General features: G+C 36.9%; 58 protein-coding genes and 2 other annotated features (1 of these 60 running past the window's edge). Of the genes, 47 read left to right on the plus strand and 11 right to left on the minus strand.

Features of this window, described 5'->3' with window-relative positions; genetic code table 11:
- Positions 1-154 precede the first annotated feature (154 nt).
- From DN410_RS15030 to DN410_RS15065, 9 genes are all read left to right on the plus strand, one after another.
- A complete protein-coding gene (locus DN410_RS15030) occupies positions 155-1,048 on the plus strand; it encodes a cation diffusion facilitator family transporter (RefSeq protein WP_149177107.1) in 894 nt (297 codons plus the stop codon).
- Between the two features lie 101 nt (positions 1,049-1,149).
- The gene (gene recJ, locus DN410_RS15035; RefSeq protein ID WP_149177108.1) at positions 1,150-3,489 is read left to right on the plus strand and encodes a single-stranded-DNA-specific exonuclease RecJ; all 2,340 of its coding nucleotides are present in this window, start codon (positions 1,150-1,152) and stop codon (positions 3,487-3,489) included.
- Between the two features lie 47 nt (positions 3,490-3,536).
- A complete protein-coding gene (locus tag DN410_RS15040; RefSeq protein ID WP_000346214.1) occupies positions 3,537-4,049 on the plus strand; it encodes an adenine phosphoribosyltransferase in 513 nt (170 codons plus the stop codon).
- Between the two features lie 210 nt (positions 4,050-4,259).
- The gene (gene relA / locus DN410_RS15045; protein ID WP_149177109.1) at positions 4,260-6,443 is read left to right on the plus strand and encodes a GTP diphosphokinase; all 2,184 of its coding nucleotides are present in this window, start codon (positions 4,260-4,262) and stop codon (positions 6,441-6,443) included.
- 17 nt (positions 6,444-6,460) lie between these two features.
- A complete protein-coding gene (locus DN410_RS15050; RefSeq protein ID WP_001266956.1) occupies positions 6,461-6,901 on the plus strand; it encodes a D-tyrosyl-tRNA(Tyr) deacylase in 441 nt (146 codons plus the stop codon).
- Positions 6,902-7,123: 222 nt separating this feature from the next.
- Entirely contained in the window at positions 7,124-7,300 is a 177-nt protein-coding gene (locus DN410_RS27995) for a hypothetical protein (protein ID WP_002015300.1), read from the plus strand.
- A gap of 54 nt (positions 7,301-7,354) precedes the next feature.
- Positions 7,355-7,585: a binding site (T-box leader), on the plus strand.
- 69 nt (positions 7,586-7,654) lie between these two features.
- The gene (gene hisS / locus DN410_RS15055) at positions 7,655-8,926 is read left to right on the plus strand and encodes a histidine--tRNA ligase (RefSeq protein ID WP_071712916.1); all 1,272 of its coding nucleotides are present in this window, start codon (positions 7,655-7,657) and stop codon (positions 8,924-8,926) included.
- Between the two features lie 12 nt (positions 8,927-8,938).
- Positions 8,939-10,714: an aspartate--tRNA ligase gene (gene aspS / locus DN410_RS15060; protein ID WP_149177110.1), complete on the plus strand. Its 1,776-nt coding sequence runs from the start codon at positions 8,939-8,941 to the stop codon at positions 10,712-10,714.
- A gap of 201 nt (positions 10,715-10,915) precedes the next feature.
- Complete coding sequence (locus DN410_RS15065) at positions 10,916-11,683, plus strand: tRNA threonylcarbamoyladenosine dehydratase (RefSeq protein ID WP_060632367.1); 768 nt, start codon at positions 10,916-10,918, stop codon at positions 11,681-11,683.
- A gap of 515 nt (positions 11,684-12,198) precedes the next feature.
- Here the strand turns inward: DN410_RS15065 and DN410_RS15075 are convergent.
- Together DN410_RS15075 and DN410_RS15080 are read right to left on the minus strand one after the other, a co-directional pair.
- A complete protein-coding gene (locus DN410_RS15075; RefSeq protein WP_149177111.1) occupies positions 12,199-12,840 on the minus strand; it encodes an RsfA family transcriptional regulator in 642 nt (213 codons plus the stop codon).
- 44 nt (positions 12,841-12,884) lie between these two features.
- A complete protein-coding gene (locus DN410_RS15080; protein ID WP_149177112.1) occupies positions 12,885-14,165 on the minus strand; it encodes a replication-associated recombination protein A in 1,281 nt (426 codons plus the stop codon).
- A gap of 292 nt (positions 14,166-14,457) precedes the next feature.
- Here DN410_RS15080 and cymR point away from each other — a divergent pair, with 292 nt between their 5' ends.
- The 7 genes from cymR to DN410_RS15115 all read left to right on the plus strand — a co-directional run bounded on the left by cymR (position 14,458) and on the right by DN410_RS15115 (position 20,852).
- Positions 14,458-14,874, plus strand: coding sequence for a cysteine metabolism transcriptional regulator CymR (cymR, locus tag DN410_RS15085; RefSeq protein WP_000704116.1), 417 nt, complete (start codon positions 14,458-14,460; stop codon positions 14,872-14,874).
- A gap of 35 nt (positions 14,875-14,909) precedes the next feature.
- Complete coding sequence (locus tag DN410_RS15090; RefSeq protein ID WP_149177113.1) at positions 14,910-16,055, plus strand: cysteine desulfurase family protein; 1,146 nt, start codon at positions 14,910-14,912, stop codon at positions 16,053-16,055.
- Positions 16,056-16,071: 16 nt separating this feature from the next.
- Positions 16,072-17,187 carry a tRNA 2-thiouridine(34) synthase MnmA gene (gene mnmA / locus DN410_RS15095; RefSeq protein ID WP_149177114.1) on the plus strand — a complete coding sequence of 372 codons (1,116 nt, stop codon included), beginning with the start codon at positions 16,072-16,074 and terminating at the stop codon, positions 17,185-17,187.
- A 109-nt stretch (positions 17,188-17,296) separates the two neighbouring features.
- Positions 17,297-17,956, plus strand: coding sequence for a tetratricopeptide repeat protein (locus DN410_RS15100; RefSeq protein ID WP_149177115.1), 660 nt, complete (start codon positions 17,297-17,299; stop codon positions 17,954-17,956).
- Between the two features lie 95 nt (positions 17,957-18,051).
- Entirely contained in the window at positions 18,052-20,388 is a 2,337-nt protein-coding gene (gene recD2, locus DN410_RS15105) for an SF1B family DNA helicase RecD2 (RefSeq protein ID WP_000528055.1), read from the plus strand.
- A 128-nt stretch (positions 20,389-20,516) separates the two neighbouring features.
- Positions 20,517-20,705 (plus strand): hypothetical protein, encoded by a 189-nt coding sequence (locus tag DN410_RS15110; protein WP_000469281.1) that lies wholly within the window; start codon positions 20,517-20,519, stop codon positions 20,703-20,705.
- 18 nt (positions 20,706-20,723) lie between these two features.
- Complete coding sequence (locus tag DN410_RS15115) at positions 20,724-20,852, plus strand: YrzQ family protein (protein WP_001053553.1); 129 nt, start codon at positions 20,724-20,726, stop codon at positions 20,850-20,852.
- A 35-nt stretch (positions 20,853-20,887) separates the two neighbouring features.
- Here DN410_RS15115 and DN410_RS15120 read toward each other — a convergent pair whose 3' ends face one another.
- The gene (locus tag DN410_RS15120; RefSeq protein WP_097818256.1) at positions 20,888-21,100 is read right to left on the minus strand and encodes a hypothetical protein; all 213 of its coding nucleotides are present in this window, start codon (positions 21,098-21,100) and stop codon (positions 20,888-20,890) included.
- 176 nt (positions 21,101-21,276) lie between these two features.
- Here DN410_RS15120 and DN410_RS15125 point away from each other — a divergent pair, with 176 nt between their 5' ends.
- On the plus strand, positions 21,277-22,344 hold the full coding sequence (locus DN410_RS15125; protein WP_149177116.1) for an AI-2E family transporter: 1,068 nt from the start codon (positions 21,277-21,279) through the stop codon (positions 22,342-22,344).
- A gap of 43 nt (positions 22,345-22,387) precedes the next feature.
- On the opposite strand, the gene DN410_RS15130 is transcribed toward DN410_RS15125, so the two are convergent.
- A complete protein-coding gene (locus tag DN410_RS15130; RefSeq protein WP_149177117.1) occupies positions 22,388-22,732 on the minus strand; it encodes a PH domain-containing protein in 345 nt (114 codons plus the stop codon).
- 237 nt (positions 22,733-22,969) lie between these two features.
- Positions 22,970-23,189, plus strand: a binding site (T-box leader).
- Positions 23,190-23,229: 40 nt separating this feature from the next.
- On the opposite strand from DN410_RS15130, the gene alaS reads away from it, so the two are divergent.
- The 13 genes from alaS (at position 23,230) to DN410_RS15195 (ending at position 36,125) form a co-directional block, all read left to right on the plus strand.
- On the plus strand, positions 23,230-25,872 hold the full coding sequence (gene alaS, locus DN410_RS15135) for an alanine--tRNA ligase (protein WP_149177118.1): 2,643 nt from the start codon (positions 23,230-23,232) through the stop codon (positions 25,870-25,872).
- Between the two features lie 76 nt (positions 25,873-25,948).
- Complete coding sequence (locus tag DN410_RS15140; RefSeq protein WP_000348590.1) at positions 25,949-26,215, plus strand: IreB family regulatory phosphoprotein; 267 nt, start codon at positions 25,949-25,951, stop codon at positions 26,213-26,215.
- Between the two features lie 3 nt (positions 26,216-26,218).
- Complete coding sequence (gene ruvX / locus DN410_RS15145) at positions 26,219-26,632, plus strand: Holliday junction resolvase RuvX (protein WP_149177119.1); 414 nt, start codon at positions 26,219-26,221, stop codon at positions 26,630-26,632.
- Positions 26,633-26,644: 12 nt separating this feature from the next.
- A complete protein-coding gene (locus tag DN410_RS15150; RefSeq protein WP_000392247.1) occupies positions 26,645-26,923 on the plus strand; it encodes a DUF1292 domain-containing protein in 279 nt (92 codons plus the stop codon).
- 219 nt (positions 26,924-27,142) lie between these two features.
- Complete coding sequence (gene mltG, locus DN410_RS15155) at positions 27,143-28,213, plus strand: endolytic transglycosylase MltG (RefSeq protein ID WP_149177120.1); 1,071 nt, start codon at positions 27,143-27,145, stop codon at positions 28,211-28,213.
- Positions 28,214-28,416: 203 nt separating this feature from the next.
- Positions 28,417-29,058, plus strand: coding sequence for an O-methyltransferase (locus DN410_RS15160; protein ID WP_000389100.1), 642 nt, complete (start codon positions 28,417-28,419; stop codon positions 29,056-29,058).
- A 7-nt stretch (positions 29,059-29,065) separates the two neighbouring features.
- Positions 29,066-29,995: a peptidase U32 family protein gene (locus DN410_RS15165; protein ID WP_149177121.1), complete on the plus strand. Its 930-nt coding sequence runs from the start codon at positions 29,066-29,068 to the stop codon at positions 29,993-29,995.
- A gap of 18 nt (positions 29,996-30,013) precedes the next feature.
- Positions 30,014-31,294, plus strand: a complete 1,281-nt coding sequence (locus DN410_RS15170) for a peptidase U32 family protein (RefSeq protein WP_000217969.1) — start codon at positions 30,014-30,016, stop codon at positions 31,292-31,294.
- 17 nt (positions 31,295-31,311) lie between these two features.
- Complete coding sequence (gene udk / locus DN410_RS15175) at positions 31,312-31,950, plus strand: uridine kinase (RefSeq protein ID WP_000537082.1); 639 nt, start codon at positions 31,312-31,314, stop codon at positions 31,948-31,950.
- Positions 31,951-32,227: 277 nt separating this feature from the next.
- Positions 32,228-32,683 carry a transcription elongation factor GreA gene (gene greA / locus DN410_RS15180; RefSeq protein ID WP_179958620.1) on the plus strand — a complete coding sequence of 152 codons (456 nt, stop codon included), beginning with the start codon at positions 32,228-32,230 and terminating at the stop codon, positions 32,681-32,683.
- A gap of 129 nt (positions 32,684-32,812) precedes the next feature.
- Positions 32,813-33,493: a hypothetical protein gene (locus DN410_RS15185; protein ID WP_149177122.1), complete on the plus strand. Its 681-nt coding sequence runs from the start codon at positions 32,813-32,815 to the stop codon at positions 33,491-33,493.
- Positions 33,494-33,579: 86 nt separating this feature from the next.
- Complete coding sequence (locus DN410_RS15190; RefSeq protein WP_149177123.1) at positions 33,580-35,334, plus strand: peptidoglycan D,D-transpeptidase FtsI family protein; 1,755 nt, start codon at positions 33,580-33,582, stop codon at positions 35,332-35,334.
- A 116-nt stretch (positions 35,335-35,450) separates the two neighbouring features.
- Positions 35,451-36,125 (plus strand): YrrS family protein, encoded by a 675-nt coding sequence (locus tag DN410_RS15195; RefSeq protein WP_149177124.1) that lies wholly within the window; start codon positions 35,451-35,453, stop codon positions 36,123-36,125.
- Here the strand turns inward: DN410_RS15195 and DN410_RS15200 are convergent.
- Positions 36,117-36,332, minus strand: coding sequence for a YrzA family protein (locus DN410_RS15200; RefSeq protein WP_000010984.1), 216 nt, complete (start codon positions 36,330-36,332; stop codon positions 36,117-36,119). The two genes, DN410_RS15195 and DN410_RS15200, sit on opposite strands and share 9 nt — an antisense overlap.
- Before the next feature lie 148 nt (positions 36,333-36,480).
- On the opposite strand from DN410_RS15200, the gene DN410_RS15205 reads away from it, so the two are divergent.
- The 13 genes from DN410_RS15205 to DN410_RS15270 all read left to right on the plus strand — a co-directional run bounded on the left by DN410_RS15205 (position 36,481) and on the right by DN410_RS15270 (position 48,333).
- The gene (locus DN410_RS15205) at positions 36,481-37,119 is read left to right on the plus strand and encodes a class I SAM-dependent DNA methyltransferase (RefSeq protein WP_149177125.1); all 639 of its coding nucleotides are present in this window, start codon (positions 36,481-36,483) and stop codon (positions 37,117-37,119) included.
- Between the two features lie 14 nt (positions 37,120-37,133).
- A complete protein-coding gene (mtnN, locus tag DN410_RS15210; protein ID WP_060632349.1) occupies positions 37,134-37,829 on the plus strand; it encodes a 5'-methylthioadenosine/S-adenosylhomocysteine nucleosidase in 696 nt (231 codons plus the stop codon).
- Between the two features lie 82 nt (positions 37,830-37,911).
- On the plus strand, positions 37,912-38,835 hold the full coding sequence (locus DN410_RS15215) for an O-acetylserine dependent cystathionine beta-synthase (protein WP_149177126.1): 924 nt from the start codon (positions 37,912-37,914) through the stop codon (positions 38,833-38,835).
- A 3-nt stretch (positions 38,836-38,838) separates the two neighbouring features.
- Positions 38,839-39,972, plus strand: coding sequence for a bifunctional cystathionine gamma-lyase/homocysteine desulfhydrase (locus DN410_RS15220; protein ID WP_149177127.1), 1,134 nt, complete (start codon positions 38,839-38,841; stop codon positions 39,970-39,972).
- A gap of 258 nt (positions 39,973-40,230) precedes the next feature.
- A complete protein-coding gene (adhE, locus tag DN410_RS15225) occupies positions 40,231-42,834 on the plus strand; it encodes a bifunctional acetaldehyde-CoA/alcohol dehydrogenase (protein ID WP_149177128.1) in 2,604 nt (867 codons plus the stop codon).
- Positions 42,835-42,960: 126 nt separating this feature from the next.
- On the plus strand, positions 42,961-43,188 hold the full coding sequence (locus DN410_RS15230; protein WP_149177129.1) for a YrhC family protein: 228 nt from the start codon (positions 42,961-42,963) through the stop codon (positions 43,186-43,188).
- Positions 43,189-43,345: 157 nt separating this feature from the next.
- Entirely contained in the window at positions 43,346-44,293 is a 948-nt protein-coding gene (locus DN410_RS15240) for an ABC transporter substrate-binding protein (protein ID WP_149177131.1), read from the plus strand.
- Between the two features lie 5 nt (positions 44,294-44,298).
- Complete coding sequence (locus DN410_RS15245) at positions 44,299-45,327, plus strand: FecCD family ABC transporter permease (RefSeq protein WP_149177132.1); 1,029 nt, start codon at positions 44,299-44,301, stop codon at positions 45,325-45,327.
- Positions 45,314-46,132, plus strand: a complete 819-nt coding sequence (locus tag DN410_RS15250) for an ABC transporter ATP-binding protein (protein WP_149177133.1) — start codon at positions 45,314-45,316, stop codon at positions 46,130-46,132. Before DN410_RS15245 ends, DN410_RS15250 begins: the two co-directional genes overlap by 14 nt.
- Positions 46,099-46,494, plus strand: a complete 396-nt coding sequence (locus DN410_RS15255) for an ankyrin repeat domain-containing protein (protein ID WP_149177134.1) — start codon at positions 46,099-46,101, stop codon at positions 46,492-46,494. The genes DN410_RS15250 and DN410_RS15255 overlap by 34 nt, the downstream gene beginning before the upstream one ends.
- Before the next feature lie 305 nt (positions 46,495-46,799).
- Positions 46,800-47,306 carry a GNAT family N-acetyltransferase gene (locus DN410_RS15260; protein WP_000469114.1) on the plus strand — a complete coding sequence of 169 codons (507 nt, stop codon included), beginning with the start codon at positions 46,800-46,802 and terminating at the stop codon, positions 47,304-47,306.
- Positions 47,307-47,375: 69 nt separating this feature from the next.
- Positions 47,376-47,834: a GNAT family N-acetyltransferase gene (locus DN410_RS15265; RefSeq protein ID WP_149177135.1), complete on the plus strand. Its 459-nt coding sequence runs from the start codon at positions 47,376-47,378 to the stop codon at positions 47,832-47,834.
- 121 nt (positions 47,835-47,955) lie between these two features.
- Positions 47,956-48,333, plus strand: a complete 378-nt coding sequence (locus DN410_RS15270; protein ID WP_149177136.1) for a hotdog family protein — start codon at positions 47,956-47,958, stop codon at positions 48,331-48,333.
- 40 nt (positions 48,334-48,373) lie between these two features.
- Here the strand turns inward: DN410_RS15270 and DN410_RS15275 are convergent, their stop codons facing one another.
- A complete protein-coding gene (locus DN410_RS15275) occupies positions 48,374-48,919 on the minus strand; it encodes a helix-turn-helix domain-containing protein (RefSeq protein ID WP_149177137.1) in 546 nt (181 codons plus the stop codon).
- Positions 48,920-49,075: 156 nt separating this feature from the next.
- Here DN410_RS15275 and DN410_RS15280 point away from each other — a divergent pair, with 156 nt between their 5' ends.
- On the plus strand, positions 49,076-49,480 hold the full coding sequence (locus tag DN410_RS15280; protein WP_016086200.1) for a DoxX family protein: 405 nt from the start codon (positions 49,076-49,078) through the stop codon (positions 49,478-49,480).
- A 20-nt stretch (positions 49,481-49,500) separates the two neighbouring features.
- On the plus strand, positions 49,501-50,358 hold the full coding sequence (locus DN410_RS15285) for a VOC family protein (RefSeq protein ID WP_149177138.1): 858 nt from the start codon (positions 49,501-49,503) through the stop codon (positions 50,356-50,358).
- 14 nt (positions 50,359-50,372) lie between these two features.
- Here the strand turns inward: DN410_RS15285 and DN410_RS15290 are convergent, their stop codons facing one another.
- The 3 genes from DN410_RS15290 to DN410_RS15300 form a co-directional block, all read right to left on the minus strand.
- Positions 50,373-50,687 carry a 4a-hydroxytetrahydrobiopterin dehydratase gene (locus tag DN410_RS15290; RefSeq protein WP_149177139.1) on the minus strand — a complete coding sequence of 105 codons (315 nt, stop codon included), beginning with the start codon at positions 50,685-50,687 and terminating at the stop codon, positions 50,373-50,375.
- Positions 50,668-52,422, minus strand: coding sequence for an aromatic amino acid hydroxylase (locus DN410_RS15295; protein WP_149177140.1), 1,755 nt, complete (start codon positions 52,420-52,422; stop codon positions 50,668-50,670). The genes DN410_RS15290 and DN410_RS15295 overlap by 20 nt, the downstream gene beginning before the upstream one ends.
- A 189-nt stretch (positions 52,423-52,611) precedes the next feature.
- Complete coding sequence (locus DN410_RS15300) at positions 52,612-55,365, minus strand: S8 family serine peptidase (RefSeq protein WP_149177141.1); 2,754 nt, start codon at positions 55,363-55,365, stop codon at positions 52,612-52,614.
- Between the two features lie 227 nt (positions 55,366-55,592).
- Between DN410_RS15300 and DN410_RS15305 the strand changes: the two genes are divergently transcribed.
- The gene (locus DN410_RS15305; RefSeq protein WP_149177142.1) at positions 55,593-56,831 is read left to right on the plus strand and encodes a TolB family protein; all 1,239 of its coding nucleotides are present in this window, start codon (positions 55,593-55,595) and stop codon (positions 56,829-56,831) included.
- Between the two features lie 41 nt (positions 56,832-56,872).
- On the opposite strand, the gene DN410_RS15310 is transcribed toward DN410_RS15305, so the two are convergent.
- Both DN410_RS15310 and DN410_RS15315 read right to left on the minus strand, forming a co-directional pair.
- Positions 56,873-56,995, minus strand: coding sequence for a DUF4023 domain-containing protein (locus DN410_RS15310; protein WP_000071861.1), 123 nt, complete (start codon positions 56,993-56,995; stop codon positions 56,873-56,875).
- Positions 56,996-57,065: 70 nt separating this feature from the next.
- Positions 57,066-57,404, minus strand: a complete 339-nt coding sequence (locus DN410_RS15315) for a phosphoglycerate mutase (RefSeq protein ID WP_149177143.1) — start codon at positions 57,402-57,404, stop codon at positions 57,066-57,068.
- Between the two features lie 171 nt (positions 57,405-57,575).
- Between DN410_RS15315 and DN410_RS15320 the strand changes: the two genes are divergently transcribed.
- Positions 57,576-57,671 carry the 5' portion of a histidine phosphatase family protein gene (locus tag DN410_RS15320; RefSeq protein ID WP_149177144.1) on the plus strand. Its footprint extends 507 nt past the window's final position, so 96 of the gene's 603 nt are visible here — the first part of the coding sequence; the start codon lies at positions 57,576-57,578; the stop codon falls past the right edge of the window.

A 57,671-nucleotide genomic window follows, 5' to 3' on the forward strand; every position in this document is an offset into this window, starting at 1 on the left:
ACAAAGGGTACAGATTATAATGAGGCATCTCTTTTTTCGTTTGTGGATACAATAAGATAATGACTTTGAAATGAAAAAATGGAAGAAAGTGGTGGTATTATCGCTGTTTTTGTTAAACTAAAAAGATAGGTTAAGAAAAGAAGGGATTTTAATTATGGAAAAAGATGAACGTTTTAAACAGGCCGAGTTTGGTGCTATTGTCGGGATCGTTGGTAATATTATATTAGCAATTATAAAGGCGGTAATTGGTTATATCGGGAACAGTAAAGCGCTATTAGCAGATGCTGTGCATTCTGCATCAGATGTAATTGGTTCGCTTGCTGTACTTTTTGGATTGCGAGCAGCAAAGCAGCCGCCCGATGAAGATCATCCGTATGGTCATGGTAAAGCGGAATCGATTTCAGCGATTATTGTTGCGGTATTATTATTTATTGTGGGAATTGAAATCGCGATTTCGTCTATAAAAGCTTTTTCACAAGAACTAGAGCCACCGAAAGGAATTACGATTTTTGCTGTTATTCTTTCAATTGTAGTAAAAGAAGGGATGTTTCAATATAAATTCCGATTAGGGAAGAGAGTAAATAGTGATGCAATTATTGCAAATGCATATGAGCACCGGTCGGATGTATTTTCTTCAATTGCAGCTTTAATCGGTATTTGTGCAGCTATTATCGGTGGGAAGCTCGGGTTAGATTGGCTTGTATATGCTGATCCAATTGCGGGATTATTCGTTTCGATTCTTGTTGTGAAAATGGCGTGGAGTATTGGAGCGGAGGCAATTCATGCAACGCTGGACCACGTTCTTCACGAAGAGGATGTTATTCCGCTTAGAGAAGCAGTTCTTCAAGTGAATGGCGTAAAAAAAATCGGTTCTTTATATGCGAGAGAACATGGTCATTATGTTATTGTTGATATTAAGGTTTCTGTAGATCCATACATTACTGTAGAAGAAGGTCATAGTATTGGAAAGCATGTGAAAGAAACGCTTATGGAACAAGATAACGTACAAAATGTGTTTGTACATATAAATCCGTATTCTCCAAATTAAACATTGTTAACATTTTAGTATGCAGATATTGCATCGTAGTTTGCATTATATTGTCACCCCTTAATCTGTCTTGTATAATGAACAGGTTAAGGGGTGATTTCGTGTTACAACCGAAGACGCGTTGGAAAGAAAAAGAATATAATGAAGAGCGAGTGAGTGAATTAGCAAGTAAATTGCAATTATCACCTCTTGTTATCTCTTTATTCCTCGGTAGAGGACTAGATACAGAAGATAAGATTTTAGATTTTTTAAATACAGAAAATCAAGAATTTCATGATCCATTTTTATTAGAAGGAATGGACCGAACGGTAGAACGTGTAAATAAGGCAATTCAAAATGGAGAGCAAATATTAATATTTGGTGATTATGATGCGGACGGAGTAAGTAGTACGACGGTATTATATCTTGCTCTGCAAGAATTAGGTGCAGATGTAGAATTTTACATTCCGAACCGTTTTACAGAAGGCTATGGACCGAATGAAGAAGCATTTCGTTGGGCACATAGTGCGGGGTTCTCATTAATTATTACTGTTGATACTGGTATCGCAGCGGTACATGAAGCAAAGGTAGCGAAGGAGCTCGGAATAGATCTTATTATTACAGATCACCATGAGCCACCGCCAGAGTTACCAGAGGCACTTGCGATTATTCATCCAAAACTAGATGGTGGTGTGTATCCATTTCACTATTTAGCGGGTGTAGGTGTTGCGTTTAAAGTGGCACATGCACTACTAGGCCGTGTGCCAGAACATTTATTAGAAATTGCAGTAATTGGTACAGTAGCCGATTTAGTGTCACTTCATGGTGAAAATAGGTTGCTAGTGAAGCGCGGTTTAAAGCATATGCGCATGACGAAAAATATCGGTTTAAAGGCATTGTTTAAAGTTGCTAACGTTTCGCAAAGTGAAATTACAGAGGAAAGCATTGGCTTCTCAATTGCGCCACGTATTAACGCGGTTGGACGTTTAGAAGATGCAGCGCCAGCTGTACACCTTTTATTATCAGATGATCCAGAGGAAGCGAAAGAACTGGCTGAAGAAATTGATGAGCTGAATAAACTACGAAAAGACATTGTAAAACAAATTACAGAAGAAGCTATCGCTGAAGTTGAAAATCATTTCCCGCCAGAAGACAATAAAGTGTTAGTGCTTGCAAAAGAGGGTTGGAATCCAGGAGTAATTGGGATTGTTGCTTCTAAATTAGTTGAGCGCTTTTATCGCCCAACAATTGTATTAAGTATTGATCCTGTAAAAGAAACAGCGAAGGGTTCAGCACGTAGTATTGCGGGATTTGATTTATTTGCAAACTTGTCAGATTGTAGAGAGTTATTACCGCACTTTGGAGGGCATCCAATGGCGGCGGGAATGACGCTTCATATGAATGATGTGGAGGAATTGCGCCGTCGTTTAAATGAACAAGCAGATGCAATTTTAACAGAAGCAGACTTCATTCCAATTACAGCCGTTGATGCTTTTTGTAAAGTGGAGGATGTAACGCTTGCGGCAATTGAGGATATGCAAAAGTTAGCACCGTTTGGTGTTGGAAATCCGAAACCGCGTATTGCAGTGAAAGATGCTGAGCTAGAAAGTATTCGTGCAATTGGATCAGACGGTTCGCATTTGAAAATGGCTCTTCGTGATGGACAAGCAACACTAGACACGATTGGATTTGGATTTGGTGCGTATGCGAAAGAAATTTCTCCAGTTGCAAAGGTATCTGTAATAGGAGAGGCATCCATCAATGAATGGAATAATTTTAAGAAGCCACAATTAATGGTACAAGATATTGCTGTAGAGGCGTGGCAATTATTTGATTGGCGTAGTATGCGTAATGTAGAAGCGAATTTAGCAGAACTTCCGAAAGAAAAAATAACAATGGTGTATTTTTCAGAAGATGTATTGAATAAATTTTCTCTAGAAGACTATAAGGAGCAGCTCATGCATGCATCCGAAGTAACGCATTTAGATGATCAATATATTGTGTTACTCGACTTACCAAAAGGAACAGATGAATTACGTGAGTTATTTAAAGCGGGATTCCCATCGCGAATTTATGCGTTATTTTATCAAGAGAATAATCATTTATTTAGTACAATCCCAACGAGGGAACACTTTAAATGGTACTATTCTTTCTTGAACCAAAAAACACCATTTTCTTTAAGACAATATGGCGAACAGCTATGTCGTCATAAAGGTTGGTCAAAAGATACAGTAAATTTCATGACACAGGTGTTTTTTGAGTTAGAATTTGTTACAATAAAAGATGGCGTCATTTTTATGGCAGACAAAAAACAAAAGCGTGATTTAATTGAATCGAACACATATCGTGAGAAAATGAACCACTTACAGTTAGAAAAAGAATTGGTTTATAGCACATATCAGCAATTATATACATGGTTTGAAACGATTCGTAATCATAAAGAAGTAGAACAGTTAGGGTAAAGGTTTTGTATTTACAAACCTTTTAGATCTGAGGAGGATTCAGAAATATGGATTTCAAGCAACATATCGCAATTGTACCGGATTATCCGAAAGAAGGTATTGTGTTTAAAGACATTACACCTTTAATGAACGACGGTAAAGCATACAAAGCAGCAACAGATGCAATCGTTGAATATGCAAAAGAAAGAGATATTGACCTTGTAGTAGGGCCAGAAGCACGTGGCTTTATTATCGGTTGCCCAGTTTCTTATGCGTTAGAAGTAGGTTTTGCACCAGTTCGTAAATTAGGGAAATTACCACGTGAAGTAATTACAGTTGACTACGGTAAAGAATATGGTAAAGATGTTTTAACAATCCATAAAGATGCAATTAAGCCAGGCCAACGCGTATTAATTACAGATGACCTATTAGCTACAGGTGGAACAATCGAAGCGACAATTAAGCTAGTTGAAGAGCTAGGCGGAGTTGTAGCAGGAATTGCATTCTTAGTAGAGCTTACTTACTTAGATGGTCGTAAAATGTTAGATGGTTACGATGTATTAGTATTAGAAAAATACTAATCACTATATAGGTAAAACTACGGTGATAAGAAGTACCCGTGAATCTCTTGGAGAGGAGCGGGTACTTTTGTATAATTGCACAAAAAAATAAGGTGAAATGTCAGTAAAATCTTTTCCTTTTCACAATTCACAATCATTAGGTTATAATGATAGAATATAATTTATTCTACTTAATAAAGATAAAGTCAATTTTCAATAAAAGGTGATTCGATGGCAAATGAGCAGGTACTAACAGCTGAACAGGTACTCGAGAAAGCAAGTCAATATTTAGCGAATGAAGATATTGAGCTAGTGGCACGTGCCTATGAATATGCACGTGATGCGCATAGTGAACAATATAGAAAATCGGGTGAACCGTACATTATTCATCCAATTCAAGTTGCTGGTATTTTAGTGGATTTACACATGGATCCAGCAACCGTGTCGGCAGGTTTCTTACATGATGTAGTGGAAGATACAGAGGTTACATTAGAAGATATTGAACGGGAATTTAATAAAGAAATTGCTATGCTTGTCGATGGTGTGACGAAGCTCGGAAAGATTAAATATAAATCTCATGAGCAGCAACAAGCAGAAAACCATCGCAAAATGTTTATTGCAATGGCTCAAGATATTCGAGTTATTTTAATTAAACTAGCTGACCGTCTTCATAACATGCGTACATTGAAACATTTGCCCCAAGAGAAGCAGCGTCGCATTGCAAATGAGACATTAGAAATCTTTGCACCTTTAGCGCATAGACTCGGAATTAATACTATTAAATGGGAGCTAGAGGATACGTCACTTCGCTATTTAAATCCACAGCAATATTACCGTATTGTAAATTTAATGAAGCGTAAACGTGCAGAGCGTGAAGAATATTTAGATGAAGTAATGACTGGCATTCGCGAGAAATTAAAAGAAGTTGCAATTCAACCTGAGATTTCTGGCAGACCAAAGCATATTTACAGTATTTATCGTAAAATGGCTCTGCAAAATAAACAGTTCAATGAAATTTACGATTTATTAGCTGTACGTGTCGTTGTAAATAGTATTAAAGATTGTTATGCGGTGCTTGGAATTATCCATACGTGTTGGAAGCCAATGCCAGGTCGTTTTAAAGATTATATTGCAATGCCGAAAGCAAATCTATATCAATCTCTTCATACGACAGTAATTGGACCAAAAGGAGATCCACTTGAAGTGCAAATTCGTACGAAAGAAATGCACGAAATTGCAGAGTTCGGGATCGCGGCACACTGGGCGTATAAAGAAGGAAAAGCAGCAGAAACAACAGGTACATTAGAGAAGAAACTTACATGGTTCCGTCAAATATTAGAATGGCAAAATGAAGCTTCTAATGCAGAAGAGTTTATGGAGTCATTAAAAATTGATTTATTCTCTGATATGGTATTTGTCTTTACACCGAAAGGCGATGTAATGGAATTACCACTCGGATCTGTTCCGATTGATTTTGCGTATCGTGTCCATTCGGAAATTGGCAATAAAACAATTGGTGCAAAAGTAAACGGGAAAATGGTGACACTTGATTATAAATTAAAAACGGGTGACATCATTGAAATTTTAACATCGAAACATTCGTATGGACCAAGTCAAGACTGGGTAAAACTCGCTCAAACATCTCATGCGAAAAATAAAATACGTCAATTCTTTAAGAAGCAACGTAGAGATGAAAATATTGAAAAAGGCCGTGAGCTTGTTGAAAAAGAAGTACGTGGTCTAGAGTACGAGATGAAAGAAGTATTAGCGCTTGATAATTTAAAACGTGTTGCTGAGAAGTTTAACTTCGCAAATGAAGAAGATATGTTTGCAGCAGTAGGTTATAACGGAATTACAGCCGCGCAAATTGTTACGCGACTAACGGACAAGTTCCGCAAACAACGCGAAGAAGAAGAAATCGTTGAAGTTAAAGAAGTTCGTAAACCGATGAAAATTCGAAAATGGGATTCTGGTGTAAAGGTAAGCGGTGCTGATAATTTATTAATTCGTTTATCAAAATGCTGTAACCCAGTTCCCGGTGATGATATCGTTGGGTATATTACGAAAGGACGAGGCGTATCGATTCACCGTCGTGATTGTGTAAATGTTCATACAGAAGAAGCGGTAGAACGTTTATTAGAAGTGGAGTGGGAAGGTAGCCCTGAAAAAGAAATTGAATATAACGTTGATATTGAAATTTCAGGTTACGATCGCCGTGGTTTATTAAATGAAGTACTGCAAGCCGTTACAGAGACGAAAACATATATTTCAGCTGTTTCTGGTAGAAGTGATCGTAATAAGATGGCGACAATTAATATGTCAATCTCTATTCGTAACTTACAACACTTGAAAAAAGTAGTGGAGCGCATTAAGCGTGTTCCAGAAATTTATGCAGTACGACGCATGATGCATTAATAGGGAGTGTAGAAAAAATGAGAGTTGTTTTACAACGATCAAAAGAAGCGTCTGTCACAGTAGACGGTGAGATCGTAGGACAAATTCCGTTCGGTTTAACATTACTAGTTGGCATTACGCATGAAGATACAGAGAAAGATGCAACTTACATTGCAGAAAAAATTGCGAACTTACGTATTTTTGAAGACGAGAGCGGAAAGATGAACCATTCAGTACTTGATGTAGAAGGACAAGTTCTATCTATTTCGCAATTCACATTATACGGAGATTGCCGTAAAGGAAGACGTCCAAACTTTATGGATGCTGCGAAACCTGACTATGCAGAGCGTTTATACGATTTCTTTAATGAAGAGGTTCGTAAACAAGGTTTGCATGTCGAAACAGGGAAGTTCGGAGCGATGATGGACGTTTCTTTAATCAATGATGGTCCGGTGACCTTAATTGTGGAAAGTAAATAGTGTTGCTTAAAAAGAGAGGATGATATAATCCTCTCTTTTTTATACTTTGTTGTATGTTTTGTTCATTTATCCCGTTATATGTGGGAATCGGGCTACCCGTAAAAGCCTGATTAAATTTTCACTTGTTTTGAAATCAATAGCTGTTTTAGTTATGTATAACTCTCTAATCAATATGGAACAATAAAAAGTAAAACATCCATATTGAATGTGAGGGATATACGTATGCGTATGAATGAAAAAGGGCATTCTGTTACAAATGGTGCAAATCAACTGTTTAACGTAAATTTACATGATTTTATTTCGAAAGAACAAAACAATACTTCAATGGAGCTTGCTTCTGAGTTTGGTATTTCGCTACAAGATGTAAAGCGCCTAAAGAAGCAAATTGAACGTTCTTAGAGCACTTGACAATCCTACTCAACAAACGTATAGTAATTTTATATTTACATATGAATATAACCGTTGATGGAGAAGAGTAAATGAGACACACATGGAAAGAGAAGAAATGTCTTAGGCTGAAAACATTTCTACATGATGACTGATTGAATGACACTCTAGAGGTTTCAACTTGAACGGCATATATGCTTAGTAGGGATGAACGCACATTTAAGCGTTATTAAAAAAGTGGAAGCATACGTGCTTCAATTAGGGTGGCACCACGGGTATAATACTCTCGTCCCTACTGTTTATACAGTAGAGGCGGGAGTTTTTTTATTTTTATTAAGATTAAAACAATTTGAGGAGGAACTGAATATGTCTATTCAAATCCCACGCGGAACGCAAGATATTCTTCCAGGCACTGTTGAGTTATGGCAGTATATCGAAGGGCAAGCACGCGAAATTTGCCGTCGTTACAACTATAAAGAAATTCGTACACCAATTTTTGAACACACTGAGCTATTTTTACGCGGTGTTGGTGATACGACAGATATCGTACAAAAAGAAATGTACTCATTCCAAGATCGTGGAGAGCGTAGTTTAACGTTACGTCCAGAAGGTACTGCACCTGTTGTACGTTCTTACGTTGAAAATAAAATGTTCGGTGATGCAACACAACCAACGAAATTATACTATATCGGTCAAATGTTCCGTTACGAAAGACCGCAAGCAGGTCGCTATCGTCAATTCGTACAATTTGGTATTGAAGCAATCGGTAGTAACGATCCTGCAATTGATGCAGAAGTAATTGCACTTGCTGTAGAGTTTTACCGCGGCATGGGCTTAAAAAATATTAAAGTTGTATTAAACAGTTTAGGTGATGCAGCGAGCCGTCAAGCGCATCGCGATGCATTAATCGCTCATTTCGAGCCACGCATTGGCGAGTTCTGCTCTGATTGCCAATCTCGATTAGAAAAGAACCCACTTCGTATTTTAGACTGTAAGAAGGATCGTAACCATGAATTAATGGGTACAGCACCATCTATTACAGAATACTTAAACGAAGATTCAGCAGTATACTACGACAAAGTTCAAGAACTATTAACGATGATGGATGTTCCATTTGAAAAAGATCCAAACTTAGTGCGTGGTTTAGACTACTATCAACACACTGTATTTGAAATTATGAGTGAGGCAGAAGGTTTCGGTGCTATCACTACATTAAGCGGTGGTGGCCGTTATAACGGACTTGTACAAGAAATCGGTGGACCAGAAATGCCAGGTATCGGTTTTGCGATGAGTATTGAACGTCTAATTATGGCGCTAAAAGCTGAAAACATTGAGTTGCCAATTGAACATAGTATCGATTGTTACGTTGTAGCTCTTGGTGAAAAAGCGAAAGACCATGCTGCAAAAGTTGCATTCGATCTTCGTAAAGCTGGCTTATCAGTTGAAAAAGATTATTTAGATCGCAAAATGAAAGCACAATTTAAATCAGCAGATCGTTTAAATGCGAAGTTTGTAGCTGTATTAGGGGAAGATGAGCTAGATAAAGGCGTCATTAACTTAAAAGATATGGCAACAGGCGGACAAGAAGAAGTCGCACTAGATGTATTTGCTTCATATGTAGCAGAGAAATTAATATAGGGGGAACTTACAGTGGCTGAAAGAACACATGCATGTGGAAAAGTAACAGTAGAAGCAGTTGGACAAACAGTTCAATTAAAAGGTTGGGTACAAAAACGCCGTGACTTAGGTGGATTAATCTTTATTGACTTACGTGACCGTACAGGTATCGTACAAGTTGTATTTAACCCAGAAACATCAAAAGAAGCGCTAGAAGTAGCAGAAACAATTCGTAGCGAATACGTATTACACGTAGAAGGTACAGTTGTTGAACGTGGTGAAGGTGCAATTAATGACAATATGGCAACTGGTCGTATTGAAGTACAAGCAACGAAAGTAAATGTATTAAACGCAGCGAAAACAACGCCAATCATTATTGCTGATGATACAGATGCATCAGAAGATGTGCGTTTAAAATATCGTTATTTAGACTTACGTCGTCCGGTAATGTTCAATACATTCAAAATGCGTCACGACGTAACAAAAACAATTCGTAACTTCCTAGATACAGAAGAGTTCTTAGAAGTTGAAACACCAATTTTAACGAAGAGCACGCCAGAAGGGGCTCGTGACTATTTAGTACCAAGTCGTGTACATGATGGTGAGTTTTATGCATTACCACAGTCTCCACAGCTATTTAAACAGCTTCTTATGGTCGGCGGATTTGAGCGTTACTATCAAGTAGCACGTTGTTTCCGTGACGAAGATTTACGTGCGGACCGTCAACCAGAATTCACGCAAATCGATATCGAAGCTTCATTCTTAACACAAGATGAAATTTTAGATATGATGGAGCGCATGATGACGAAAGTTATGAAGGATGCGAAAGGTGTAGAAGTGAGTGCACCATTCCCTCGTATGAAATATGCTGATGCAATGTCTCGCTACGGTTCTGATAAGCCAGATACACGCTTTGAAATGGAACTAACAGACCTTTCTGAATTCGCAGCAGGTTGTGGCTTTAAAGTATTTACAAGTGCTGTAGAAAGCGGCGGACAAGTAAAAGCAATTAATGCAAAAGGTGCTGCGAGCAAATACTCTCGTAAAGACATCGATGCATTAACTGAATTCGTAAAAGTATACGGTGCAAAAGGTCTAGCTTGGCTTAAAGTGGAAGAAGACGGCCTAAAAGGACCGATTGCGAAATTCTTCGGTGAAGAAGATGCAAACGTGTTAATGACTACATTAGAAGCTACTGCTGGCGACTTATTACTATTCGTAGCAGATAAGAAGAGCGTTGTTGCAGATAGCTTAGGTGCACTTCGTTTACGTCTAGGTAAAGAACTTGAGCTAATTGATGAAAGTAAATTTAACTTCCTATGGGTAACAGATTGGCCACTTCTTGAGTACGATGAAGATGCAGATCGTTACTTCGCAGCTCACCATCCATTCACAATGCCATTCCGTGAAGATGTTGAACTATTAGAAACAGCACCAGAAAAAGCACGCGCACAAGCATATGACCTTGTATTAAACGGTTATGAGCTTGGTGGCGGATCACTTCGTATTTACGAGCGTGACGTACAAGAAAAAATGTTCAAGGCACTTGGATTCTCACAAGAAGAAGCACAAGAGCAATTCGGATTCTTATTAGAAGCATTCGAATACGGTACACCACCACACGGCGGAATCGCATTAGGTTTAGACCGTCTTGTTATGTTACTTGCAGGTCGTACAAACCTTCGTGATACAATTGCATTCCCGAAAACAGCAAGTGCAAGCTGTCTATTAACAGAAGCTCCAAGCCCAGTTGCAGAAGCTCAGCTTGAAGAGTTAAGCTTGAAATTACGCTTAAAAGAAGAGAAGTAAGAATAGGGTCTAGATGGTTATACTAATACCATCTAGGCTTTTTTAATGGATGATTAAGAGAAGAGGTAAAGACAGGTTTACATTGTATGTTCCTTCTTGAAATATGTATTTTTAGGAATTCTATAACTTTTTCTATACAAATAGTCGGAAAAACGCTAGAATACATGGTAGACCATTTTTGTAATAGGAGTGTAGAGCTGAATGTTACATCAATTTTCACGTAATGAATTAGCCTTCGGTAAAGAAGGACTTGAAATATTAAAAAATAGTACAGTCGGTATTTTAGGAATTGGCGGCGTAGGGTCATTTTCGGCTGAAGCGTTAGCACGTTCTGGCGTAGGACGTCTCGTATTAGTTGATAAAGACGTTGTAGATATTACAAACGTAAACCGTCAAATTCATGCTTTAGTATCTACTGTAGGACGTTCAAAAGTAGAATTAATGAAAGAGCGTATTGCAGATATTAATCCAGAGTGTGAAGTAATTGGACTAGAAATGTTTTATACGGATGAAACATATGAAGAGTTCTTTAAGCACGGCTTAGATTTCGTAGTGGATGCATCTGATACGATTACGTTCAAAATTCATTTAATTAAACAATGTTTACGTCGTAAAATTAAAATTATCTCAAGCATGGGTGCAGCAAATAAAATGGACCCAACTCGTTTCCGTATTGCGGATATCTCTAAAACACATACAGATCCAATTGCGAAAGTCATTCGTACGAAGCTTCGTAAAGAGGGTATTAAAAAAGGTGTAAAAGTTGTCTTCTCTGACGAAAACCCAATCGTAATTCGTGAAGAAGTACGTAAAGAAATTGTACCAGATGAAAATGCAAAAATTCGTAAAGCGAAATTACCGCCTTCATCAAATGCATTCGTACCATCTGTGGCCGGCTTAATTATGGCAAGTCACGTTGTGCGTGAGCGTATTAAAAACGTAGAAGTGAAGCGTGTAGGGCAAGAATAAAAAGGAAAGCATATATCCGTCTAGGGTATATGCTTTTTCTATTATGTTTTAAAGTATTGCTGAGATTTGCAATGCTAATAATTCAAATGTAAGTAATCCTAATAAAAAATAATCGTATTTGTCCGAATTATAGGCGGAAGTCTTTTTTAAACTATGAATGGTAAAAAGTCCTAACGTTAGAACGAGAATACCGAGCGTTATTTTGAAGATTATTAATGAAATAGCGATCAGCTCCTTTTAATCGTATATGTTTATAGTAACGTTTTAGTAAAATATATCCAATTAATTTTGTGAGCTCTTTGTATAGTAGTTCTACTTATTTTGTAAATATTTGTCGGTAAATCGATATTCCTTGTCGAATCGTCGATATAATTAAAAAATCGTTGATATATTGTAAGTTACGATAGATATATTTGGAAAATCGTCGATATAATTTCATTTACCAATACGCTGTCCACCGAAGAAACAAAAAAGGATGTCACTTAGCCGGAAAATTAGGCTAGGTGACATCCTTTTTAATTCTCTGCAGAATATATAATATCTAAATTGCCATTTTGATCTGTTTTGAAAATTGGAGCAATCTGTTCTTCTTGTTCTTCAACTGAAACGAGTTTTCGAGCGCGGTCCATAATTCTAACAAGCATGGCGTAATCTTCTTCGATTGCTTGTTGTTTTTTTGTGAGTACAGCTAATTTTGTTTCGAGTTCATGGTTCGTTTTTTTCAAGGAAGTGAGCTGATCTTGTAATACGTCATTTTCAGTTTGTAATTTCGCAAGTGAAGGGTTATTGTGCTCCAAATTTTTCAGAAATGCGATGACATTTTGCATTGTAAGTTCTTGTTTGCTTGGCGTAATATCTTCTGAAAACTCAGCATCGATTACGAGTTGATGAGTTTTTGTAAATTGCTCTTTTTCTATTTTAGCTTCAGAACGTTTTAACTCTTTGCGCTGTTTTTTTGCAAGTTGTACTGCATCTTCGTAATTTTGTCTTACCTCAGCGTTCCATCTAAAACCACAAGCTGCGGAAGTACGGTTTAAAGCATCGCCAACTTCATCAAACGCTTTAATTTGTGTACTTCCGCTGCGAATATGTCGCAAAACAGTTTCTGCTAAAAGGAGATCGTCTTCTTTTGTCCATGCATCTTGACGTGTTTTCATAAGCGAAGCCTCCGTAATGGTGACGTTTTCGTTTATGTTACCCTTTATTTTTTTGTTTTATTCGAACTTTGTAATCTTTCATACACGGTAGAAAGTGCTTGTTCAAATTTCCCTGTCGTTTTCGGTTTATAATATTGCTTGTTTTTAATTTTGTCAGGTAAGTATTGTTGTTGTACCCAGCCGTTTGGCTGATCGTGTGGGTATAAGTATCCAATGCCTCTTCCAAGTGATTCGGCGCCTTTGTAATGACTATCTTTTAAGTGACTAGGAATATCACCTGTTTGTCCGTTACGTAGATCGTGTAATGCGGCATCAAGTGCTTTATAAGCTGAGTTTGATTTTGGTGATAGGCAAAGCTCGATAACGGCATTTGCAAGTGGTATGCGTGCCTCTGGGAACCCAACTCGTTCAGCTGATTCAATTGCTGCTAGTGTACGTGGTCCAGCCTGCGGGCTAGCGAGTCCAACATCTTCATATGCCATAATGAGTAGACGTCTACCAATACTTTGTAAGTCACCAGCTTCAATAAGACGTGCTAAATAATGGAGTGCTGCATTCACGTCACTTCCGCGTACTGATTTTTGGAATGCTGATAATACGTCATAATGAGCATCTCCACCTTTATCGTGAACGAAGCTCTTTTTTTGCAAGCATTCTTCTGCGATTTCTAGTGTAATTTCCGCAGCTTTGTCATCAGTTGTAAAGCTAGATAAAACAGCTAGTTCAAGTGCATTATAAGCGGAACGCATATCTCCGCCTGATGCATTTGCAAAGTGATGTAATGCTTCAGGCGTAACAGTTACATCATATTCTCCAAGACCTTTTTCTTTATCTTCAAGTGCTCGTTTTAAGCCAATTAAAAGATCGTCTTCTGTTAGGGCGTGTAACTCGAAAATTTGACATCTGCTCCGAATAGCAGAGTTTATCGCATGAAATGGATTACTCGTCGTTGCACCAATTAAAGTAAGAAGCCCACTTTCTAAATGAGGTAATAGAAAGTCCTGTTTTGCTTTATCTAGACGGTGTACTTCATCTAAAATTAAAACGAGGTGTCGATGCATCTTTGCCTCTTGTACGACAACTTCCATATCTTTTTTATTGTGAGTAACAGCGTTTAATAGGCGGAAAGGGGTTCCGGTACTTCCTGCAATTGCGCTCGCGATGGATGTTTTTCCAGTGCCTGGAGGGCCATATAAAATCATAGATTGAAAATGATTCGCTTGGACCATTCGCCATAAAATTTTTCCTTCACCAACTAAATGTTGTTGTCCGATAATTTCTTGAATATTTGTAGGGCGCATGCGATGTGCGAGTGGTTGTTTCATTTTTACCGTCTCCCTTAATGTATAATCTCTTTCTATCGTATCATTTTTTTTAGTGGAATTTGAAATAGGATGCTGTTTTGTGGGAAAAATGAATATAAATATTTTCATTTTTCTTTCAATTGTAATAATTTCCGAGTTTTTCAATGTGATTTTATGTTATCATTTTGATACACAAGTTGAAATTTCTTATAATACTATATTATGCTATAATTTCATAGGATTTTAAATTGTGTTCTTTTATAAATAAGATATAACCAATAGAAGTGAAAATTTGAAAAGAGGTGCAAAATAGATGAAGATTTCAACGAAAGGCCGCTACGGCTTAACAATTATGATCGATCTTGCAAAAAAGTTTGGTGAAGGTCCAATTTCATTAAAATCAATCGCGCAGGCACATGACTTATCGGAACATTACTTAGAGCAATTAATTTCACCGCTTCGTAACGCTCGTCTTGTAAAGAGTACGCGTGGTGCATATGGCGGGTATGTGTTATCTGATCAGCCAGCTAACATTACAGCTGGAGATGTAATCCGTGTATTAGAGGGTCCAATTAGTGTTGTCGAAATGATCGAAGAAGAAGAACCAGCACAACGCCAATTATGGATGCGTGTTCGTGATGCGGTGCAAGAAGTGTTAGATAGTACAACGTTAGAAGATTTAGTACGTTATGAGGAAGAAAATCACGGGGGCTATATGTTTTACATTTAATTCCTTGTGAAACGATTTGGAAAGAAGGAGATTTAATGGAACGCATTTACTTAGATCATGCTGCGACATCTCCGACTCACCCAGAAGTGGTCGAAAAGATGATTCCATATATGACAGAAACATTTGGAAACCCGTCTAGCATACACTTTTATGGGCGTCAAACGCGCCATGCGGTAGATGAGGCAAGACGCGCGTGTGCACGTAGTATTCACGCGAATCCGAATGAAATTATATTTACGAGCGGCGGTACAGAAGCTGATAATTTAGCGCTTATCGGTGTAGCGCGTGCAAACCGTCATAAAGGTAACCATATTATAACGACACAAATCGAACATCATGCGATTTTGCATACGTGTGAATTGTTAGAGCGTGAAGGGTTTGAAGTGACATATTTACCTGTTGATGAAACAGGACGCGTTCAAGTTTCTGACATACAAAAGGCATTAACAGAAGAGACAATTCTTGTATCTGTTATGTTTGGGAATAATGAAGTTGGGACGATGCAACCAATTGCGGAAATAGGTAAGCTGCTAAAAGAGCATCAAGCTTATTTCCATACAGATGCGGTACAAGCTTACGGTTTAGTAGAAATTAATGTGAAAGAGTTTGGCATTGATTTATTATCCATTTCAGCTCATAAAATTAACGGACCAAAAGGTGTCGGGTTCCTATACGCTGGTACAAATGTGAAATTTGAACCGTTATTAATAGGTGGAGAGCAAGAAAGAAAACGCCGTGCTGGTACGGAAAATGTACCTAGTATTGCTGGGCTTCAGCATGCAATTTTTATAGCTGAAAAAACTCGTGAGCAAAAAAATGCCCAATATGAAGAGTTTAAAGATATAATGGTATCTGTCTTCAAAAATGAAGGCATTACTTTCGAGGTAAACGGAAACTTGGAATATCGATTACCACATGTGTTGAATATAAGTTTTACAGGGATGAATATTGAACCGTTTCTTGTGAACTTAGACTTAGTTGGCATTGCAGTATCAAGCGGTTCAGCTTGTACAGCCGGTTCAATTGATCCATCACATGTATTAGTGGCGATGTTCGGAAAAGACTCCGATCAAATACGTTCATCCGTACGCTTTAGTTTCGGACTTGGAAATACGAAAGAGCAAATTGAGAAAGCGGCGTACGAAACAGTGAAAATCGTGAAGCGATTAACACAAAATTAGCATGGGAGGTGACATGATGAACAAACTACCTCACGAAACACGCGTTGTCATCGGGATGTCCGGTGGCGTCGATTCATCTGTAGCAGCTCTTTTATTAAAAGAGCAAGGTTATGATGTAATCGGAATTTTTATGAAAAACTGGGATGATACGGATGAGAATGGTGTCTGCACAGCAACCGAAGATTACAATGATGTAATTGAAGTGTGTAACCAAATTGGTATTCCGTATTATGCAGTAAACTTTGAAAAACAATACTGGGATAAAGTATTTACGTACTTCTTAGATGAATACCGAGCTGGTCGTACACCAAACCCAGATGTAATGTGTAATAAAGAAATTAAATTTAAAGCATTTTTAGAGCATGCAATTGCGCTTGGTGCTGATTATGTAGCGACAGGCCATTATGCACGTGTTGCTTATATGGACGGCGAATATAAAATGCTTCGCGGCGTCGATGACAATAAAGACCAAACGTATTTCTTAAATCAATTAAGCCAAGAGCAATTATCAAAAACAATGTTCCCATTAGGCGAATTAAAGAAACCACAAATTCGTGAAATGGCGACTGCAGCTGGTTTAGCAACAGCAGCGAAGAAAGATAGTACTGGTATTTGCTTTATTGGTGAGCGTAACTTTAAAGAGTTCTTAAGTAACTATTTACCAGCACAACCAGGTGTGATGCAAACATTATCTGGCGAAGTGAAAGGGAAGCATGACGGTTTAATGTACTATACAATTGGACAACGTCATGGTCTTGGTATCGGCGGTAACGGTGATCCGTGGTTTGCTGTTGGGAAAAACTTGAAAGAAAACATTTTATATGTTGACCAAGGATTCCATAACGAACTTTTATATGGAGATGAAGTTGTTGCTACGAATGTAGGATGGGTAAGTAACAAAGCAAAAGAAACAGAATTTAAATGCACGGCGAAATTCCGTTATCGTCAAGAAGACAATAAAGTAACGGTTCAAATCGTTGATGAAAATACAGTTCGTATTCTTTGTGATGAGCCAATTCGTGCAATTACACCAGGACAAGCAGTCGTTTTCTATGATGGAGATGAGTGCTTAGGCGGTGCTACAATTGATGAAGTATACCGTAGTGGTAAGAAATTGGATTATTTAGGATAAATGAGAAGCCTCTGCCGATTAGCGGTTAGAGGTTTCTTTTACATAAAGCGAATTTTTGTTCGCTTGGAAAATACATTCTTTGTTATAATTTGTTGTAGAGGTGAAGGACATGTCAAACAAACTTGAAACAGGTATTCAATATATGCAAGAAGGAAACTGGGAAGAAGCAGCTAAAAATTTCACAGAAGCAATCGAAGAAAATCCGAAAGATGCGCTTGGCTACATTAACTTTGCGAATTTATTAGATGTATTAGGCGATAGTGAAAGAGCAATTTTATTTTATAAACGTGCATTAGAGTTAGATGATAAATCCGCAGCTGCTTATTATGGCTTAGGAAACGTATATTACGGTCAAGAGCAATTTGCAGAGGCTAAAACTGTATTTGAACAAGCAATGCAAGCGGGATTACAATCAGCTGATGTAACATTTATGCTAGGTATCACACATGTGCAACTTGGAAATGATCGTCTTGCACTACCTTTCTTACAAAGAGCAACTGAATTAGATGAAAATGATGTAGAAGCTGTATTCCAATGTGGACTTTGCTTCGCACGATTAGAGCACATTCAAGAGGCGAAACCTTATTTTGAAAAGGTATTAGAAATGGATGAAGAGCATGCAGATGCGTATTATAATTTAGGTGTTGCTTACGTATTTGAAGAAAATAATGAGAAGGCCCTTGCTTTATTTAAGAAAGCAACAGAAATTCAACCAGATCACTTTTTAGCTGGTAATGGTATTCGTTTATTAGAGCAAGAAGCTGAATAAGATGAATATATAGTTTAATGGGTAGTTATCCCTCATCTAAAAAGGTGGGGGATGTACTGCTCATTAAAGTGAAAATATCGGGAAGGAGAGGAAAGATGGGAAATCAACATGCAATGGATTTGTTCGAGGAAGAGAAAAAATTTATAAAAGCGCAAGTTCTTCATACCATTTTCCACAACGAAGAAAACCTCTATTCCGTTGTCAGTATGAAAATCATTGAAACAAATGAAACGTACGATGAAAAAAAAGTAATGATAAACGGTCATTTTCCCCGCATGCATGAAGATGAAGTGTTTACATTGACAGGTCATTTTAAAGATCATCCAAAGTATGGGAAACAATATTTGGTTGAAACATTTAAAAAAGAATTGCCGCAAACAAAAGCCGGTATGGTGCAATATTTAGCGAGTGATTTATTTAAAGGTATAGGAAAGCGTACAGCTGAAAAAATTGTGGACCATCTTGGGGAACATGCTATTTCTAAAATTATGGATGATCCTGATGCGTTAAATGGTGTTGTCAACAAGCAAAAAGCGCAGGAAATATATGAGACAATCGTTGAGCATCAAGGATTAGAGAAAGTAATGAGCTTTTTAAATGGTTACGGTTTTGGAACGAAGCTTTCTATTAAAATTTATCAGCAATATAAAGAGATGACATTAGAAGTGATTCGGAATAATCCATATCAACTTATCGAAGAGGTTGACGGGATTGGATTTGGAAGAGCGGATGATATAGGACGTGCGTTAGGGATATCGGGTAATCATGATGACCGTGTGCGTGCGGGATGTTTTTATACGTTAGAGAATGTATCCTTGCAACTCGGCCACGTTTATATGGGAAAAGATCAACTTGTAAGAGAAACGATGTCACTTTTAAATAATCAAGAAGGAAGAGTGACGGAGGAAGATATTATAGCCTGCGTTGAAATGATGCAAAGTGAAGGGAAAGTCATCATAGAAGAAGAACGAGTGTATTTAGCATCGTTGTTCTACTCTGAAAAAGGTGTTGTAAAGTCTATTCGCAGGCTCATGAATCAAGAAGAGACACCTTCATTCCCTGAAGCGGAAGTGTTAAAGACATTAGGTGAAATTGAAGAACAGCTGAATGTACAGTATGCACCATTTCAGCAAGAAGCAATTCAAACGGCGCTTCATAAGCCGATGATGCTATTAACAGGTGGACCAGGAACAGGAAAAACAACTGTTATTAAAGGTATTGTTGAAATGTATGCGTCACTTCATGGGTTATCTTTAAATCCGAATGAATATAGTGATGATAATCCATTTCCGATATTATTAACGGCTCCAACAGGAAGAGCAGCGAAGCGAATGAGCGAATCAACAGGACTTCCTGCTTGCACAATTCATCGTTTGCTGGGCTGGACGCCAGAAGGGTCTTTTCAGCGCAATGAAACGGATCCAGTTCAAGGGAAGTTACTCATTATTGACGAGTTTTCGATGGTTGATATTTGGCTTGCAAATCAGCTATTTAAGTCACTGCCGACAAACATTCAAGTTATCGTTGTAGGTGATGAAGATCAGTTACCATCTGTAGGGCCTGGACAAGTGTTAAAAGATTTATTAAATGCAGGTGCAGTTCCGACAGTAAAGCTTACAGAAATTTATCGTCAAGCAGAAGGTTCATCTGTTATTCAACTTGCCCATGCAATAAAAGACGGCACGCTTCCGCCAGATTTAGCGCAAAATAAAAAAGATCGTTCATTTATTAGCTGTACAGGGGCTCAAATTGTTGAGGTTGTCAAAAAGGTTTGTGAAAACGCTAAGACAAAAGGTTTTAGCGCAAGGGATGTACAAGTATTAGCACCGATGTACCGCGGGCCTGCTGGTATTAATGTACTGAATGAAGCACTGCAACAAGTATTTAATCCGAAAAGGGAAAAGAGTAAAGAAATTGCTTACGGTGATGTTGTATACCGAAGAGGCGATAAAGTACTGCAACTCGTTAATCAGCCGGAGAGCCAAGTGTTTAATGGTGATATTGGAGAAATTGTTTCGGTATTTTATGCGAAAGAAAATGTTGAACAACAAGATATGATTATCGTTTCATTTGATGGAATTGAAGTTACGTATACGAAACCAGATTTAAATCAAATTACACATGCATATTGCTGTTCCATTCATAAATCACAAGGTAGTGAATTTCCGATTGTGATTATGCCGATTGTAAAAAGTTACAACCGTATGTTACGTCGTAATTTAATTTACACTGGCATTACAAGAAGTAAGAAATTCCTTATTATTTGCGGGGAGGAAGCTGCTTTCCAGTCTGGTGTAAATCGCCTTGATGATGCAATGCGTCAAACGACTTTAGCTAGTCGATTGCAGGAATCACAAGGAGAAGTACAGATGGTAACGGTTAATGGCGAAGAAATGGACGTGGAAAACATTTCACCGTATGATTTCATGTAACAAGGTGAAATTATATAGTGAAACTTTCAAACGTATAACGTTGAAAGGCTCCAAGCAATGTATAAATGAATGCGGTTTGGACATAATGGCGAATAGAATCTGGGAGACTGTAAGGAGATGAAAGCCATATGTTCATTTGTCCAAATTGCAAAGGGAAAGACATTGGGAAAATAGGTGTCAACCAATTTTATTGCTGGAATTGTTATATCGAACTATCGGTTTCAAAGGGGAAAATCCATACGCATCAAGTAGAAGAAGATGGTTCATTAAGCTCTCTTGATGATTTATTTGATGAGAATGAAAGAACGATCGGATAACGAAAAGGGGGATTTACTTTGAATCTACGCAATTCATTAATCGCATTAGGTGTTGGAGCGGCAGCGTATCAATATGCTCGCAAACAAGATGTATTTTCAAAACGTAATATGAAAAAAGCACGTAAGATGATTAAATCTTATTTATAAGCGTAAAAAACTCCCTTCATGATAAGGGAGTTTTTTTATGCACTTGTATGCAAATATAAAAGTCCAATTTCAGAGAAGAGATAAGATAGACCGTAACAGCCAACGCCAAGCATGCCGTAATGAAATAATTGCTTCGCTCTTTCTTTTCGTGAGGAACGAATAAAGAAACCTTTCCAAATACCAAACCCGATACAAACCCATTCAAGAATCATAAAAAGCGCAGATAATATGAGCATAAATAAAACCATTATTAATCCTCCTGATTATATTGTTTCATGCTGTATTCTCAGGGGTGGTTGTCCTTATTATGTTATGTATATGTACGTCTTTACAAAACAGTATGGTCTGTAAGAAAAGATTTTAAAACTTTTGCACATAACCTACCCTATTTATTTTCAAAATAAAGGTGGAGGAGGTTTTTCGTGTGAAGAATCTTAAAATCATTTGGATATATCGTTTAGGGTTATTGTTACTTGTATTTCTTTGTTTGCTTGTCTTTTTAAAAATTAAGCCACTATGGGCACCGATTATTTTTGTATTTAAAGTGGCAATTACACCGTTTCTTATTGCATGTTTTATTGCGTATTTATTGCATCCTTTAATTGAAAAAATTCATAAGGAAGGGATGCCACGCACACTCGCTATTTTGCTCATTTACATCCTTTTCTTTGGCGGAATTGGTTATGGAATTTATAAAGGAACACCGGTTGTTATTAAGCAGTTACAAGAAATTAATGAACAATTTCCGCAGTTTACAAAAATGTATGATTCTTGGATAGATGGCGTTACAGAACAAACAGCAAATTTCCCATCATTTATTCATGAAAAGGTGAAACAAATTTTTGGTGGTGTAGAAACGAAAATTCAAGCGCTTTTAAATAAGGTGATGAGTACAGCTCGTGGTGTACTTGATTCGTTGCTCATCATTTTCTTAATACCGTTCATTGTATTTTACATATTAAAAGATTACGGTGAGTTTTATCATATATTTTGGAAACTAGTCCCAAGTAAATGGCGTAGTACGGGTCAAATGCTTGCGAAAGAAATTGATAAGTCACTCGGAAGTTATATTCGAGGACAGTTATTTGTTTGCTTAGTATTAGGGGGAGTATCTGTTCTTTCTTTTTGGTTTATTGGTATGAAGTATCCATTATTACTCGGCATTATTATTGGGGTAACGGATATAATACCATACTTTGGCCCTATTTTAGGGGCAATCCCGACATTAATGATTGCGGCAACTGTATCAACGAGTTTACTCATTAAGGCGGGGATTACGATTGCTATTTTGCAATTTTTGGAAAGTAACATTTTATCGCCTTATATCGTCGGTAAGTCGCTTCGCATGCATCCTGTTATTATTATGCTTGCATTACTAGTTGGAGGAGAGGTAGCCGGGATTGTTGGCTTGCTAGTATCGGTTCCTATTTTAGCTGTTATTCGTACAGTGATTGTGCATGTGAGACCTCTTTGGAAAAGAAAAGACGTTTAATGTGAAAGCCCTCTATTTATGGAATAGAGGGCTAATAATATATTTATTTAGAGAGCTGTTCGTATATTTTTTGAACGAGTGAGCTCACATCATTTGTTTGAATATGTTTTATTTTTTTCCATTCATTATCATACATAAATACAATTTGATTACTGAAAAGACGCTTCTGCTCTTTTAGATTAGAAATGTTTGCGAAAGAGTACTCTTCAAATATTGGGTTCTGACTTACATCTGGTCCATAAAAAAAGAGTCTTTTGTTCGTTAAAATTAATAGGCCTGGCCTTGCGACGGAACGATATATAAATATATTTAATGAACATGCCGCGTAAAACAGTATTGTTTCGTCAGTCTTTAATATGTTTTTTGCTTTGTTCGATAAGGTTGTCATCGTAATCGCTCCTTTGTTATTAATACTTTAATTGTAACAAAAATAAAAAATTCAGAAAAGTTCATATGAATATTTTTATGAAGATAGTACGATTTATTAATGAATTGCATAATATATGAAAAGGCTGTTAAGAATGAATAGTGGAATAACTATGGTTAGTAAGCAATTGATATAATATAAATGATTATCTACATTGACAAACTTAAGAGAATTCTATTATATTTAGTCATATAATACATTAAATCAATGATGGAACAAGTACGTTACAGTCCATTTATAGAGAGAAGCTTCCATATGGCTGAAAGAAGCTTTAAATGAAGGGTAACAGAAAGCTAATCCTGAGAGCAGCTAATCACTGCCGTCTTGCCACGTTACGGCACCATGAGGTGATGAATTGATTCGTATCGTAATCAATTCATAATTAGGGTGGTATCGCGAGTTAACTCTCGTCCCTTTTATAGGGGCGGGAGTTTTTTATATTTAAGGAGGAAAATACAATGAAACAACTAACAGGCGCACAAATCCGTCAAATGTTTTTAGACTTTTTCCAAGAAAAAGGACATGCAGTAGAACCTAGTGCATCACTAGTTCCACATGAAGATCCATCTCTTTTATGGATTAACAGTGGTGTAGCAACATTAAAAAAATATTTTGATGGACGTGTAATCCCGCAAAATCCACGTATTACAAATGCTCAAAAATCAATTCGTACAAACGATATTGAAAACGTAGGGAAAACAGCTCGTCACCATACATTCTTTGAAATGTTAGGGAACTTCTCAATCGGTGATTACTTTAAAGAAGAAGCAATTACTTGGGCTTGGGAATTCTTAACGAGCGACAAATGGATCGGATTCGATAAGGAATTATTATCCGTTACAATCCATCCAGAAGATGAAGAAGCATTCACAATTTGGAATGAGAAAATGGGTGTTCCGAAAGAGCGCATTATCCGTTTAGAAGAAAACTTCTGGGATATCGGTGAAGGACCAAGTGGACCGAATACAGAGATTTTCTATGACCGCGGAGAAGCTTACGGTAATGACTTTAGTGACCCAGAATTATATCCAGGCGGAGAAAACGAGCGTTACTTAGAAGTATGGAACCTTGTATTCTCTCAATTTAACCATAATCCAGACGGTTCATATACACCGCTTCCTAAGAAAAACATCGATACAGGGATGGGTCTAGAGCGTATGACATCTATCGTTCAAGATGTGCCTACAAACTTTGATACAGACCTATTTATGCCGATGATTGGTGCAACAGAGTCAATTTCTGGTGAGAAATATCGTGATGGCGACTTAGAAAAAGATATGGCATTTAAAGTAATTGCTGACCATATCCGTACTGTAACATTCGCTGTTGGTGATGGTGCTCTTCCATCTAACGAAGGTCGTGGTTATGTATTACGTCGTTTATTACGCCGCGCTGTTCGTTATTCGAAGAAATTAAACATCAACCGTCCATTTATGTTTGAATTAGTACCGGTTGTTGGAGAAGTAATGAAAGACTTCTATCCAGAAGTACTTGAGAAGAAAGATTTCATCGCAAAAGTTGTGAAAAATGAAGAAGAGCGTTTCCACGAAACACTTCATGATGGTGAAGCAATTTTAGCTGAAGTTATCGCAAAAGCAAAAGAAGAAAAAACAACTGTTATTTCTGGAGTAGATGCGTTCCGTCTATATGACACATACGGTTTTCCAATTGAATTAACAGAAGAATATGCAGAAGAAGCTGGTATGACAGTTGATCAAGCAGGTTTTGAAAGTGAAATGGAAAAACAACGTGAGCGCGCACGTGCTGCTCGTCAAGACGTTGATTCTATGCAAGTTCAAGGCGGTGTCCTTGGAGAGGTGAAAGTAGCGAGCGAGTTCGTTGGTTACGGTACAGTTGCAACAGAAGGTAACGTTGTTGCACTTGTGAAAAACGGTGAATACACAGATAGCTTACAAGCAGGTGAAGAAGGACAATTAATGCTTGATGTAACACCATTCTACGCTGAGAGCGGTGGACAAATTGCAGACCGTGGTTACCTTCTTGCTGATGGCGTGAAAGTGCTTGTAAAAGACGTACAAAAAGCACCAAACGGCCAAAACTTGCACAAAGTTGTTGTTGAAGAAGGTACATTAACGAAAGATGCGGCTGTAAAAGCTATTATCGATACGAAAAACCGTAGTAGCGTTGTGAAGAACCATACAGCAACTCACTTACTACACCAAGCATTAAAAGATGTACTTGGAACGCACGTTAACCAAGCGGGTTCTCTTGTAACTTCTGAACGTTTACGCTTTGACTTCTCTCACTTCGGTCAAGTACAAGCTGACGAATTAGAAAAAATTGAGCGTATTGTAAACGAGAAAATTTGGGAAAGTATTGATGTTGAGATTTCTCAAAAAGCAATCGAAGAAGCGAAAGAAATGGGCGCAATGGCATTATTCGGTGAAAAATACGGTGATGTTGTACGCGTTGTACAAGTTGGCGATTACAGCTTAGAGCTTTGCGGTGGTTGTCACGTTGATAACACAGCTTCTATCGGTATTTTCAAAATTGTTGCTGAGTCTGGTATCGGTGCAGGAACTCGTCGTATTGAGGCGGTAACTGGTAAGTCTGCATACGAATTAATGAACGATCAAGTAGGCTTATTAAAAGAAGCAGCTGGAAAAATGAAAACAAATCCGAAAGACATTTTAACAAGAGTAGATGGTTTATTTGCTGAAGTAAAACAACTTCAAAAAGAAAACGAATCTCTTGCAGCAAAATTAAGCAATATTGAAGCTGGAAACTTAACTGATTCAGTAATGACAGTTGATGGCGTGAACGTATTAGCGGCAAAAGTAAATGTTGCGGATATGAACAACTTACGTACGATGATGGATGACCTGAAAAATAAATTAGAGTCAGCAGTTGTCGTATTAGCGTCTGTAAATGATGACAAAGTAAACATCTTAGCTGGCGTAACGAAAGATTTAATTAGCCAAGGATACCATGCTGGTAAACTTGTGAAAGAAGTAGCTTCTCGTTGTGGCGGTGGCGGTGGTGGCCGTCCTGATATGGCACAAGCGGGCGGTAAAAACCCAGCGCAAGTTGAGGAAGCTTTAGCATTTGTACAAGAGTACGTTAAATCTGTTTCAAAATAAAGAGATAGTAGTGTACAATGGTAGGGAGAGGAGAAGTTCTTCTCCCTATACTTACTATATAAGTGAGGTGCTTGAAATGGACGGTTTTGATAAAACAATGAAGTTTAGCATTCAAGATGAAAAACAGAGTGTCCATGTAAACGATGTACTTTTAACTGTGTATGATGCACTTCAAGAAAAAGGTTATAATCCGATTAACCAAATCGTCGGTTATTTATTAAGTGGAGACCCAGCATACATACCTCGCCATAAAGATGCTCGAAGCATTATTCGTAAGCTTGAACGTGATGAGTTAATCGAAGAGCTTGTGAAGTCTTACTTGAAACATCATCGTGAGGAGTAGTTTATGCGGATATTAGGTTTAGATGTAGGTACAAAAACAGTCGGAGTTGCAATTAGCGACGAAATGGGCTGGACAGCACAAGGACTGGAAACAATCAAGATTAACGAAGAACGAGGTCATTTTGGTTTTGATCGTATTTCTGAGTTAGTAAAACAGTACGATGTGGACAAAATAGTAGTAGGTTTACCTAAAAATATGAATGGTACAATTGGCCCGCGTGGTGAAGCTTGCCAGCAATTTGCAGAAAACCTACGAGAGCTGTTACAATTAGAAGTTGTAATGTGGGACGAGCGTTTGTCAACAATGGCAGCGGAACGTCTACTCATTTCAGCTGATGTAAGTCGTAAGAAACGAAAACAAGTAATCGATAAGATGGCTGCAGTCGTAATCTTACAAGGATTTTTAGATAGTAAATAAGAGGTGACCAAAATGGAAGAAAATCAAATTACAATTGTAGACGAAAAAGGTAACGAACATTTATGTGAAATTATTTTCACTTTTGATGCTGAAAAATTTGGCAAAAAATCATACGTAGTCTTCTCTCCAATCGGTGAAGTAGACGAAGATGGAGATCAAATTTATGATGCAATGGCTTATGAGCAAAATGAAGAAGAGGGCGGAACTTTACTTCCAATCGAATCTGAAGAAGAGTGGGAAATGGTACAAGAAATGTTCAACACTCTAGCTGACGAGCAAGAAGCAGAATAATAAGTACTGAAAAGGTGGACGACATATAGTCCATCTTTTTTTATATGTAAAATGAAAGATTTTTTGTCGAAACTGTGTAATCCTTTGTAGTATAATGAGACGGATTGTAAAAAAATAAGGTGTCTATCAAAAAAACGATAGGTAAATTTGTTGTTGTTTTCCATCGTGTTGTATAGAAATATGTACATATGGCCTACAATTGAATAAGGAGGAAGAGTTTTGATAGAGAATCAAGTGAAAAAGAAGCGTAGACGCATTTTTTTATTTTCGATTATTGCACTGCTTTTAGTTTGTGGTTCAGTCTATGCGTATATTTCATCGGCATTAGGACCAGTTGATAGCGGGAATAAAAAAGAGATTGAAGTAGAAATTCCAAAGGGATCATCTACTAGTAAAATTGGTGAGATTTTAGAAGAAAAAGGTGCTGTAAAAAACGGTACAGTTTTTAGTTTTTATACAAAGGCTAAATCTAAAAATTTACAAGCGGGTACATATTTATTAAATCCTTCAATGAGTGCGAAAGATGTTATCGAGCAAATGTCATCTGGTAATGTACATCGTCCAGCTCTTTATAAAGTGACGATAAAAGAAGGTGCACAAGTAACTGAAATTGCAGAAACGGTTGCAAACGAATTAAAGTGGAATAAAGATGATGTCGTACGTCAATTAAACGATAAAGCATTTATTCAAAAAATGCAGCAAAAGTATCCGAAGTTATTAACGGATAAAATCTTTGATAGCAATATTAAATACCCATTAGAAGGGTATTTATACCCTGCGACATATTCTTTCTATAAGAAAGATACGACGCTAGAGGAAGTTGTAATTCCGATGCTTGAGAAAACGAATGCAATCATTGTTCAAAACGAGGAGAAAATGAAAGCGAAGAACTGGGATGTTCATCAGCTTTTAACATTATCTTCCCTTATTGAGGAAGAGGCAACTGGTTTTACAGATCGCCAAAAGATATCTAGTGTGTTCTATAATCGTTTAGCAAAAGGGATGCCGCTTCAAACAGATCCAACGGTATTATACGCACTTGGAAAGCATAAACAACGTGTATTATACGAAGATTTAAAAGTAAACTCACCGTACAATACGTATGTTGTGAAAGGATTGCCAGTGGGACCAATTGCAAACTCTGGTAAACATTCAGTAGAAGCAGCATTAGAACCTGCGCAAACAGATTATTATTATTTCTTAGCTGCACCAACTGGTGAAGTGTACTATGCGAAAACGTTAGAAGAGCATAATGCATTAAAGCAAAAATATATTACGAAAAAACAGTGAAATGGGGAGGGATAGCGAAAAAGGTCGCACATCCCTCTTTTTTGTGGTAAAATATATCGGGTTAAAAACTGGCAGAAGAATCGTTTTTAATATCAAAACGGGACGTACAAGCTAAGGGTGAAGCTGGCTTGTATTTTTATTGCATTCTATGTGTGAAAAGACGTCATAGAGGCACTTCTCCATGTAAATAAGGAGGACCATTTATGGAGGATGCAGTTAACGAGTACCTATTATCATTTATTGATCCGAAAGATAAATTAATTCTGGAAATGGAAGAATATGCAACAGAAAATCATGTGCCGATTATGGATCGACTTGGAATGGAATTTATGCTGCAATTTTTACGTTTAATTGGACCGAAAAGCATTTTAGAGCTTGGTACGGCAATTGGCTATTCTAGTATTCGTATGATGCAAGCTATTCCAAATTCACGTATTGTGACAGTTGAGCGCAATCGTGAACGATATGAAAAAGCACTTGAATATATAGAGCGTTCCCCAGTAAAAGAACGTATTTCAGTTATATACGGTGATGCGTTAGAAACGGGCGAACAAGTAAAAGAACACGGAACATTTGACGTTATTTTTATTGATGCAGCAAAAGGACAATATCGTCGCTTTTTTGACTTATATGAACCGTTATTAAATCCTGGTGGCGTAATTATTTCAGATAATGTTATGTATCATGGACTTGTAACGACTAAAGAGAAGATTGAAAACAGACGTACACGTGGTTTAATCCGTCGTATTAAGACGTACAATGAATGGCTTATGAACCATGAAGGATATGATACAACGATTTTCCCAATTGGTGATGGAGTAGCTGTTAGTAAAAAGAGAGGGTGACCAAGGTATGAAGAAACCTGAATTGTTAGTAACGCCAAAAACATTGGCGGATATCGAATCTCTTGCGAAAGCAGGGGCAGATGCGGTAATGATCGGTGAGCAAAAGTTTGGTTTACGTTTAGCAGGGGAATTTGCACGTGAAGATGTAAAACAAGCTGTTCATATTGCGCATGAAAATGGTGTGAAAGTATACGTAGCAATGAATGCTATGTTCCACAACGATAAAGTAGAAGAGTTAACAGATTATGTTGCATTTTTAAACGAAGTAAATGTAGATGCAATTGTTTTCGGAGATCCAGCGGTATTAATGGCTGTTCGCGAAGTAGCGCCAAATATGCAGTTGCACTGGAATACAGAAACGACAGCAACAAACTGGTTTACTTGTAACTACTGGGGACAAAGAGGAGCAAAACGTGCTGTATTAGCTCGCGAGCTTAGCTTAGATGAAATTGTTGAATTAAAAGAAAATGCTGAAGTGGAGCTTGAAGTACAAATTCACGGTATGACTTGCATGTTCCAATCGAAGCGTTCACTAGTAGGAAACTACTTTGAGTATCAAGGACGTAATCTTGACATTGAAAAGAAAAAATATGAAGAGAATATGTTCTTATATGATCCAGAGCGTAACAATAAATATCCAATTTATGAAGATGAAAATGGTACGCATATTATGAGCCCAAATGATATTTGTTTCATCGATGAATTAGAGGAATTAATCGATGGTGAAGTAGATAGCTTTAAAATCGACGGTGTACTAAAAAGTTCTGAATACATTATCGAAGTAACGAAAAAGTATCGTAAAGCAATTGATTTATGTGTAGAAGATCGTGATGCGTATTATGACGTGAAAGATGACTTATATAAAGAGATAGAAGAAATGCAACCAGTAAATCGTCCGTTAGATACAGGATTCTTCTTTAAAGAAACGGTTTACTAAACGAGGAGGGTGTAGGAAATGACTGTACAAGAAATTTCACGAGTGATCGATGGCAAACGCGTTATTGTGAAGAAACCTGAACTGTTAATCCCTGCGGGTAACTTAGAAAAATTAAAAGTAGCTATCCATTACGGGGCAGATGCTGTATATTTAGGTGGACAAGAATTTGGTCTTCGTTCGAATGCAGGTAACTTTACGCTGGAAGAAATGGCAGAAGGCGTTGAATTTGCAAAGAAATATGGAGCAAAAATATATGTAACAACAAATATCTTTGCACATAATGAGAATATGGACGGGCTAGAGGAATATTTAAAAGGGATTGAAAAAGCTGGCGTAACGGGAATTATCGTTGCCGATCCGCTTATTATTGAGACGTGTAAACGTGTAGCACCTTCTGTTGAGGTGCATTTAAGTACACAACAATCACTATCCAACTGGAAAGCAGCACAGTATTGGAAAGAAGAAGGTTTACATCGTCTTGTATTAGCTCGTGAAGCAAGCTATGAAGAAATGAAAGAAATTAAAGAAAAAGTGGATATTGAAATTGAAGCATTCGTCCATGGTGCAATGTGTATCGCTTATTCAGGAAGATGTACATTAAGTAACCATATGACAGCACGTGACTCTAACCGTGGTGGTTGTTGTCAGTCTTGTCGCTGGGACTACGATTTAGTTCAAACAGTATCACAACATAAAGATGCAAAAGAGCTGCCTCTATTCCAAGAAGAAGATGCTCATTTTGCAATGAGTCCAAAAGATTTAAATTTAATTTTATCAATACCGAAAATGATTGAAATTGGAATTGATAGCTTAAAGGTTGAAGGACGTATGAAATCAATCCATTATGTAGCGACTGTAGCAACTGTATATCGCAAAGTAATTGATGCGTATTGTGCGGATCCAGATAACTTTGAGTTTAAACAAGAATGGTTAGATGAGCTTGATAAATGTGCAAACCGTGATACAGCTCCTGCATTCTTTGAAGGGGTTCCAGGACATCAAGAGCAAATGTTTGGAAATCATAGTAAGAAAACAACGTATGATTTTGCTGGTTTAGTGTTAGATTATAATGAAGAAACGGGCATCGTAACGATTGAACAACGTAATCATTTCAAACCAGGACATGAAGTGGAGTTCTTTGGACCAGAAATAGAAAACTTTACGCAGACGGTGGAGAAAATTTGGGATGAGGATGGAAACGAATTAGATGCAGCGAGACATCCGTTGCAAATCGTGAAATTCAAAGTGGATCAACCAGTGTATGTGAATAATATGATGCGCAAAAGCATACTTCAATAAGAAAGAGTGATAGTCGAATGGGGACGAATAAGCCTGTTGTAATTGGAATTGCTGGTGGTTCAGGATCAGGTAAAACGAGTGTAACGAAAGCGATTTTTGACCATTTTAAAGGTCATTCTATTTTAATCTTAGAGCAAGATTATTATTACAAAGATCAAAGCCATTTACCAATGGAAGAGCGTTTAAAAACAAATTATGATCATCCGCTTGCATTTGATAATGATCTGTTAATTGAACATTTGCAGCAGTTGCTTGCATATGAGCAAATTGATAAGCCTGTATATGACTATACATTGCATACGCGTTCAGAAGAAGTTATTCCAGTTGAGCCGAAAGATGTAATCATTTTAGAAGGAATTCTTATTTTAGAAGACCCACGTCTTTGTGAGTTAATGGACATTAAGCTGTTTGTTGATACAGATGCGGATCTTCGTATCCTGCGCCGCATGCAGCGAGACATTAAAGAGCGTGGTCGTACGATGGATTCAGTTATTGATCAATACGTAAGTGTTGTACGTCCAATGCACAATCAATTTATTGAGCCTTCTAAGAAATTTGCAGATATTATTATTCCTGAAGGTGGACAAAACCACGTTGCAATTGATATTATGGTGACAAAAATTGCAACAATTCTTGAACAAAAAGTAAATTTGTAATAGCATAGTAAAAGATATACGATAGGAAGGGATTTTTTCCCTTCCTATCGAATACAATGAAACATGCAACCTCATCTATATATAGGTGAGGGCATATTTATATCAACTTTCCATACATATCTTCTTTATATAAAGAAGAATTGGAAATACGGGGTTGTATGTGACAACTCCGCTAGTGCAGGCGTGCTAGAAACCTCCGCTCTACATATAAGCGGGGGAGTTTTCATATGGAACTCCTCTTTTTTCGGGGGATTGGTATATAAAAGGAGTGGAAAATATGGCAACAGAAAAAACATACCCTATGACGCAAGAGGGTAAGCAAAAGCTAGAGAACGAACTTGAGGATTTAAAAACGGTAAAACGTAAAGAGGTTGTAGAGCGCATTAAGATTGCACGTAGCTTCGGAGATCTTTCTGAGAACTCTGAGTACGATGCGGCGAAAGATGAGCAAGCGTTCGTAGAAGGACGTATTACACAATTAGAAAACATGATTCGTAATGCAGTTATCATCACAGATAACGGCGAAGAATCTACTGTTGTTACATTAGGTAAAACAGTAACATTTAAAGAGTTACCAGGTGGAGATGAAGAATCTTACACAATCGTAGGTAGCGCAGAAGCAGACCCATTTGAAGGAAGAATTTCTAACGATTCTCCAATCGCAAAAAGCTTATTAGGTAAGCAAATTGGTGAAAAAGTAGCAATTCAAACACCAGGTGGAGAAATGCAGTAGAGATTTTATCTGTAAAATGGAAAAATGTATGAACATTTGAACGATTCGACAGGAAATGTCAAAAAGTTACTTTAAGCTTTGATATCATAATTAAGAACTATAGGTTTTAATAGGGAAAAGGGGCTAATTATGAAACATAAAATCTTTACAGGACTGGTTTGTAGTATATCCATATTAGGGCTCGTTGCATGTGGAACGAATGAGGAAACTACATCATCAAAGGGCGAAAAAATAAAGCAAGAAGAAAAAAAGGATACTAGAGCAACTGAGGGTTCAAAAAACGTAGAAAATCCACAAGATAAAAAGGAATTTGATGATTTTGATGTAGCATATCAATTAGCTATTGTGATGAAAATGTTTCAAAATGTAACAATTAAGTATGATTATGCGATTGGAAATCCAGATTATTTATTGCGAGACTCAATGGACCAAAAAACAATAGATGACATGAAGAATATGTTGCAAGAACAGGCGAAGAATAATGATAAAATTTTAAAGGATGAAGTAAATCAAGCATATACATATTTGAAACAATCGAAAGTAAGTAATAAAGATGATATTCAAAAAATAATAGATGCAGAAAATAATTACTTACAAATTGTAGATAAAATGATTGCTTGTATTGATTCTGTAACAGTCGAGAATGCTAAAGAAAAAAGAAGTGAAATGAATAATTTAAGTGAGGAATATTTAAAAGTAGCGGCTAACGTAACACCTACTGTAATTGAAGCTGCCAAAAACACTGGGGTGAATGAAACAGAATTTAAATCGCTTCTTATGAAATTTCTAGAGCAGCCAAAGAAGCAATAACAGCTTATGTAATATGTATTTTTGTTTTGTAGCTTGTATAAATAAAATGGTACCTCGTCTAAACTACAATAGACGAGGTGTTTTTTATGGAAATAAAACGGAGAATTACAATTGTATTAATTTGTTTTATATGTGTTATGTTTTTATTACTTTGTCGTTTAATTCAAATACAAATTATAGATACAGAATCATTTACAGATCGCAAGATTAATTTAATTGAAAAAAGTGTTACACAACGGACGCAATCTATTACGATAGATGATGGAAGAGGGCGTTTTATATATCAGAACGGTAAGGAAATAGATGAGGAAAAGTATCCGGTGTTAATTATTTTTCCGTTTTTACAAATAAAAAACGGCATGTTAGAGAAAATTGCGCATATCATTGGTTTGTCGAGACAAGAGATCGAAAATCAAATGAAAGATAAGAAAAATGCCTTTGTATTGCAAAGAGGAAATGGTCCATTTCGATTGACACAAGAGCACATGGAGAAGGTGAATCAATTAAATGTATTAGGTGTTGTAGCAGCCGAAGTGCGATTAAAACAAACTGGAGCGATGAATCATTTAATTGGTGATGTGGGAGAGAATGAACAAGAATTTCAAAAGCGATACGGAGAAGTGAAAAAAATTTCAAAGCAAACACCAATCGGCATTTCTGGGTTACAGCAATCATTTGATGAATTTCTATTGACTGATGGAGAGGCAAAAGTATTGTATCAAGTGGATCGACAAGGGGAACCGATTTTTGGAAAACAAGCGAAATATACTTCACCAGGAAATCCATTTTATCCAGTTACGATTCAAACTACGTTACATAAAGAATTGCAGCAAAAAGCAGAAGAGGTAATTGAAGAAAGTGAAATAAAGAAGGGGGGATTAGTATTACTTGATGTAAAGAAGAATGAAATTTTGGCGATGGTCAGCAAACCATTTGTACAGATGAAAGACGAGAATTTATATAAGGCTACACTTGAGAATCAAATGTTAACACCGCACTTTCCGGGCTCTGTTTTTAAAACAGTAGTTGCAGCGGCAGTGATTGATCAAAATGTGAATGTGTTTAACCGCACATTCAATTGTGATAAAGATTTATATGGTGAAAATCGTTCACAAGTTATGATGGGCACAATCAGTTTTAAAGAGAGCTTTGCTAGAAGCTGTAATAGGACATTTTCAGAGCTAGGTAATGAGCTAATGCAAAAGGATAGGGCGGTGCTAGAAACTTACGTAGCGGCTTTAGGGGGCGCTGAAAAGGTTGGGTGGAAAGGTTCAGTGTTTCATACAGCGCATTTTGAGCAAATGCCTGAGGAGAAGGGTGCTACTATTTGGGGGAATGAAGTAAATAAGAATAGTAATAAAGCGATAGCACAAACAGCAATTGGACAGAAAGATGTACGTATATCACCTTTAGCGATTGCAAATATGATGGCGACGATTGCTAGAAATGGAGAAAAGATGGAAGTGAAAGCTGTTGAGAAAATAGTGTATAAAAATGGAACGGATTTTTTTACATTTGGAAACCATACATTAAATGGAAAACAGCTTTCGCATGAAACAGTGAAAACATTACAAGATTTATTAAGGAGTGTTGTAACGACAGAGAAAGGAACAGGAGCAGCATTCAGGTCGTTACCATTAAGTGTCGCTGGAAAATCTGGGACAGCACAAACAGGAAAGGGAACGAAAGTGAATCGTTGGTTTGCAGGTTATTTTCCATATGAAAATCCAAGATATGCTTTAGTTGTCGTTGATATAGAAACTGATAGTAATGTAAATAAAGTTACACCTGTTTTTAAAGATATTGTAGAGGCAATCTATCGATTAGAGAATGAAAAGTAATCTTGCAATTTATAGTAAAATGTTTTCATTTCATGAAAATATTATTGTAAATGTTCAACCTTTCTAGATTTAATGTTACAATAGCAAGTATGAAAAACTGCATGGAGGTTTGAAGAATGGCAGGAGGATCTAGATTCCAACAGAAACAACAAAAACGTCGTCAAAACGGTGTTTTAAATATTGCAATTGCTATTGTGTTACTATTAGTAGCTATTGTAGCATATCAATTGTTTGTTCCTAATACGAAAGAGCAAGCATCTTCTACTGAAAAGAAAGTATCTCAGCAAACAACAAAGAATGAGAAATCTGGAAAATCAGAAGATAAAGAAGCTACTAAGAAAAAAGAGCAAGCAGAAGCTAAACAAAAGGCTGAAGAAGAGAAGTTAAAAGCTGAGGAAGAAAAGAAACAAGCTGAAGAAGAAGCTAAATCTAATGAAAAAGTACCAGCTGAAAAAACACAGCCAAAGGCAACAGATGCTTATACGAAATCTTCTTGGAAGCCAGTAGGTACAGAGCAAGGTGCAACACCTGCGATGACGTTTAAAAAAGGTACAGCAGATTGGAATGAGATGAATCAAGCGATTTCAGCTGCAATTGATGTTCCGGTAGAGCAATTAGTTATTCATAGAATCGGAAATAACGGTAAGAATAAAGCTTACGGCAACGTACAAGATAAGCAATCAGGTAAAAAATATTATGTAAATATTGATTGGGTAGACAATGAGGGCTGGAAACCAGTACTTGTAAAAAAGAGAAGCTCTTTAGGAGTTCTCTTTTTTAGTTTAGCGTAATTTTTTTAACTTAAAATGAACAACGGCGCTATAATACGGCCTTTTGCTTTCGGGATCCATAACCATTTGATGTGAGATATGATGAACTTCAAGCATAAGTGCTTTATTATTATCGATTTGTTCACTAATTTTTCGTTCTAAAGAAGCCAAGTCTCCCGCTTCAAAAAATTCTACTTTATCTTCTAACATTTCAAAGGTAAATGACACGAAGACGACCCCTCTCCTATGTAATCACCTATAGTGTAACAAAGAAAAGAAGGAAATACCATGTGCATTTTAATTGACATTTTAATTGACATTTTTAGAAAGAGGGCATATTATACTGATAAAACCGATAAGAAAAAGGGGAATTTTTATGGGTACAGAATTTAATGGTTTATTTGATGAGTGGGCTCATACGTACGACTCATTCGTACAAGGTGAAGATATACAATATAAAGAAGTTTTCGCCCGTTATGAGGACATTCTAGAGGATGTAGTTAACAAGTCATTTGGTAATGTATTAGAATTTGGTGTTGGTACTGGTAATTTAACAAATAAATTATTACTTGCTGGCCGCACAGTTTACGGTATAGAACCGTCACGTGAAATGCGTATGATTGCAAAAGAGAAATTGCCGAAAGAGTTTTCCATTACAGAAGGTGATTTTCTTTCGTTTGAAGTCCCAAATTCAATTGATACCATAGTAAGCACCTATGCATTTCATCATTTAACAGATGATGAAAAAAATGTAGCGATTGCGAAGTATAGTCAATTGCTAAACAAAGGTGGTAAAATAGTGTTTGCTGATACGATATTTGCAGATCAAGATGCATATGATAAAACTGTTGAAACAGCAAAACAAAGAGGTTTTCATCAGTTAGCGAACGATTTGCAAACGGAATACTATACACGTATTCCAGTCATGCAGTCTATTTTTGAAAACAATGGCTTCCATGTAACGTTTACGAGATTAAATCATTTCGTTTGGGTAATGGAGGCAACTAAGCAATAGAAAGAGGGATTAGATTGAGAATTGCTGTAATTGGAGCAATGGAAGAAGAAGTACGTATTTTACGTGACAAATTAGAACAAGCAGAAACAGAAACGGTTGCGGGTTGTGAATTTACGAAAGGACTATTAGCAGGACATGAAGTAATCTTGTTAAAGTCTGGTATTGGTAAAGTAAATGCAGCGATGTCAACGACAATTTTATTAGAAAGATATAAGCCTGAAAAAGTAATCAATACTGGTTCAGCTGGTGGATTCCATCACTCTCTAAATGTTGGAGATGTCGTTATTTCAACAGAAGTTCGTCACCATGACGTAGACGTAACAGCATTTAACTATGAATATGGTCAAGTACCAGGAATGCCGCCTGGATTCAAGGCTGATGAGGCATTAGTTGCATTAGCTGAGAAATGTATGCAGGCAGAAGAAAATATTCAAGTTGTAAAAGGTATGATTGCAACAGGCGATTCATTTATGAGTGATCCGGACCGCGTTGCAGCCATTCGTGATAAATTTGAAGATCTTTATGCAGTAGAAATGGAAGCAGCAGCTGTTGCACAAGTATGCCACCAATATGAAGTTCCGTTTGTTATCATTCGTGCACTTTCTGATATTGCTGGTAAAGAATCAAATGTTTCATTTGATCAATTTTTAGATCAAGCAGCTCTTCATTCTACAAACTTTATCGTAAAAGTATTAGAAGAGTTAAAGTAATGTAACAAAAAGGCAACTGTCTCATATAAAGAAAATACATACAGTTGCCTTTTCTTTATTGGCAAATAAGGGGGAGAACACGATGAATGTATATCGTGGAGTTCATGAGCTAATTGGTCATACACCAATTGTAGAAATTACTCGTTTTTCACTTCCGGAAGGGGTCCGTTTATTTGCAAAGCTTGAATTTTATAACCCAGGTGGAAGCGTTAAGGATCGTTTAGGAAGAGAATTAATTGAAGATGCGTTAGAAAAAGGGCTTGTTACCCAGGGCGGAACAATTATTGAACCGACTGCTGGAAATACTGGTATTGGACTGGCACTTGCAGCGTTAGAACATGATTTACGCGTTATTGTTTGTGTACCAGAGAAATTTAGTATTGAAAAACAAGAATTAATGAAAGCATTAGGCGCAACGGTTGTGCATACACCGACTGAGCAAGGAATGACCGGTGCAATTGCAAAAGCGAAAGAGTTAGTAAATGAAATACCGAATTCATACTCTCCAAGTCAGTTTGCGAATGAAGCAAACCCTCGTGCTTATTTCAAAACACTAGGACCTGAACTTTGGTCGGCACTTAACGGAGAGATTAACATATTTGTTGCGGGAGCAGGAACTGGTGGTACATTCATGGGGACTGCATCTTATTTGAAAGAAAAAAATATAGATATAAAAACGGTTATTGTGGAACCAGAAGGATCCATTTTAAATGGTGGTAAAGCTGGTTCGCATGAAACAGAAGGGATTGGCCTGGAATTCATCCCGCCATTTTTAAAAACATCTTATTTTGATGCGATTCATACAATCTCTGATCGAAATGCATTTTTACGCGTGAAAGAATTAGCGCAAAAAGAAGGTCTTCTCGTTGGGAGTTCTTCAGGAGCAGCATTTCATGCAAGCTTACTTGAGGCGGAGAAGGCGAAACCAGGTACAAATATTGTAACGATTTTTCCTGACAGTAGTGAGCGCTATTTAAGTAAAGACATATACAAAGGATGGGAATAAAAAATGAGAGCAAAGACAAAGTTAATTCATGGTATTCGCATAGGAGAACCTTCAACTGGATCTGTAAATGTACCGATTTATCAAACGAGTACGTACAAACAAGAAGCAGTTGGTAAGCACCAAGGATATGAATATTCACGTACAGGAAATCCAACACGTGCAGCTTTAGAAGAAATGATTGCTGTATTAGAAAATGGTCATGCTGGCTTTGCATTTGGTTCAGGAATGGCTGCTATTACAGCGACAATTATGTTGTTCTCAAAAGGTGACCACGTTATTTTAACAGATGATGTGTATGGTGGAACGTACCGCGTTATTACGAAAGTATTAAACCGCTTCGGTATTGAGCATACATTTGTAGATACAACAAACTTAGAGGAAGTTGCAGAAGCAATTCGTCCAAATACGAAAGCGATTTATGTGGAAACACCAACGAACCCATTACTGAAAATTACTGATATTAAAAAAATATCTACTCTTGCGAAAGAGAACGATTTATTAACGATTATTGATAATACATTCATGACGCCATATTGGCAGTCGCCGATTTCTTTAGGAGCAGACATTGTACTTCACAGTGCAACGAAATATTTAGGAGGTCATAGTGACGTAGTTGCAGGTCTAGTAGTTGTAAATAGCCAGCAATTAGCAGAAGACCTTCACTTTGTACAAAACTCAACAGGAGGAATTCTTGGCCCGCAAGATAGCTTCTTACTACTTCGTGGTTTAAAAACATTAGGAATTCGTATGGAAGAACATGAAACGAATTCACGCGCAATTGCTGAGTTTTTAAATAATCACCCAAAAGTAAAAAAAGTATATTATCCAGGTCTTGAGTCACATCAAAACCATGCATTAGCAACAGAACAAGCAAATGGATTTGGTGCTATTATCTCATTTGATGTAGATAGTGAAGAAACATTAAATAAAGTACTTGAGAAATTACAATACTTTACACTGGCTGAAAGTTTAGGAGCAGTGGAAAGTTTAATTTCTATCCCATCTCAAATGACACATGCATCAATCCCAGCAGATCGTCGCAAAGAATTAGGAATTACAGATACATTAATTCGAATTTCTGTCGGTATTGAAGACGGCGAAGATTTAATTGAAGATTTAGCACAAGCGTTAGCATAAAAAAATGCACTGCTAATATAGAGCAGTGCATTTTTTTATATTTTTTTGTGAGATATTTCACAAAATAGACATACACAAATGAAATAATTTCGTGTATATTAAGTTCATGAAATGTTACTCACGAACAAACTTGTGAAATATTTCACAAACAATGAGGTTCATGTAGGAAAGCAACTCTATTTTTTTTGTGCTAATCGGGACTTGTTATGACCTATAGGGTCTAATTCAGTCCAAGATAGCAGAATAGGAGGAATTTACATGGTAGTCAAAGAGAAAGTTGTAAATGAAATGCAGGAAGTAAAAGAGATGATTGATACGTTAGTGAATAACGGTCGGAAGGCTTTACAAGCATTAGAAAGTTTTACACAAGAGCAAATTGACAGCATTGTTCATGAAATGGCATTAGCAGGTGTTGATCAACATATGCCACTTGCGAAGTTGGCTGTTGAAGAAACAGGTCGTGGTGTGTACGAAGATAAATGCATTAAAAATATTTTTGCTACTGAATATATTTGGCATAGCATAAAGAAAGATAAAACAGTAGGGATTATTCACGAAGACCCTCATGAAGAGATAATAGAAATTGCTGAACCTGTTGGTGTAGTAGCTGGGGTAACGCCGGTAACGAATCCAACGTCGACAACAATGTTTAAAGCATTAATCGCGATAAAAACGAGAAATCCAATTATTTTCGCATTTCATCCTTCAGCACAAAACTGTTCCATTGCAGCGGCAAAAACAGTATATGATGCAGCGGTGAAGGCGGGGGCACCAAAACATTGTATTCAGTGGATTGAAAAACCTTCTGTCGAAGCAACGAAACAATTAATGAACCATGAAGGTGTTGCGCTTGTTTTGGCAACTGGAGGTGCTGGTATGGTGAAATCAGCTTATTCTACTGGAAAACCAGCGCTAGGTGTAGGTCCTGGTAACGTACCATGTTATATAGAAAAATCAGCGCATATAAAACGAGCGATTAATGATTTGATTTTATCAAAAACATTTGATAACGGTATGATTTGTGCATCAGAACAAGCAATCATTGTAGACAGAGAAATTTATGATGATGTGAAAACAGAAATGATTGCAAATGATTGTTACTTTGTAACTGAGGAAGAGAGAAGTAAATTAGAAAAACTTGTTATTAATGAAAATACATGTGCAGTAAATAGTGATATTGTAGGGAAATCCGCACAGTATATTGCCGAATTAGTTGGAATTACTGTACCTAAAAATACAAAAATGCTTGTAGCTGAAATACAAGGCATCGGAGCCGCATATCCACTATCTCGTGAGAAGTTAAGTCCAGTATTAGCTTGTGTAAAAGCAAATTCATTAGAAGAAGGATTTACATATTGTGAAGAAATGTTAAACCTCGGTGGTTTAGGCCATTCAGCAGTCATCCATTCTGTAAATAAAGAAGTGCAAAAGCAATTTGGATTACGTATGAAAGCTTGCCGCCTTATTGTAAATGCCCCTTCATCACAAGGTGGAATCGGTGACATATATAATGGATTTATTCCATCACTTACGCTTGGCTGTGGTTCCTACGGGAAAAACTCAGTTTCTCAAAATGTAACAGCGACACATTTATTAAATATAAAAAGGTTGGCAAATAGAAAAAAGAATATGCAGTGGTTCAAATTACCACCAAAAATTTATTTTGAAAAACATGCGACAGCATATTTAGCAAATATGCCTAACATTTCACGTGCATTTATTGTAACGGATCCAGGAATGGTTGAGCACGGATATGTAGATACGGTCGCGCATTATTTACGTAAACATGCAAATGATGTGAAAGTTGAAGTTTTCTTTGAGGTTGAGCCAGATCCATCAGATGAAACTGTGTTTAAAGGTGCGGAAATGATGAGAAGTTTTCAGCCAGATGTAATTATCGCACTTGGTGGTGGTTCAGCTATGGATGCAGCGAAAGGGATGTGGCTTTTCTATGAGCATCCAGAAACAACATTCTATGGAATTAAACAGAAGTTTTTAGATATAAGAAAACGCACATGTAAATATCCGGAATTAGGAAGTAAAGCGCAGTTTGTTGCCATTCCAACAACATCTGGAACAGGATCAGAAGTGACACCATTCGCGGTTATTACAGATAAGAAAAATAATATAAAGTATCCACTTGCGGATTATGAATTAACGCCAGATGTAGCAATTGTTGATCCGCAATTTGTAATGACAGTACCGCCACATGTAACAGCAGACACTGGGATGGACGTATTAACGCATGCAATCGAGGCGTATGTGTCTGTTCTGGCAAATGACTATACAGATGGATTAGCATTAAAGGCCATTGATCTCGTATTTAAATATTTACCAAGGGCATTTAAAGATGGAAATGATGAAGAAGCACGAGAAAAAATGCATAATGCTTCTGCAATCGCAGGAATGGCATTTGCAAATGCTTTTCTAGGTATTAATCACAGTTTAGCACATAAAATTGGACCAGAATTCCATATTCCGCATGGGCGTGCGAATGCAATTCTTATGCCGCACGTAGTTCGCTATAATGCTATTAAGCCAAGAAAACACGCATTGTTCCCAAAATATGAGCACTTTGTAGCTGATGAACGATATGCACATATTGCGAGAATGCTCGGGCTTCCAGCAAGTTCGGCAGCAGAAGGTGTGGAATCACTCGTTCAAGCAATTATTGTACTTGGAAAAAGCTTGAATATTAATATGAGTATTGCTGGACAAGGAGTCGATAAAGAGCAATTTGAAGGTGCTGTTGGAGTATTAGCAGAAAGAGCTTTTGAAGATCAATGTACAACTGCGAACCCAAAATTACCGCTCATTTCAGAACTAAAAGAAATTTATATGGAAGCATATAAAGGTGTGTAATAGATATGAAAGAGTCGCAATGACGCGACTCTTTTTCTTTTGGAAAACATCCCCCTCACTGGCTGTATTTACTTGTCTTTAAGTTTAATAGAATATGATACAGTGAAATGGAGGAGTGAGAGTATAATGAAAGAATTACAAGAAAAAATAGAAGATTACACAAGGTTTGGGCAAATCCTTCTCGCTGTAAGTACATTGTTAATGGTTGGCTTATTGATTCCAAATGGAGCAAAAGAAACGATACAATCTTTTGTTATGATGGGGAGCATCGCTATATTTTTAAGTTTATCTTTCTTTTTCTTTCAGCGTGTGAAAGTGATGCGAGACGAGTTAGAGGGAAACGAATGTGAATAATATTGATAAATAGAGCGTTACAAAAAGAAGGAATCTTTTTTGTAACGCTTTTTGTTTTTTTTAGAAAATGTATACGTTTTATATTGACAATGATAATCTTTATCAATTAAAGTAGAATAGTAGTTGGTGATTATCATTATCAATTAGAGGTGGAAGAATGAAAAAATCTATTACGCTATTCACAGCGATTTTATCTGTTTTTTTCTTATTAATAGGTTGCAGTGCAAAAGGAGACGAAAAAGCATCTGTAACAAAAACAGAAAAAGGAAAAGAGAAAATCGAAGTTACCGACCTGTCAGGGAGAAAGGTAACATTCGATAAAGTGCCAGAGAGTTTTGCAACATTAAGTATGGGAGACATGAATATTATTCATGCTTTAGGCGGAAAAATAGTAGGCCGTCCGGATGCAAAAATAACTCTTCCAGAGGATATAAAGAAAGTACAAGTAATCGGGAATGCACATCAGCCGAATTTTGAGCAAATTGCTAGCTTAAAGCCTGACGTACTTATTGCTAACAATGGGTTCCAAAAGAATGTTCCAACGGTTGAAGGACGAGGAACGAAAGTAATGATTTCTTCTGCGAATTCTATACAAGATATTCAAAAAAATATTGAACTATATGGAACGATAATGAAGAAAGAAGATAAGGCGAAAGCACTTAACCAAAAAATTAATGATCAAATGAAGAAATATGAGAAAAAGAGCGATGTGAAAGCACTGCTAGTGTATGGAGCACCAGGTACTTATTTAGCAGCATTACCAACATCTTTATCAGGTGATATTTTAGAAAAAACAGGCGGGAAAAATATTGCTGCTGATTTTCCAGAAATGAAGGAATATCCGCAATATGCGCAGCTAAGTGTAGAACGCATTATTGAGGCGAATCCTGATGTAATTTATTTAATTACACATGGAGATCCAAATAGTGTGAAAAAAGCATTCGAAGGCGAAATGATGAAAAATGAGGCGTGGAAAAATTTAGACGCAGTAAAACAAAATCGCGTAGTAATATTGCCACCTGACTTATTTGGGTCAAATCCAGGAACAAAAGTTACAGAAGCGATGGACTTTATGTATAAAAGTATACAAGATGTAAGGAAATGATAAGTATGGAGAGTAGTGAAGTAGTAAGAGAAAAGGAACATCCTTTTGCGAAAAAAAGATGGATCATGGCAGTTACTTTAGTGCTATTAACGATTCTAGGTCTTTTTTACGGTCTTTTCGCAGGAAGTTTATCCTTTTCTTTACGAGATATTTTGGTAGGGATGCAAGATGAGGGTTCGACAGTTCATCGAATTGTATGGGACCTTCGTATACCGAGAGTGCTCGTTGGATTTATAGTAGGAACATGTTTAGCGGCATCCGGTGCATTACTGCAAGGGGTTATGAGAAACCCTCTTGCAGACCCTGGTATTATAGGGGTTTCATCTGGAGCCGGTCTTGTAGCAATTGTAATTATGATTCTATTTCCTCAGCATATGGCCTTTTTACCGCTAGGAGCATTTTTAGGAGCTTTCATCACAGCGATGATTATTTATGCTTTATCATGGCAAAAAGGGGCACCGCCTTCAAGAATTGTTTTAGTGGGTGTGTCAATTAATGTGTTAATTGGTGCAGCAACGTCAGCATTAATGTTACTACATAGTGATAAGGTACAATCCGTGTTACCATGGTTAGCTGGTGGTATTGGTGGGGTAAGTTGGGCACATTTAAATATGATTATTTATTACGCTATGTTTGCCATTATATTAGCCTTCTTTGGTATTAAACATATTCGAGTATTAATGCTTGGAGATGAAATGGCGAAATTATTAGGTTATAACGTGGAAAGAAGTCGGTTTTATTTAATAGTAGTAAGTACATTGTTAGCTGGAATTGCGGTTAGTGTTTCTGGACTTATTGGATTTGTCGGCCTTGTTGTACCGCATATGCTACGTTTATTAGTCGGAAATGATTATAGGTATTTGCTACCATTGTCATGTCTTGGTGGTGGGATATTACTTGTTTTCGCAGATGCGATAGCTCGAAGTTGGTTCGATCCAATCGAATTGCCTGTTGGTATTTTATTGTCCTTCTTGGGTGGTCCGTTCTTCTTATATTTAATTCATAGAGGAGGCAAACAACGTGATTTCCGTTGAAAAAGTATTTTACGCACATTCCGAAAGATTTCAAATGCAAAATACGAATGTACATATTAAAGTTGGCGAAGTCGTTAGTTTAATTGGACCGAATGGATCGGGGAAATCTACTTTGCTCCGTTTAATGGCAAGGCTACTTAAACAAAGCGAAGGGGATATCATTTTAGATGGGAAAAATATTCATACGATGAAGAGCGCTGATGTAGCGAAGCAATTAGCGATGTTACCACAAATGCATGATCATCAATTAGATTTAACAGTAAGAGAATTAATCGAATTTGGAAGAGGGCCGCATAAATCATGGAGTGGACGCTTAAATAAAGAAGATGAAGAAATTGTTGATTGGGCATTGTCCGTTACAAATCTTGAAGGGTATGAATATCGCCTTTTACAATCTTTATCAGGAGGAGAAAGACAACGTGCTTGGATTGCAATGACGCTAGCACAACGTACGAATATCTTATTATTAGATGAACCAACAACCTTTTTGGATATCGTTCACCAGTTGGAAGTAATGGAACTTGTGAAACGATTAAACGAGGAGTTTGGGATGACAATTATAATGGTTTTACATGACATTAACCAAGCTGCTCAATATAGTGATCGTTTACTTGTATTGAAGCGAGGGAAGATTCAGTATGATGGTGTACCAGAAGAAGTACTATGTCATCAAATGTTTCAACATGTATTTGGTATAGAAGTAGATATTTTTCAGGGAAGCGACAAGCCATTTTTTACACCGAAACGAATTTCTAAAAAAGGAGAATCGAGATGCAAACAGAAGAGCGTATTACCACTGAATTAGTAAGAGAATTTGTTATGGCAGCTCACGGGAATTTAGAAAAAGTACAGGAAATGTTGGCTGAATCACCAAGCTTACTTCATGCCTCTTATAATTGGGGTGGGGCAGATTGGGAAAGTGCATTAGGGGCATCGGCACATGTAGGCCGCAAAGATATTGCTCTTTATTTACTGGAGAAGGGTGCTCGAATGGATATTTTTGCAGCAGCTATGCTTGGAGAGTTAGAAGTTGTACAAGCTATTTTAGTAGCACAACCAGAAGCATTACGTGCATCTGGTCCACATGGTATTTCTCTTCTTCAACATGCGCGAATGGGTGGAGAAAAAGCACAGCCTGTATTTGACTACTTAACAGTGCTCTCTTAATGAACGCAAAAGTTCTTATGTGCGGTAAACTTTTCACTTTCATATAATTGGAAAGTTTACCGCCCGTTAGAACGGGATAAGTATCTAGTGTATTTGAAAATCCTACACCCCCCTCAATTGTAGTTTTCTTTATGCTAGTTATGATATGGATGCAGTAGATAATATTTGTCTACTGCTTTTTTTGTTTTTAAAGATTGAATATTCTGCGCTTTACGGCTGATTCATTTATAATAAATAGTAACATTTAGTATACATGCAAAATATGATCGTGTAATAAAGAACAGAATGTTGGGAAGGAGTTTAAAATGTTTCATACAGATCGCTTACAATTTCGTAAATATACAATGGATGATTTACAGTTCTATGCTTCACTATGGGGGAATGAAAAGGTGATGCGCTATATTGGAAATGGGGCGTTAAAAACGTATATGCAATGTAAAAAAAGTTTGGAGGAGTGGGTGATTCCTAGTTATAAAAGTGGTCTCGGTTTATTCGTACTGATTGAAAAGGAAACAGGAATACGAATTGGTCATGCAGGGTTAGTAAAGCAGAATATAGATGGGAAAGAGGAAATTGAAATTGGGTATTGGTTACTTCCGCAGTATTGGGGAAAAGGATATGCGAAAGAAGCAGCGGCAGCATTTCGAGACTACGGTTTCCAAGCATTGCGAATAAATAGATTAATTTCTCTTATTAACCCGAACCATCCCGCTTCAATATTTGTTGCTAGAAAAACAGGGCTTAGTTATGAAAAAACAACTTCATTTCATGGGATGGATGTTTTGGTCTATTCCATTAAGCGAGTTGGATGAAAAAAATATTTTTTAAAAGGTAAATTGCATCTTTTGAAGAATGGTATATAAAAATAAAGGGGGGATTAAATGTACATTTATCACAATGGATTGATTATTCGTGAGGGAACGAGTGGTGTACCAGCATATGCAATTAAAGCTTTGTTTGAAGATGCTGGTTGGAGCAATCATAATATCCCTTCTTGGCAAATTGAGAAATTCACGATAGCATTTGAAAATTCAACATGGGCTTTTACAATTTGGGATGAAGAAGAGATGATTGCTATGGTTAGAGTTATTTCTGATCAAATTATGGTCGCGAACATAGTAAATTTAGTTGTAAAGTGTGAGTATAGAGGAAAGGGACTAGGTAAGAAGCTTGTAGCTCTTTGCTTGCAAAAACTTCCTCACGGTGATTGGTTCGCACATACATCTGCGAATAATTTTGATTTTTATAGAAGTTGTGGTTTTGAAGTGAGAGAGTTATCAAGAAATGGCACATGTGCGTACTATGGATATCAAGTTGCAAAAAAAGACGGTCATCGATAACGGAGTGGAATATAAAAAAATGACAGTCGAGTAATTCTAATTTTTTCATAATAGAAAATGAATTGAGACTCATTTTATGATAAAATAAAAGAAAATTCTGTTTATTATTAGGGGGATAAAAATGAGTATAACAATTGGGGATGTGTTTAAATATGAAAGAAGATTTACCGAGGAAGAAGTTTTCGAGTTTGCAAATATTACAGGTGATAAAGGTAGGCATCATATGGAATATGATGAGAATGGACGATTAATGGTACATGGTTTATTGACTGCTAGCATTGGGACGAAAGTAGGCGAAGAGTTACATTACATAGCAAGAGAATTAGTAAGTGAGTTTATTAGACCAGTTTTTACAGGAGATACAATCACTTGTGAATTAACTTTAACAAGTATTGAACAAATGGAAGGATATAAAAAAGTTTCAATTGAATCAGTTTATCGCAATCAACATGAAAAGACTGTGCTAGTTGGGACAAGTTACGGGATAATACGCGAATAAAAAAAGAAGCCTGTTTGAAGCAGGCTTCTTTTTTTATCGTTTAGTAAACGCGTTTTCGGTTTTCTGCATGACTAGAGATAAGTAATAATGCAGATTCTTCCCCTATATTACGAACAATATGAGGAACACATGCATTCCAGGAGAAAGAATCACCTTCTTCTACAATTGCAATGTCTTCTCCATGTTGAACTTCTAGTTTTCCACGTAATACAAGGTGACATTCTTCCCCTTCATGGGCATTTGGTGTGTTTTCTTTCGGAAACCCAGCAGGAATTTCTACGAGATTTAGGCGAAGGCCACCTTGCTCTGCAACATGTTCAATTCTTTGCTCATCTTTTCCATATACACTATATTTACGCTCTACCTTTTTGACAACTTTCAATCGATCTTTTTGTTCTAACAATAAATAGGGAAGGGGAACGTTTAAAAAATGAGAGATTGTTTCTAAAGTCGAGATAGATGGTGACGTTTTATTATTTTCAACCTGACTCATAAATCCTTTAGAAAGGCCCGTTCCTTCACAAATTTGGGCAATCGTAATACCTTTACGTTGGCGTATTTCACGAATTGCAGAACCGATATTCATAAAATCATGCTCCTTTTTGTAAACAACTATTTGTATCATAGCAAAAAAAATATATTTTTTCTCATAAAAAATGAATTGACGAATAAAAAAAATTAGTGTATGTTTTGTAATGTAAATAAAAGTTTTGTATAAGAAAACTATAAAGGAGAGAAAGAAATGAATCAACATATCGGTAACTTAATTATTCGCATCGTGTTAGGAGTAACATTCTTTATGCACGGTTTAACAAAATTCCAATCTGGAATTGACAATATCGCAGGGTGGTTTACAAGCATTGGTTTACCAGGAGGACTTGCATATGGTGTAGCAACAGCTGAATTAGTTGGTGGTATATTGTTAATTCTAGGTTTAGGTGTAAGATATATCGGATTATTATTTGCACTTGTTATGGTTGGAGCAATTGTAAAAGTAAAATGGTCAGCTGGCTTATTAGGAGATGGAAAAAATCCTGGCTTCGAATTAGAACTTGCATTACTAGCAATGGGTGCGTACTTATTTGTTGCGAAAGCAGACGGTTTTGTAGATAATTTCTTAAAAGAGAAAATGTCAAAGAAGAACTAAATTAAATGGGGGCTAACAAGATGAGTTTTCGACTTCATCCCGACACAACAATTGGTGTTGTTCATTTATACGTATCAAATATAAAGAAATCACTAGAGTTTTATACAGAAGTACTAAGCATGAAAGTACTAAAAGAAGATGAAATGGTCGTTACATTTGGGAATGAAAATAACGAACCACTCCTTATTATTGAAGAAAAGAAAGAAGCCTTACCAAAGCAAAGAGGGAGAACGGGGTTATATCATTACGCAATTTTATTACCAAACAGACAGGATTTAGCGAATATTCTTCGTCATCTTGTAGAAATGGTATATCCACTTCACGGCGGAGCCGACCATTATTTTAGTGAGGCCCTTTATTTAGCTGATCCGGATGGAAACGGGATTGAAATTTATCATGATCGCCAAAAAGAAGTTTGGCTTGATGAGAATGGAGAACTACCATTTGTTAGTAACCCGTTAGCTGGTGAAGAATTATTGCAGCAAGGAAGTGCGTGGAATGGGTTCCCAGCTGGTACTGTGATGGGGCATATTCATTTACATGTGGCTGACTTAGAAGAAGCAAAACGTTTCTATGCTGATGGTCTTGGTTTTGATGTAACAATCCCAGCTCGTAATGGAGCGCTGTTCGTATCCGCAGGTGGTTATCACCACCATATCGGCTTAAATACATGGCAAGGTGAAGGGATACCAGCGCAAATGCCAAATTCCGTTGGCTTGAAGTATTTCACAATTGTACTAGCGGATGAAAAACAAAAAGAGCAAGTATGTGAAAGTTTAAAAAATATTGGCACAATCGCTACGTACAAAGATGGTGTATTACAAACCAACGATCCATTTGGACATTGTATCCATTTCAAAATAAAAGGAGAAGCCTAAAAAGGCTTCTCCTTTTATTTTCTTATAATTGCTTTTTCGTTTTGTAAAAATAGTTCATCAAATTGCTTCGCAAGGTCAAAATCTAGCTTTGTTAAACCTTTTGCATTCCAAGACGACAACGTAATAATAACTGCTTTATACTGGATAAGGATAAATGGGTGATGATTATGTTCTTCTGATAGTTTGGCAGCTTCAGAGACAAATTCGACTCCTTTTAAGTAATCGGAAAACATGTATTTTCGTTCAATCCATTTTTCATCTTTTATCATCCATTTATCTACCTTCAATAATTCCTCTTGAACTTGTTCTTCAGTTAATCGGAGCATCATTTTTCACATCCTTTACGTTCAGTAACGCAAGACCATTGTTAATCAGACGTGTTACAGGTTCGTCCGTTGTGAAAGTAGAAAGTTGTTGTAATAATGCTGCTGACGTTTCGTGACCTTTGTTATGCGCTAAAAGTAATTCTAATATTTCAAGGCGAAGTAGCCATTCTTTCGGATAAAATGTATTTAATACCTCTTGAATTGCTATTAATTGATCCACATGGGCATCGTGTAAAATACCTTCATTACGAATATCGCGAACTGTTTGATACAGACGATCTAGTTCAGTTAATGTAAGAGGTACTGGAGTTTCTTCTATTTCTTCATCCGCTGGGAAAAACGATGCTGCATCTGCTGCACCTGGGAATACGGAAGTGATTGTTGAACCAACCGCCATATCAAATGCTCCCCATGAAGCATCAAATAAAACGCGTTCGTTATAAGTAACGGTGCAATTGATAAAGGAAATAAGCGCAATTTTTTTATCGTTTTTTACAATATCTGTTACTGTTCCTTTTACATGAATACCACTTGCAAAAGTAAATGCTGCTTTATTTCCGATTGTAATTCCTAATGATTGTAATTGTTCATCTGTACAATTTTCTAATGCAGTATTTTCAGTGAGTAATCCAATTGGTGTTCCAAACCCGTCACTGTGTACAGACGTAGAATGATTCGCTAGCTGTTTATTGTGAATTGCTAATGCTGTTGGCGAACTCGTTCGCATGTAAATCAATTCACCTGCATCGTTTTCAATTGTCTCGGTAAATGTACCTGTAATTTGTAATCCGCTATTTAATTCAGCAGTTGCATGATTTTCAGAGCGAATCGCTTTTTCTAGCCCTTCTTTACCACCTGTTTTAAAGGCCATTGTTTCAGAGAATTTCTCAAGTGCTTCTGTTAATTCTTCAAATGATTCACATACAAATAGTTGTGGTTGCATTTTTGTTACGTCATAAGTTGTCCCTGTACATGCTTTGATGGAAAATGGAACTTTTTCTACAGCATCTGTTAAGCAATGTTTGCTTTCACCGACGGAGGAAAGGAGACCAGCACCGTAGATTTTTGGATTGTCTATATGTCCGATTAATCCATATTCTACAGTCCACCAGAAAAGACGTGAAATTTGTTCAGCTTCTGATAAACCAGAAACTAAGCTTTGCTTTTCAATTACAGCATTTTCAGCAGCTTCAACTTCTTCAGGAGTAGAAGTAGGGCTTTCTTTTACAATCGTTAATGTACGAACAGCTTCAAATGCATCATGCTCTTCTTTTGTAGAGAAAGCTTTTGCACCAATTTGTCCAAAGCGTTTTACATATTGTGCATATGTAGGGTCAAGTAGAATTGGTGCGTGCCCTGCAGCTTCATGAACGATATCAGGAGCAGGTGTATACTCGATATTTTCTATTTTGCGAATATCTGTTGCAATTGGTAATAATCCGTGACCTTGAAAATCAAAGAATGCTACGCCGGGAATGAGACCGTCAATCGTTACAGCTCCCCATCCGCTTGGTGCTAAACATTCATTCATTTCTTCTACCTTTGGAATTGCATCTATATTTATGCCAGATGATTGTAATCCGTTCACATAGGCTGGATGGGCAACGTCTTTTAAGAAACTATGATTTTGTCTCATAATATAACGCCATACAGCGTGGTTCACCGGTGTGTATTGATCATAATGTTGTGTGGATACGAATGGTTTTAAATGCGATGGAATTTTTGTTTTCTTTGTCATTTAAACATCCTCCTTGTTTTCTATAAAATTGAATATCTGATTTGTATAGCTCGTACTAACCCCTTTTAAAATTGTAAGCGCTTATAATTTTATCATAAAATTCTGAATTATTTAATATTTGTTTGCGTGAGAAATAGAAAAAGCCCCTATCGGAACATCCGATAGGGGCGGAAGAATCGGGGTACTACCTTATTTCACTTCTAAATCAACATTTAACTTAGATGTATTTCCAGCTGCATCAGTTGCTACAATATGAATTGTATTCTTTCCTTCTTGCAATTGACTACGATCGAAATAAATGTCATAGCTTTTCTCCCAAGAGTTCAGGAATGCCTGTTCCCATACACCATTTCCGTTGATTTCATACTGTAGTCTCACTGGAATTCCAGGTGCTACCCAACCAGATTCTGTCATCCAATCTAGTAGGATATCATCAACTTTTCCTGTAATTACAAGATTTTCTTGGTCAACTTCGTATGTTAATTTAGGTGCAGTTCTATCAAGAAATACAGCAGCTGTTTGTTTTGTTTCCCCACCAGAATTAGAGGCAACTGCTTCGATTTGGTATAGACCGTCAGCTAACGGAGTACCATCCGCTTTTGTACCATTCCATTTGAAAGGTTTGTATCCAGCTGTTTCATTTTTAGCTTGATGGATAATCCCTTGGTATGTTACACGTTCTTTTGTAACTAAATTTGCATGTAATGTTACATCATCCACAGGTGCAACTAAATAGTAGTTGATGAGATTATCGTCTAATATTTGGTCACCATTTGGACTAAACGTAGAATTAATAATTTCGAGTCCATCTATACGTTTGTAATCTTTAGGGTCGATACTAAATGTAAATGGAATGCGAGTTTCTTCCTTCGTTCCTTGGTCTTTTACATACACATTCCCAGTATATACACCTTGAGGTAGCGAACTATCGACAGTGATAGTAAATGGTTTTTCGGTACTACTATTTGGCTGTATGCTAATCGATGAAGGTACAGAAGTTTTTACTTTTGTGTTTGTGTTTGCATCTAGCAATTCCACACGAGTTGAAAAACTTTTCTTTTTATTAGATAGATTTTGTAATGTAATATTCTGCGTCAGTTTTATTTTTCCGCTATTTGGCTTGATAAGACCGAAGCTGACATTGTTAGGTTTGACTAATACATCTGTTTGAGCTGCTTTCGGGATGTTAATTAGACCAGATCCTTGCGTCATAACAGGATATGTATTTTCATTCACATCTTTTAACGTTTTTGCGGTATTGGCAAGGGAGGCTTTCAATTGCTCTGTCGTCCAATCCGGATGCATTTGACGCAAGAGGGCAACCGCTCCAGCTACTTGAGGCGCAGCCATACTTGTCCCATTATGGGATTCATAGCCGCCTCTCGGTACGGTACTAGTAATTTGTACGCCAGGTGCAATTATATCTGGTTTTATAAGCCAACTTCCTTGTGACGGACCTCTGGAACTGAAGTTAGCAATCAATTCGGTTGGATTTGGTTGGCCAATTTTTATATTTTTCTTACGTTTTGTAATTAAGTTTTTTAACTCTTCGCCATTTGTATTTGATAATTGCATAACTGGAAGAGCTAGGTTTTCACGTGTGAAGTATTCAGGCATAATATTGATTTCTTTTTCATTAGAAATTAATAGTACACCAAGTGCACCAGCTTGCTTCGCTTGTTCTGTTTTTACTAACGTGCTTGAAGTTCCTTGTAGGACAAGAGCGAATTTGCCTTTTACATCTTGTTTTGCATAATCACTTGGATTACCGTAGCCAACGTATACAAGAGGGGAATCATTTCCTATTGGGAAATCAGATTTTGATAATGGTAACCCTTGATATGTTTTGCTAGAACCGGCTACTTGGAATGTTGGGAACGGGATAGAAACGGTAGATGCTCCAACTGATATAACGCTACTTGCATTACCGGGTGCATCAACAGACCAAGGGTGTGGTCCATCATTTCCATTTGAAACAACTGCAGTAACTCCAAGCTTTGCCGCACGCTCAAGCGTTAATGTTACAGGCTGATCAGGTGTATTTAAACTTTGCCCAAGAGATAAATTTAAAACGTCAGCACCGTCTTGAATTGCTCGTTCAATACCTTGAATAATATCTTCTGTTGTACCAGTCCCACCATCATTCATTACACGATAGGCTAAAATGGAAGCATTTGGAGCAACGCCTTTAATTTTTCCGTTACCAGCAATAATTCCAGCTACATGAGTACCATGTACGTTACCATCCATCGGATCGTCATCTTCATCGACTGTGTCATATCCACCAATATAATTTGCTTTTAAGTCAGGATGTGTATAGTCTACGCCAGAATCGATAATTGCTACTTTCATCCCTTTTCCATCAAGTGGTTTGCCAGACGGATCTTTTAAATTCCATGCTTCAGGAGCACCAATTGTCGGTCCACCGATGTTTGGTGCTTCTTCATTAGTAGCACTTTTTGATGTTTCATGTAGTTTATATGTTAAGTTCGGGTAGACTGCTTTTACTTCAGGTAAAGAAGCGAGAGCGGTAATTTGATCTCCAGGAACTGAAATAGAGAATCCAGAAAATAAAGTATTATAAACTTCTTTAATTTTTGCACCAGGTGCTTTTTCTTTTATTTTTTTAGTCGTATCTTCTTGTGCTTTTTTTAGCTCAGCATGATAAGACTGCGCGTTACTATTTTGTAAATCTGGAGCATGCTGAATATTACCTTGTGCTGCGAGAGGCGCATGTTGCAATTCTACAATGACTGAAATTTCTTTTGCTGTTTTTGTTTCAACATTTTGAGCAATTTTATTTTCGCCCCACTGCTCAATTGTTGTTTTAAGTTGTGGACTAAATTGCTTTTCCTTTTGCAGTGATTCAGCATGAGCGCTTAAAGCTCCAAAACTTGAAAAAACGAGCGCCATACTTAATAGTGTAGATGTAGTTTTTTTCATTGAAACTCCCCTTAGTAAAAAGTGCCAATATTCCGAAAAGTAATCTTACAAATTTATTTCAAATTACATAATCGGATGTTAGCTAAACTATATTTTCGACATAATTCATACCAATCCTCTTTGAATTGAAAATTTCTTGGGAAATTTTTTCTGATTATGTCGAATGGGGGTTTTTCACATATTGTAGGTGGGAAGTGAGGAATGCTATGAGGAAATGGAGGGGTGTTATGAAAAGGTTCATAGTAAGTGGTAGTGCAGTGTTACTCATGTTTTTATGTTCAATCACTATTGTTAGTGCAGAAAATAATGAAGCGAAAATAGCTTTTATTCGTCATCATGACCTTTGGATAAAGGTTGGTGGGAAAGAAAAACAACTTACAAAAGGAGAGTACATAACAGGGCCAAAGTGGTCTTATGACGGAGAATGGCTTGCATATGCGAAAGGCGAGAAACAACAACAACTGGAATTGTATCGTTTGAGAGACGGTAAGAAGATTAGAACATTTCCATCTGAAATATCAAATTATCAATGGTCACCGACTGAGAACATAATTGCATTTGTATTTGCACGTACATTACATACGTTTGATGTCCAAAAAAAGAATGCAGATTTTGAAAATATGTCGCCTGGTGTAGGTGATTATGCATGGTATCCTGATGGAAAGAAGTTTCTTGTATCCTCTGAAGCATATTTACTTCCAACAGGATGGACAGGAGCTCAGTTATATGAAGTGCAAAAAGATGCCCATATGAATCCTCATAAAATGAAGCATTTGTATGCATTACCAAATGAGCATGATGATTTTTTAGCGTTAGTTGCAAGTGGATTTAGGTGGTCACCAAATCGAAAGTGGATTTCATTTTTAGCAGTACCGACAGCTTCATGGTCAGCTGATAGTAATACGCTTTGCTTAGTTCGTGCAGATGGCAGCCGGTTTGAAAAAGTAGATCAAATGTTATTAAACACACAATGGTTCCAATGGGCACCATCAAAGAATATATTAGCCTATATTGAAGGAAGCGGGAGAGTGGCGTTAGAGAATAAACATTTAAAATTAAAAGAATTACCAGCACTTCAGCAGAGCACATTTACACCGAAAGGATATGTCGATTGGGATTTCACATGGAAGAATGATCAAGTTATTATCGTTTCAAGAGCAAAAGAGGCAGGGATAGAAACTCCGCCAGAAAAAAGGCCACTACCATCTTTATATGAGGTCGATAGTACAAGTGAAAAGCAGCACCAAATTACAAAGCTATCTAATAAGCAAGGTGATTATCACCCCATCTTCTTGAAGAAGAGCAATCAATTAATATGGATACGTTCAGACCGTAAAAAAGCTGACATATGGATAGCTCATAGCGATGGAAAACTTGAAAAGAAGTGGATTGAAAATATAGATGTGCCAGAGTGGTATTATGAGAGATGGAATTGGGAAAATGTTATCTCGGTGAAAGAAGAGTAGAAAACCTGCCTAAAAGATAATTTTAGGCAGGTTTTCTATTGTTATTTATGTGTTTTATTTGGCTTCTTTTTCGCGGGGTTTCCGTTCCCCTGACGTTTTCTATTTTGTTCGTCTTTTGCTTGTTTTTCATGCAGTGTATCTAAAAAGTCATTCGAGTTACTCATTTTTCTATCGCTCCTTTCATTTCGTCCTAATTACTATAACCATTTAGGAGGATAATCATGAGGTAAAAAGTTAAGCACTTAATTTTCTTCGGTAGTATATGTAAAAGATGCCATACGTAATAAATAGCATAAATAAAATTTGTAACTCTACATTTTCTTTTAAAATAGTTGCGATAGAAGATGGTAAGTAAGGTGATGTATTGTTTGTTTCTACACCTAACCATTTGTTTAAGAGGTTAATGATACAAAACATAAAAACACCAGACCAGCTTGCAATAATTGCTTTCTGCTTAATTTTTGTTTCCCGTTCATCATCTTTAATCCAAGGGTTAGCAGTTTTATCACTACTAAAAAATCCGTTTATATATCCCCATATAATCATTCCAATTAAGATGGTTAGCCATTTCATATTTATAATTCCCCTCTCCCTTGTAAAAAGTATTTTACACATACAATTGTAATGTTTTCCAATTTATTGTGTCAAATCTTTTTTACATAACGGTTTTTCATATAGCAGGAATAATGGATGAGATAGGGAAGAAATTATGTTGAAGGATTTCATGGAGAGAGGAGGATGGGTATGAAACTCGTCTTTGTTCGGCACGGTGAAGGAGAACATACAAAAGATTTGCCGGCAAGTTTACAAATGTTGAATCCATCATTAACGGATGAGGGA

It is taken from the genome of Bacillus sp. SH5-2, from assembly GCF_008368905.1.
In the GTDB taxonomy this organism is placed as follows: Bacteria; Bacillota; Bacilli; order Bacillales; family Bacillaceae_G; genus Bacillus_A; species Bacillus_A luti.

Coding starts and splice junctions, on each gene's coding strand:
- DN410_RS15030 (WP_149177107.1), top strand. CDS start 155: ATGGAAAAAGATGAACGTTTTAAACAGGCCGAGTTTGGTGCTATTGTC.
- DN410_RS15040 (WP_000346214.1), top strand. CDS start 3,537: ATGGATTTCAAGCAACATATCGCAATTGTACCGGATTATCCGAAAGAA.
- relA (WP_149177109.1), top strand. CDS start 4,260: ATGGCAAATGAGCAGGTACTAACAGCTGAACAGGTACTCGAGAAAGCA.
- DN410_RS15050 (WP_001266956.1), top strand. CDS start 6,461: ATGAGAGTTGTTTTACAACGATCAAAAGAAGCGTCTGTCACAGTAGAC.
- DN410_RS27995 (WP_002015300.1), top strand. CDS start 7,124: ATGCGTATGAATGAAAAAGGGCATTCTGTTACAAATGGTGCAAATCAA.
- hisS (WP_071712916.1), top strand. CDS start 7,655: ATGTCTATTCAAATCCCACGCGGAACGCAAGATATTCTTCCAGGCACT.
- DN410_RS15065 (WP_060632367.1), top strand. CDS start 10,916: ATGTTACATCAATTTTCACGTAATGAATTAGCCTTCGGTAAAGAAGGA.
- DN410_RS15075 (WP_149177111.1), bottom strand. CDS start 12,840: ATGAAAACACGTCAAGATGCATGGACAAAAGAAGACGATCTCCTTTTA.
- DN410_RS15080 (WP_149177112.1), bottom strand. CDS start 14,165: ATGAAACAACCACTCGCACATCGCATGCGCCCTACAAATATTCAAGAA.
- cymR (WP_000704116.1), top strand. CDS start 14,458: ATGAAGATTTCAACGAAAGGCCGCTACGGCTTAACAATTATGATCGAT.
- DN410_RS15090 (WP_149177113.1), top strand. CDS start 14,910: ATGGAACGCATTTACTTAGATCATGCTGCGACATCTCCGACTCACCCA.
- mnmA (WP_149177114.1), top strand. CDS start 16,072: ATGAACAAACTACCTCACGAAACACGCGTTGTCATCGGGATGTCCGGT.
- DN410_RS15100 (WP_149177115.1), top strand. CDS start 17,297: ATGTCAAACAAACTTGAAACAGGTATTCAATATATGCAAGAAGGAAAC.
- recD2 (WP_000528055.1), top strand. CDS start 18,052: ATGGGAAATCAACATGCAATGGATTTGTTCGAGGAAGAGAAAAAATTT.
- DN410_RS15110 (WP_000469281.1), top strand. CDS start 20,517: ATGTTCATTTGTCCAAATTGCAAAGGGAAAGACATTGGGAAAATAGGT.
- DN410_RS15120 (WP_097818256.1), bottom strand. CDS start 21,100: ATGGTTTTATTTATGCTCATATTATCTGCGCTTTTTATGATTCTTGAA.
- DN410_RS15130 (WP_149177117.1), bottom strand. CDS start 22,732: ATGACAACCTTATCGAACAAAGCAAAAAACATATTAAAGACTGACGAA.
- alaS (WP_149177118.1), top strand. CDS start 23,230: ATGAAACAACTAACAGGCGCACAAATCCGTCAAATGTTTTTAGACTTT.
- DN410_RS15140 (WP_000348590.1), top strand. CDS start 25,949: ATGGACGGTTTTGATAAAACAATGAAGTTTAGCATTCAAGATGAAAAA.
- ruvX (WP_149177119.1), top strand. CDS start 26,219: ATGCGGATATTAGGTTTAGATGTAGGTACAAAAACAGTCGGAGTTGCA.
- DN410_RS15150 (WP_000392247.1), top strand. CDS start 26,645: ATGGAAGAAAATCAAATTACAATTGTAGACGAAAAAGGTAACGAACAT.
- DN410_RS15160 (WP_000389100.1), top strand. CDS start 28,417: ATGGAGGATGCAGTTAACGAGTACCTATTATCATTTATTGATCCGAAA.
- DN410_RS15165 (WP_149177121.1), top strand. CDS start 29,066: ATGAAGAAACCTGAATTGTTAGTAACGCCAAAAACATTGGCGGATATC.
- DN410_RS15170 (WP_000217969.1), top strand. CDS start 30,014: ATGACTGTACAAGAAATTTCACGAGTGATCGATGGCAAACGCGTTATT.
- udk (WP_000537082.1), top strand. CDS start 31,312: ATGGGGACGAATAAGCCTGTTGTAATTGGAATTGCTGGTGGTTCAGGA.
- greA (WP_179958620.1), top strand. CDS start 32,228: ATGGCAACAGAAAAAACATACCCTATGACGCAAGAGGGTAAGCAAAAG.
- DN410_RS15185 (WP_149177122.1), top strand. CDS start 32,813: ATGAAACATAAAATCTTTACAGGACTGGTTTGTAGTATATCCATATTA.
- DN410_RS15190 (WP_149177123.1), top strand. CDS start 33,580: ATGGAAATAAAACGGAGAATTACAATTGTATTAATTTGTTTTATATGT.
- DN410_RS15195 (WP_149177124.1), top strand. CDS start 35,451: ATGGCAGGAGGATCTAGATTCCAACAGAAACAACAAAAACGTCGTCAA.
- DN410_RS15205 (WP_149177125.1), top strand. CDS start 36,481: ATGGGTACAGAATTTAATGGTTTATTTGATGAGTGGGCTCATACGTAC.
- DN410_RS15215 (WP_149177126.1), top strand. CDS start 37,912: ATGAATGTATATCGTGGAGTTCATGAGCTAATTGGTCATACACCAATT.
- DN410_RS15220 (WP_149177127.1), top strand. CDS start 38,839: ATGAGAGCAAAGACAAAGTTAATTCATGGTATTCGCATAGGAGAACCT.
- adhE (WP_149177128.1), top strand. CDS start 40,231: ATGGTAGTCAAAGAGAAAGTTGTAAATGAAATGCAGGAAGTAAAAGAG.
- DN410_RS15230 (WP_149177129.1), top strand. CDS start 42,961: ATGAAAGAATTACAAGAAAAAATAGAAGATTACACAAGGTTTGGGCAA.
- DN410_RS15240 (WP_149177131.1), top strand. CDS start 43,346: ATGAAAAAATCTATTACGCTATTCACAGCGATTTTATCTGTTTTTTTC.
- DN410_RS15245 (WP_149177132.1), top strand. CDS start 44,299: ATGGAGAGTAGTGAAGTAGTAAGAGAAAAGGAACATCCTTTTGCGAAA.
- DN410_RS15255 (WP_149177134.1), top strand. CDS start 46,099: ATGCAAACAGAAGAGCGTATTACCACTGAATTAGTAAGAGAATTTGTT.
- DN410_RS15260 (WP_000469114.1), top strand. CDS start 46,800: ATGTTTCATACAGATCGCTTACAATTTCGTAAATATACAATGGATGAT.
- DN410_RS15265 (WP_149177135.1), top strand. CDS start 47,376: ATGTACATTTATCACAATGGATTGATTATTCGTGAGGGAACGAGTGGT.
- DN410_RS15270 (WP_149177136.1), top strand. CDS start 47,956: ATGAGTATAACAATTGGGGATGTGTTTAAATATGAAAGAAGATTTACC.
- DN410_RS15275 (WP_149177137.1), bottom strand. CDS start 48,919: ATGAATATCGGTTCTGCAATTCGTGAAATACGCCAACGTAAAGGTATT.
- DN410_RS15280 (WP_016086200.1), top strand. CDS start 49,076: ATGAATCAACATATCGGTAACTTAATTATTCGCATCGTGTTAGGAGTA.
- DN410_RS15285 (WP_149177138.1), top strand. CDS start 49,501: ATGAGTTTTCGACTTCATCCCGACACAACAATTGGTGTTGTTCATTTA.
- DN410_RS15290 (WP_149177139.1), bottom strand. CDS start 50,687: ATGATGCTCCGATTAACTGAAGAACAAGTTCAAGAGGAATTATTGAAG.
- DN410_RS15295 (WP_149177140.1), bottom strand. CDS start 52,422: ATGACAAAGAAAACAAAAATTCCATCGCATTTAAAACCATTCGTATCC.
- DN410_RS15300 (WP_149177141.1), bottom strand. CDS start 55,365: ATGAAAAAAACTACATCTACACTATTAAGTATGGCGCTCGTTTTTTCA.
- DN410_RS15305 (WP_149177142.1), top strand. CDS start 55,593: ATGAAAAGGTTCATAGTAAGTGGTAGTGCAGTGTTACTCATGTTTTTA.
- DN410_RS15310 (WP_000071861.1), bottom strand. CDS start 56,995: ATGAGTAACTCGAATGACTTTTTAGATACACTGCATGAAAAACAAGCA.
- DN410_RS15315 (WP_149177143.1), bottom strand. CDS start 57,404: ATGAAATGGCTAACCATCTTAATTGGAATGATTATATGGGGATATATA.